Here is a 57671-nt window from a genome sequence, read left to right on the forward strand (position 1 = left end):
CTCGGAGTTGATCTGCGGGCCGGGCCGCACGATGATCCGGAAGCCCTTGTCCTCACACAGCGTGAGGAAGGCATCGATGTCGTTGGACGGGTTGATCTCGCCGAAGTCGAACCGGCCGCGCTCGATCTCGTGGGCCTCCCACGGGATGTAGATCGAGATCATCGTGAAGCCCATGCGCTTGACCGAGTCGAGGATGGGCTCCCACGTCTCGCGGGCCAGACGCCAGTAGTGCACGGCACCGCCGTACAGACTGACCTCCTCGCCATCGAGCGCGAGCGCCGTGTTGCCGATCGTCACGGGGCGGTGGGTGCCGGAGTGGTGTGGCACGACTGCTCCCCTTCCTTTCTGGGTTGGTAGTGCTACTTGTTCCGGGCGAGCGCCACCGCGAGCACGATGATCACGCCCCTGATGACCTGCTGCTGGCTCGAGTCGAGCCCCGCGAGGATCAGTCCGTTGTTGATGAGGCCCATGAGCAGGGCGCCGAAGAGGGTGCCGACCACCGAGCCGCGGCCACCGGCGAGCGCGGTGCCGCCGAGGATCACCGCGGCGATCGCGTTCAGCTCGTCACCGGCGCCCCACTGGAAGCGGCCGGAGTGCAGGCGGCCGGCGTAGAGCATCCCGGCGAGCGACGCCGCCATCGCGGAGAGCATCATCACGCGGAACTTGATCGCCCGAGCGTTGATCCCCGAGTACTCCGCGGCGGTGCGATTGGCGCCGGTCGCCAGGACCTGGCGGCCGAACCGGGCCTTGCGCAGCACCACGGCGCCGATCGCGACCGCGAACGCGCTCCACAGGACCAGGCCCGGTATCGGTCCGATCGACCCGGACCCGAAGATCGTGTTGAACGTGGTGTTCAGGATCGGTTGCGGCGCCGAGTCGGTGACCCACTGGGCCACACCCGCCGCGATGCCGAGCATGGCCAAGGTGACCAGGAACGACGGGATCCGGACGAACGCCACGAGGGAGCCGTTGATCGCGCCCACGAGGGCGCCGACGGCCAGCCCGGCGACCACGCCGGGGACCAACCCGAACGACGCGATGGCCATCGCCGTCGTGATCGACGTGAGGCCCGCGATCGAGCCGACCGAGAGGTCGATCTCGGCGCACCCGATGACGAACGTCATCCCGACCGCCATGATCGTGACGATCGCCGACTGGCGAAGGATGTTCAGCAGATTCGTCGTGCTGAGGAACCCTTGGTCCCCGAGCAGCACCGCGAAGACCAGGAACACCACGACGAAGCCGACATAGATGATGTCCCGGCGCCAGTCGAGCCTGCTCAGCAGTCCGTGCACCGCGCCGTCGCGCGCCGGGGCGACCGCGGTGGGGGCGCCGGCGCTCATGCTGCCAGCCCCTGCACGGCCAGCTCGAGGTCCACCTCGGTCTGGATGCTGTCGGCGTCGATGCTGTCGACGATCCGACCCGCTCGCATGATCAGGAACCGGTCGCACATGGCGATCAGCTCCGGGTACTCCGATGAGATCACGACGATCCCCTTCCCGGTCCGTGCGAGCTCGCGCACGATGCGGACGATCTCTGACTTGGTGCCGACGTCGACGCCGGCCGTGGGCTCGTCCATCACCAGGACCTCGGGGTCGGTCCCCAGCCACTTGGCGATGACGATCTTCTGCTGGTTGCCGCCTGACAGCAGACGTGCCGGTGCGTCAGGTCGGGCGACGGCGATGTGGAAGCGCTCGATCAGCTCGTCGGACACCGACCGGATGCGGTCCGCGACCAACAGGCCCCAGCGGCGCATGCCGGTCAGCACCGGGAGGGTGAGGTTCTCGCGAACGGAGTGGTCCAGGACGAGCCCCTGAAGACGCCGGTCCTCGGGGATCAGGGCGATCCCCGAGGCGATCGCGTCGGCCGGCGAGTCGAGACTCACCGGCGACCCGTGCATCCGCAGCCCCCCGCCGGTGATCCGCGTCACCCCGAAGAGCGCCCGAGCCAGCTCGGTGCGGCCTGCGCCCATCAGCCCGGCGATCCCGACCACCTCTCCGGCCCGGACGTCGAACGTGGCGCCCTCGACCCCCGGCGCGCGCACGTCCTGGACCTCCAGGAGCGGCGGTGCGTCGGCGATCTCCACCCGCGGTCCACGTGCGCCGGCGGCGGCGAGCTCCTTGCCCGCGATCCCGGCGACGATCTCCTGCGGCGTGACCTGGTCGAGCCGCGCGGTGAGCAGGTTGCGTCCGTTACGCAGGATCGTGATGCGGTCGGCGATCCGGTAGACCTCGTCCATCCGGTGCGAGATGTAGATGACCGCGATCCCCTGGGCCTTGAGCCTCGCGATGAGCTCGAACAGGGAGTCGACCTCGTGCTTGGCCAGGGATGCCGTCGGCTCGTCCATGATCAGGACGCGGGCGTCCTGACGCAGCGCCTTGGCGATCTCGGTCAGCTGCCACTGGGCGGTGGAGAGGTCCCCGACCTCCGTCCCCGGGTCGATCGCGACGCCGATGCGGGCCAGGATCTCGGCCGACCGAGCGCGCATCGCCGCGTCGTCGATGAGGCCGGAGCGGGTCGGCTCGTCGTCGAGGAAGATGTTCTGCGCGACCGTCAGGGTCGGGATCAGCGAGAACTCCTGGAACACCATGCCGATCCCGGCGGCCCGCGCCGCCTGGATCGTGGTCGCCGTGACGGGGTCGCCGAACAGCTCCACACGACCCGCGTCGCGCTGGTAGACGCCCTGGAGGATCTTCATCAGGGTCGACTTGCCGGCACCGTTCCCGCCCGCGAGGGCGTGCACCTCCGCGGCCTCGACCTCGAACTCGACGTCGTCGAGCACCGTGACACCGTCGAACGACTTGCGGATCCCGGTCATGCGAACTGCGGCAGGCGCAGGCATGGGGGTACCTCCTCGGGGAGTTGTCGCGGAGTTTCGCGGGCGTCAGACCCGCCGGGTGACGGATCGGCCGGCCTGCCCGACCGGCCGGACGGGCCGGCCGGGCAGGTGCGGTGATCAGTCGACGAAGGAGTCGGTGACCTCGGACGGCGGGTCCGTGTGGTAGACCTGCCGCCACGCGTCCAGGACGTTGTCGTGCGTCACGGGCAGGGCGGACAGAGCGACGTAGGGCGGCGCCGTCTTGCCCAGCAGCGCACCTGCGGCGAGGTTCGCCTCGGTGACACCCTGGTCGAACGGCACCTGGGCGCCGAGCCCCACCACCATGTCCTTGGCCGCGAGCGCGATCGCCACGTTGGTTCCCAGATCCTCGGTCGCGATCTTCAGGTCGCTCCGACCGGCCGACCTGGCCGCGGCCATGACGCCCTCGGCGGGCACGTCCCAGACCGCCCAGATCCCGTCCAGGTCCGGGTACTGCGTCAGCCAGGCGTCCGTGACGGACTGCGCGTCACCGGCGAAGTCCGGACCGGCGATACCGCGCTCGTCCACGATCTCGATGTCGGGGTAGTCGGACTTGATCGTGTCCGTGAAGCCCTGGTAGCGCTGCTGGGTCACGAAGAAGTCGGCCTCGTGGTAGATCACGCCGATCTTGCCGGCACCGCCCAGGGCCTTGGCCATCAGATGAGCCGACACCACACCGTTGCCGTAGTTGTCCGCGGACACCACGGACACGTAGTCGGTGCCGGCCTCGAGCCCGTCCGGCACGTTGTCCATGAACACGAGCTTCACGCCGGCGTCTGCGGCGGCCTGGTACGCGGCAGCCGTCGCGACCGGGTCCGTGGGGATGGACACGATGATGTCCGGCTTCTTGGCCATGACCGTCTCGATGTCGGACACCTGCTGGCCGGGGTCGAAGTCGGCATCGGTCGTGGCGACGATGTCGATGCCGAGCTCGCCGAACCGCTGCGTCAGACCGGCGATCTGCGCGTTCGCCCAGTCGTTGCCTCCGTAGTGCATCACGATCGCGGCCGTCGCGCCCATGTCCTTGACCTGGGCGACCTCGTCGTCGGTCAGGTCGGCGACCGAGGCGGGTTCGGGGTCCTCGCCGTGGGGTCCCTTCGCCAGGACCTGGCCCTCCAGTGCGGCGAGCGCCTCGTCTGCCTTGGTCGAGACCTGCGTGTCCTGGGTCGCCGTCCCGGTGGTGCCCGAGGAGCATGCGGCAAGACCCAGGGCGAGCGCGCCCAAGGGGGCGATCCAACGCAACCTGCGCAACATCATCAATCTCCTTCGATCGGTGTGCGTTCGTGTGCCTCCGTCCGGGCCCACCCGCGGCCGGCCCGGATGTCGTGCGCCGCCCCCGAGGAGCGCCCGACCCGACCGAGTGTGAACGTTCGCCCGGCGATGCGTCAACCCTTAGGGCGAACGTTCGCCTATAACAGTTCGGTCACACCGCACGGACGCGCAGGGCCAGGGGGACCAAGGACCCGCCGGCCCGGTGGGAGTGGCGCGCCCTCTCAGGCCGGGTGCGGAGCAGCCGCGGAGTGGCGGACCACGAGCTCCGGCACGGCCGGCGAGTTGTCCACCTCGCGCCCCTCGATGCGTCCGAGCAGGATCTCCATGCAGCGGGCGCCGACCGTCGCGAAGGACTGCCGGACGGTGGTGAGCGGCGGGTACACCTGAGGGGCGAACTCGTTGTCGTCGAAGCCCACGATCGAGATGTCCGCCGGAACCCGGACACCGGCCTCGTACAGCGCGCGCATGAAGCCGAGCGCCATGAGGTCCGAGGCCACGAAGATCGAGCTCGGCAAGCCCTCGGCCACCATCCGTCGGCCGATGAGGTACGCACTCTCCCCCGACCAGTCGCCGTACCGCACTGCCGGCGCGGCGAGCTGGTGAGCGCGCAGCTCGGCCTGCCAGCCGCGCAGGCGGACCTGGCCGTCCAGCCAGTCCTGGCTACCGGCGAGGTGCGCGACCTCACGGTGCCCGAGCTCGATGAGGTGCCGGGTCGCGAGCCGTGCACCGAGCTCTTGATCCTCGTAGAACACCGTGATGCCGAGCTGACTGGCCTCTCCGGGCGAGAGCATCACGACAGGGAGGGAGGCCGTCACCTCCTGGGCCACGTGCGCGAGGGAGACCCGCGGGGCGATGACGACGATGCCTTCCACGCCGCGCTCGACGAAGTCCTGGAAGGTGCGAGCCACGACGGCCTGCTCCGGGTAGCTCATCGTCGCGACCAGCGCCGTGTAGCCCGCATCCCTGGCCGCGGACTCAACCGCTGCCAGCGTGCTCACGGGACCGAACTTCGGGGAGGCGTCGGCGATCACGCCGATCGAGCGCGTCCTGCTGGTCACCAGGGCGCGTGCGACGTCGTTACGCCGGTATCCCAGCTCCGCGATCACGCCGAGCACCCGATCGCGGGTCGCGACCGAGACTCGGTCGCCCCCGTTGATCACCCGTGACACCGTCTGGTAGGACACCCCCGCGACACGCGCCACGTCCTTGAGAGACGGCCGCCGGGACCCCGAGCTCACGGCAACCCCCTCGTCGAGTCCAGCACTGCCACGTGGCGAGCGTTCACATCGTAGGCCCACACGACCGCGGCCGCGGCACGCCTCTCAGGCCTCGATGAAGGCCCGGATCGCGTCGGCGATGAGCTGCACGGCGATCGCGGCCAGCAGCAGGCCGGAGATGCGGGTCACCAGGGTCGTCCCCGACTCCCGCAGCAGACGTCGGACCCCTCCCGCGAACCGCATCGCCAGCCACAGGCACACGTGGACACCCACGACGCCCAGCGCGATCGCGACCCACTCGCTCGTGTCCTGCGCGCGCTGCGTGAACACCATCGTGGCGACGATCGCACCCGGTCCTGCCAGCAGGGGCGTGCCCAGCGGGACCATCGCGACGTTGACGCTCCCGGCCGCGGGCTTGGGATCCTCGGAGCGGCCGGTCAGGAGCTCCATCGCGACCAGCAGGAGCAGCAGGCCGCCGGACGCCTGCAGCGCGGGCAGCGAGACGTGCATGTAGGAGAGCAGCTGCTGGCCGAAGACCGCGAACGACACCACGACGCCGAACGCCACCATCACGGCCTGACGGGCCGCCGCACGGCGCTGTCTGGCCGTCATGGAGCTGGTGAGGGCGAGGAAGATCGGCACGGTGCCCGGCGGGTCCATGATCACGAAGAGGGTGACGAAGACCTCAGCGACCAGCCGGCCGTCCAGGCTCACCGCACGACCTCGAGTCGGCCGGCCCCCTCGATCAGCTCGAGCGTGACGTCGTCGGTCAGGTGCTCGCCGAGCCGGTTGGGCTTGCCCGCACCGTGGTAGTCGCTCGACCCGGTGACCAGGAGCTCGAACCGTTCCGCGAGCACTCCCAGCCTGCGCTGCTCGGACGACGAGTGGTCCCGGTGGTGGACCTCGACGCCCGCCAGGCCGTGGCCCGCGAGCCCGGCGAGCTCGTCCTCGGTCACCGGACGGGCGCGGCTGACCGCTCCGGGGTGCGCCAGGACGGGCACGCCCCCGGCCTCGAGCACCAGCCCGATCGCATCCACGACCGCGGGTGCGTGGTGCGGCACCCAGTACGGCGAACCGGTGGCGAGGATGTCGGCGAATGCCTCCGTGCGGTCCGCCACCACGCCGAGCGCCACCAGGGCGTCGGCGATGTGCGGGCGTCCGACGGTCGCGTCGTCCGCGGTCTGCTCCTCGACGTCCTCCCAGGTCAGCGGGAAGTCCCGGGAGAGCCGGTCGACCATCTCCCTGGCCCGGTCCTGGCGCGCGGCGCGGACCCGCTCGGCCTCGGCGAGCAGGGCCGGGTGCTCCGGGTCGTGCAGGTAGGACAGCAGGTGGAGGCTGCGCCCGTCGTGCCGGCAGGACAGCTCGACGCCGCGCACGAGCGCGACACCGTGCTCGCGGGCCGCCCCGGCGGCCTCCGCCCAGCCCCGCGTCGTGTCATGGTCGGTCAACGCGACGACGTCCAGCCCCGCCGCCACAGCGGCCGCCACCACCTGTGCCGGGGACTCGGTCCCGTCCGAGGCGTCCGAGTGGGTGTGGAGGTCGATGCGCACAGCCGCCAAGCGTATTCCGACCGCCGCCACCCCGGCGGCACCGCGCCGCACCACCCCGCCCGACTCCCCCGGGCCCTGCCCCCACGACGAGGTTCGGGAAACGCCGGCTCACCCCGCGAGACTCCTTCTCCCGAACCTTCCCGTGGGCGACCGGCCGCCCGGTCGGCGCCCTCGCAGTGGGGTGGGAGCATGGGGCCATGGCCGACACCAACCCCCGCACCGGCGGCACCGACGACCAGCCGGTGGCCGACCGCGTGAACAATCGCTCCCAGCGACCCACGTCCGCGGCGTTCCGCCGGTTCATGACCCAGCAGTGGGGCGGGCAGAGCGCCCCGCTGGAGCGCGACCCCGTGGCCGACCACACCCCGGCGCGACGCGCGCGACTGTCCGAGCAGTTCCCCGGTGAGCGCCTCGTGCTGCCGGCCGGTTCCCTGATGACCCGGTCGAACGACACCGACTACCGGTTCCGCCCGCACAGCGCGTTCGCGCACCTCACCGGGCTGGGGATCGACCGCGAGCCCGACGCCGTCCTGGTGCTGCACCCCCGCGACGACGGGGGCCACGACCCGGTGCTGTACGTGCGGCCGATGGCCGGGCGGGACACCGAGGAGTTCTTCGCCGACTCGCGCTACGGCGAGTTCTGGGTGGGCGCACGCCCGAGCCTGGCGGACCTGGCCGAGCTCACCGGCATCCCCGTGGAGCACCTGGACCGGCTCGCCGACGCGCTGGCCAAGGACGCCGGGGTGGGCGGCGTACGGCTGCGCATCGTGCGGGGTGCGGACGACGCGGTCACCGCCCTGGTGGAAACCGTGCGGGCCGAGGACGAGCGCACCGCGGAGCAGATCGCGGCCGACGACGACGTCCTGACCGAGGCCGTCTCCGAGCTGCGGCTGGTCAAGGACGAGTGGGAGATCGAGCAGCTGCGCGCCGCGGTCGCCGCCACCGTGGCGGGCTTCGAGCGCGTGGTGCGCGAGCTGCCGCGGGCCGTCGCGCACCGGCGCGGGGAACGCGTCATCGAGGCGGTGTTCGACGGGCACGCGCGCGAGGAAGGCAACACGGTCGGGTACGAGACGATCGCCGCGTCGGGTGAGCACGCCACGACGCTGCACTGGATCCGCAACGACGGTGCGGTGCACGCGGGCGACCTGCTGCTGCTGGACGCGGGCGTGGAGGCGGAGAGCCTCTACACGGCGGACGTGACCCGCACCCTGCCCATCGACGGGGAGTTCACGCAGGTGCAGCGCCGGGTCTACCAGGCGGTGCTGGACGCCGCCGACGCGGCGTTCGCCGCCGCCGTGCCGGGCGCGCGGTTGCGCGACGTGCACGCCGCGGCGATGGAGGTCATCGCGCACCGGCTCGAGGAATGGGGCCTGCTGCCCGGCACCGCCGAGGAGGCGCTGGACCCCGAGGGTCAGTACCACCGGCGGTGGATGGTGCACGGAACGAGCCACCACCTGGGTCTGGACGTGCACGACTGCGCGCAGGCCAAGCGCGAGCTGTACCTGGACGGGGTCCTGGAACCTGGGATGGTCTTCACCATCGAGCCGGGCCTGTACTTCAAGGCCGACGACCTGGCCGTCCCGGAGGAGTACCGGGGCATCGGCGTGCGCATCGAGGACGACGTCCTCATCACGCCCGACGGCAACGAGAACCTCTCGGCCGACCTCCCCCGTCGTCCGGACGACGTCGAGGCTTGGATGCGAACCCTGCGGGCCTGACCCCAGCCCGGCTGGCCATCCCACCCCCACGCCCAAGGTCGGTGATCAAGGAATTCGTGCTCGGGGAGCGGGCGCGAGTTCCTTGATCACCCTGGGGGGGACTAGCTCGGGAGGCGGCCGGCGTCCTTGAGGGCTCGGCGCAGGAGCCACTCGATGTGGGCGTTGGTGGAGCGCAGATCCTCCGACGCCCAACGAGCCAGCGCGTCGTGCAGCGCCGGGTCGAGGCGCAGCAGCATCGCCTTGCGCTCGCGCTTCGCCGCCTTCTTCGCACCGCGCTTCTTCGCACCGCGGTTCTTCCCGGCGGGCCCGCTCGAGCCGGACTCGTTCGCTCCGGGAGCCCGCGCGCCGCGCTTCGCATCCGCGCCCGGCTCCGGTCGGTCGGCCGGGGCGGGACGCGCGCGCGCCCGGTCCGACGGGGCACCCGCCCCGCCCGACCGGGCGTCGCTCGTCATCGGGACCTCACTGGTACAGGGTCCCGGTGTTCACCACCGGTGTCGCGCGGGAGTCCCCGCACAGCACCACCAGCAGGTTGGAGACCATCGCGGCCTTGCGCTCCTCGTCCAGCTCGACGACGCCGGCCTCGGCCAGCTCGTCCAGCGCCATCTGCACCATGCCGACCGCGCCCTCGACGATCCTCGACCGGGCCGCGACCACCGCGTTGGCCTGCTGCCGCTGCAGCATCGCCTGGGCGATCTCTGGTGCGTAGGCCAGGTGGCTGATCCGGGTCTCGACGATCTCGACCCCGGCCACGGCAACGCGGGCTGCCACCTCCTCGGCCAGCTCGGCCGAGACCTGGTCGGTCGAGCCGCGCAGCGACTCCTCACCCTCGCCGGCGTCGTAGGGGTAGGTGCCTGCGACGTGCCGGACGGCGGCCTCCGACTGGGTCTCGACGAACTCGTCGTACTCCTCCACGGCGAACGTTGCCTTGGCGGTGTCGGCGACCTGCCAGACGACGATCGCGGCGATCTCGACCGGGTTGCCGGTCGCGTCGTTGACCTTCATGCGGGCGGTCTCGAAGTTGCGCACGCGCACGGACACCGACCGGCGCGTGCTCAGCGGCACGGTCCACACGAGGCCGGTGCGGCGCACGGTGCCGACGTAACGCCCGAAGAACTGCACGACCTTGGTGCGGCCGGGCTGGACAACGGACAGGGACGTCCACTGGACGACCGCCAGCAGGCTCGCCACGATCCCGGCGACCGCCCACAGGTCCGAGCCGGTCGTGTCCGGCGAGCCGGCCAGGGCGAACAGCCAGACGGCCGCACCCGTGAGGACGAGGCCGAGCACCAGCCCGGCGAAGCCCTCGGCCTGCCAGGCGCGCCGCTCGCCGATCTCCACGACGGTTCCGTCCCTGCCCACCGGCCGGGCCGGCTGGGTGTCGCGCTCGACGACGGACATGGGGACTCCTTGGTCTTGGCGGTGCGATACCACCGCGCACCCGGTGTCGCGCGACGATCGCGTCGACAGCAGAGTGATATCACATCGACATCGCGCAGACGACGGACGTCTCGGGAGCAGAGAAGGCCGCGTCCGGGAGCCGGTCACCTCGACCACGATCGGCCGCGAACGCCGCCGGCTACGGCCAGCGATCGAGGAGGCCGATCAACGAGGCCTGGTCAGCGCGCCCCTGACACCCCCGCCCGCGGAAGGCGCCGCCGCGCAGCGCGCCGAAAGCTCCGCACCGACGGCCGTCCCAGCTGGGCACGATTTCCTTGATCACCCGTCCGCGGTGGGCACGAGTTCCTTGATCACCTTTCCCTGGTGAGCATGGATTCCTTGATCACCAAGGAAGGGGGTGGGGGTCAGGAGTGGGGGTTGGCGGGGGGTTGCGTGGGTGGCGTGGGGTGCTCGGCCGGGGGGTGCGGGGGCTGGTGGCTCTGCTGCGGGGGCTGGTAGCCCGGCTGCGAGGGAGATGCGCCGAACGGCTGCGAGGGCCGGCCCACGGTGGGCTGCACCCGGCCAAGGCCCGGGCCACCCTCGGCCGTCAGCAGCCCGCGGGCCCTGTTGGCCTCCTCAGCGGCGCACAGCACCGCGTACGATCCCGCGACGATCTGGCTCGCCGACGTGAAGTCGCGGCGTCCGCCGGAGAACGCGTGCGAGATCACCGAGAACAGGATCCCGAACGCGGCGCCGATCGCCATCGCCGCCGGGATCGGCAGCGCCTGCTGCCCCGAGGACGCAAACAACGACAGCAGCACGCCGACCGCCAGACCGAACCACGCGCCGGACATCAGGCCGGCGAGCGCGACCCGCGCATAGGTGACGCGGCCGGTGATGCGCTCGACCATGCGCAGGTCCGTCCCCACGATCGTCACCAGCTGGACGGGGAACTCCTTGTCCGAGAGGTGGTCGACCGCACGCTGCGCCTCCAGGTAGGTGGAGTACGACGCGATCTGCTCGCCGTGCGGCAAGGTCGGAACGCGCGGGATGCGGCCTGAGCTGAACGCCATGGCCCGATTGTCCCTCAGCAATCTGGACGAAGCCATGGGCTTGGCAGTACCTCCGCTGTGCGCGAACCAGGGAACTGCAGACCGGCGTGGTCGCGCCGTCGAGCGTCCCGACGCACGGAGGGGCACCGGGCCGCCGCGCAGCCCCGCCACTACGCTGGCGCCGTGAGCACCCGGGTCTTCGCAGCGCGGCTGGCCGGGACCGCCGTCTTCGACCCCATCGGCGACCAGGTCGGCCGGGTCCGCGACGTCGTCGTCCTGGTCCGGTCCGGCCGCCTGCCGCGCGCGACCGGGCTGGTGGTCGAGGTGCCGGGGCGCCGCAAGGTGTTCCTGCCGCTGTCCAGGGTGACGAGCATGGACGCCGGCCAGGTGATCTCCACCGGGTTGCTCAACATGCGGCGCTTCGAGCAGCGCCCCACCGAGACGCTCGCGATCGGCGAGCTCCTGGACCGGCACGTCGAGCTGGCCGACGGTTCGGGCGCCGCGATCGTCGTCGACGTCGGGCTCGAGGAGCAGCGCAACCGCGACTGGCTGGTCGCCAAGCTCTTCCTGCGCAGGGTGACGTCCGCGCGGTCCGGGCTGATCCGCCGGCGCGGGGAGACGGTGCTCGTCGACACCCGTGACGTGCGCAGCCTCGCCGGCACCGCATCGGTCCAGGGCGCGGACGAGATGCTCGCCTCCTACGAGGACCTCAAGCCGGCCGACCTCGCCGACGTCCTGCACGACCTGGCCGACACCCGGATGGTCGAGGTCGCCACGGCCCTGGCCAACGAGCGGCTGGCCGACGTCCTGGAGGAGCTCCCCGAGGACGACCAGGTGGCGATCCTCACCGGCCTCGACCTGGACCGAGCTGCGGACGTCCTGGACGTGATGCAACCCGACGACGCGGCCGACCTCCTCGCCGAGATGCCCACCGAGAAGGCCGCGGAGCTCCTGGAGCTGATGGAGCCCGAGGAGGCGCGCGACGTGCGCCGCCTGCTCGCCTACGACGACGAGAGCGCCGGTGGCCTGATGACCACCGAGCCGGTGGTGCTCAGCCCGGAGACGCCCATCGCGCAGGCGCTGGCCCACGTGCGCCGCCAGGACCTCACCCCGGCGCTGGCCTCGATGGTGTTCGTGGTCCGTCCGCCCCTGGAGACGCCGACGGGCCGATTCCTGGGTGTCGTGCACATCCAGCGCCTGCTCCGCGAGGCGCCGCACGACCAGATCGGCGGCTACCTGGACACCGAGATCGAGGTCGTGGCGCCGAGCGCTCCGCTGTCCACGGTGACGCGGCTGCTGGCGACCTACAACCTCCTCGCCCTGCCGGTGGTCGACGACAACCGACGCCTCCTGGGAGCGGTGAGCGTGGACGACGTGCTCGACCACCTCCTGCCCGACGACTGGCGCGAGGCCGAGCCGGAGGAGGCCGACCGCGCCATGGACGAGCAGCGGGAGGCCGGCCGTGCCTGACCGCCTCGACCAGCCCAAGGCGAGCCGTCGCTCATGGCGCCCCCGCCTGGACCCCGACCTCGTCGGTCGTGGCGCGGAGGCCTTCGCCCGCTTCATGGGCACCGGGCGGTTCCTGCTGTACATGACGGCGTTCGTCGTGATCTGGGTCGCGCTCAACGCGCTGGCGCTGTGGGGACTGCGGTGGGATCCCTACCCGTTCATCCTGCTCAACCTGTTCTTCTCCGTGCAGGCCTCCTACGCGGCCCCGCTGATCCTGCTGGCCCAGAACCGCCAGGACGACCGCGACCGCGTCGCGCTCGAGCAGGACCGCCAGCGCGCCGAGCGCTCGCTCGCGGACACCGAGTACCTGGCGCGCGAGATCGCCGCACTGCGGATCGCGGTGTCCGAGGTCGCCACCCGCGACTTCGTCCGCTCCGAGCTCCGCAACCTGCTCGAGGACCTCGAGCGCGAGGACGACGAGGACACCGGCGACGCCTGAGAGCCACGGGCGTCACCTCCGCGCCCCTCCACGCCTTCGCACCCCTCCACGCCTCCGTACCCTCGGGGGTACCGACGACAGGCCCACGGGAGCACCCCGCCGACCGACCTAGGATGGCGAGCATGCCCACCGCCGACGCCGTCCGTACCGCCCTGGCCTCCGTGCTCGACCCGGAGATCCGCCGCCCGATCACCGACCTCGGCATGGTCCGCTCGGTGGACGTGGACGGGGACCGCGTCGAGGTCGGCATCGACCTGACCACGGCGGGCTGCCCGCTGCGTGACACCTTGACGCGGGACATCACGGCCGCGGTCGGCGCACTGGACGGCGTGGCGAGCGTCAACGTGTCGATGGGCGTGATGAGCGCGGAGCAGCGCGAGGAGCTGCGCACCTCCCTGCGCGGCGGCCCCTCCCCCGTCATCCCGTTCGCCCAGCCGAACAACCTCACCAAGGTGTACGCGATCGCCTCGGGCAAGGGCGGCGTGGGCAAGTCCTCGGTGACCTCCAACCTGGCCGCGGCGATGGCCGCGGACGGGCTGCAGGTGGGCGTCGTGGACGCGGACGTGTACGGCTTCTCGGTGCCGCGCATGCTGAGCGTGGACCGGGCGCCCACCAAGGTCGACGACATGATCCTGCCGCCGATCGCGCAGGGCGTGAAGGTCATCTCGATCGGCATGTTCGTCCCGCCGGGCCAGCCGGTGGTGTGGCGCGGGCCGATGCTGCACCGGGCGCTCGAGCAGTTCCTCGCCGACGTGTTCTGGGGCGACCTGGACGTCCTGCTGCTGGACCTGCCGCCCGGGACCGGCGACATCGCGATCTCGGTCGCCCAGCTGCTGCCCAGCAGCGAGCTCCTGGTGGTCACCACCCCGCAGCTCGCCGCCGCGGAGGTGGCCGAGCGGGCCGGCTCGATCGCCACCCAGACCCGCCAGCACGTCGTCGGCGTGGTGGAGAACATGTCCTGGTTCACCGCACCGGACGGCAGCCGGATCGAGGTCTTCGGCTCCGGTGGCGGTGCGGCCGTGGCGGAGAACCTGTCGACGGTCACCGGGACGACCGTCCCCCTGCTGGCCCAGGTGCCGATGCAGACGTCGCTGCGCGAGGCCGGCGACGGCGGCGTGCCCGTGGTGATCTCCGACCCGGACAGCCCCGCGGCGCAGGCGCTGAGAGGGGTCGCCCGCGCCCTGGCCACGCGGTCCCGCGGGCTGGCGGGCAAGTCGCTCGGCGTCACGCCCGTCCAGCGCTGACGCCCCGCGCGCACGGCGTGCCACACGCCGCTGACGCACGCCCCACGATGTTGACTTGTGTTCGGATATGACAGATCATGTTCGAGTGCTCGCGACCCAGCGCCAGGAGCTGATCCTCGGCCGCGTCGCCGGCGCCGGCGCGGTCCGGGTCGCGGACCTCGTCGCGGAGCTGGACGTCTCGGACATGACGATCCGCCGCGACATCGCCGAGCTGGCCCGGCGGGGCCTGGTGCGTCGGGTGCACGGCGGTGCGGTGGACGCCCGCCAGGCGGCGCACGAGCCCGGGTTCCGGGCCAAGCTCTCCCGCTCCGAGGCCGAGAAGACCGCCATCGCCCGCGCCGCGCTCGACCTGATCCACCCCGGCAGCGCGATCGGGCTCTCCGCCGGGACCACGACCCACCTGCTCGCCCAGCTGATCGCGACGAGCACCATCCGCCCGCTGACCGTGGTGACCAACTCGTTGCCCGCGGCCGACACGCTGCACCGGGCCGACGACCCGGCGCTCACCGTCGTACTGACCGGTGGCACCCCCACCCCGTCCGACGCGCTGGTGGGCCCGCTGTCCACCCAGGCGCTGCGCGGGCTGCACCTGGACATGGTGTTCCTGGGCGTGCACGGCATGGACGTCGACGCCGGCCTGACCACACCGAACCTGCTGGAGGCGGAGACCGACCGCGCGATGGTCGCCGCCGGCGACCAGCTGGTGGTGCTCGCCGACCACACGAAGTGGGGCGAGACCGGGCTGTCCCGGATCGCCGAGCTCACCGACGTCACCGTCCTGGTCACCGACGCGGTGCCGGACGGCGTCGACCTGCCCGACCTCGACCTCCTGCTCGCCCCGACCCCCGGAGCCTGACCGATGCCTCCCGTCCGCCCCGCCGCCATCCGTCGCACCGCCACCACACTGGCCGACGGACGCGAGCTGATCTACTTCGACGACTCCGAGCCCTACGTCTCCGGACAGCGCACCCGGCGCCTCGACGACCCGCGACCGTTGCCCGACCGCTTCGCGCCGATCCCCCAGCCCGACGGGTCCCTCGCCCCGGTCACCGGACCGCAGATGCGGCGTGACCCCCTGACCGGCGACTGGATCCCGATGGCCGGCCACCGGATGAACCGCACGTTCATGCCGTCGGCCGACGCGTGCCCGCTGTGCCCGGCCCGCGAGGACGCCGACTACTCCGACGGCGAGATCCCCGCCACCGACTACGACGTCGCCGTCTTCGAGAACCGTTTCCCCGCGCTGCTCGCCGTGCCGGGCGCGCCGCCCGAGCCGTGGGCGGTGGACGGCGAGGAGCTGTGGCAGGCCCGCCCGGCCTCCGGACGCTGCGAGGTGGTGTGCTTCAGCTCCGACCACGACTCCTCGTTCGCCGATCTCACCCCCGGGCGGGTCCGCACGATCGTGGAGGCCTGGGCCGACCGCACCGCCGCGCTGTCCGAGCTGCCCGGCGTGCAGCAGGTGTTCTGCTTCGAGAACCGCGGCCCGGAGATCGGCGTCACGCTCCCACACCCGCACGGCCAGATCTACGCCTTCGGCTACGTCACCCCCCGCACCCGGACGATGCTCGAGCGCGCCGCCGAGCACCGCGCCGCGACCGGCGGCCATCTGCTGCGCGACGTGCTCGAGGCCGAGCTACGCGCCGGCGTGCGCATCGTCGCCGAGTCCGAGCACTGGGTCGGCTACGTCCCGGCCGCGGCCCGCTGGCCCGTCGAGGTGCACCTGGCACCGCGGCGGGACGTGCTCGACCTGCCCGGCCTGACCGACGCCGAACGCGACGACCTGGCCGTGACCTACCTCGAGCTCCTGCGCCGGCTCGACCGGTTCTTCGTCGACGGCGCGGGAGCACCCGTTCCGTTGCCCTACGTCGCGGGCTGGCACCAGGCGGTGCTGGGCGAGGGACGCGAGCTCGGGCGCCTGCACCTCCAGCTGCTCTCGGTGCGCCGCGCCCCGGGCAAGCTCAAGTACCTCGCCGGCGTCGAGTCCGGGATGGCGTCGTGGATCTCCGACACCACCCCGGAGCGCGTCGCCGCCCGACTGCAGGAGCTGGCGTGACGGCCGCGCGGGTCCGGGCCTGGGACCCGGCCGACGGGGCGCGGCGCGCGACCGAGCTGTTCCGGGCGCGGTTCGCCGCCGAGCCGGACGGCGTGTGGTCCGCGCCGGGCCGGGTCAACCTGATCGGCGAGCACACCGACTACAACGGCGGCCTGTGCCTGCCGATCGCGCTGCCGCACCGCACGTACGTCGCCCTGGGCACCGCCGACGACGGTCGGGTGCGCCTGACCTCGGCACAGGAGGACCGCTCGACGTGGGAGATGCCGCTGGCCTCCGTCGTCCCCGGCGCCGTCGACGGTTGGCCCGGGTACGCCGCGGGCGTGGCCTGGTCGCTCACGGTCGAGCAGCCCGACGCGCGGCTGGGCGGGTTCGCCGCCGCGGTGGACTCCTGCGTGCCCTACGGCGCGGGGCTGTCCTCCTCCGCGGCGCTCGAGTGCGCGGTGGCCGTCGCGCTGGACGACGTGTTCGCCGTGGGGCTCGCGGCCACGGACGCCGGGCGTGCGCGGCTGGCGCACGCCTGCATCCGGGCGGAGAACGAGGTGGCCGGCGCCGCCACCGGCGGGATGGACCAGACGGCAGCCCTGCGAGCGTCGGCCGGTCACGCGCTGCTGTACGACACCCGGGACGGCTCCGTGCAGCACCTCCCGTTCGACCTCGCCGCACACGGGCTGGCGCTGCTCGTGGTGGACACCCGCGCGCCGCACCGGCTGGTCGACGGGCAGTACGCCGCCCGGCGGGACACCTGCGCCGCAGCGGCACTGCACCTGGGGGTGGACACGCTGCGTGAGGTGACCGACCTGGACGCCGCGCTGGCCGCGCTCGACACCGAGCTGACCAGCCCCGCAGGAGCCACGGTGGCACCCGAGGTGCTGCGCGCCCGCACGCGGCACGTCGTCACCGAGATCGCCCGGGTGGAGCGGTTCGTCGAGCTGCTCGCGCAGGGTCGCGTGGCCGAGGTCGGCCCGCTGCTCGACGCCTCGCACGCCTCGCTGCGGGACGACTACCAGGTGTCCTGCGCCGAGCTGGACGTGGCGGTCGAGGCGGCCCGGGGCGCCGGCGCGCTGGGGGCGCGGATGACGGGCGGCGGGTTCGGTGGCTCGGCGATCGCGCTGGTGCCGGTCGACGCGGTCGACGCGGTCGCGGCGGCGGTGAGCACGGCCTTCGACGCCGCAGGGTTCACCGCGCCGGCCTTCCTGGTCGCCGACGCGGCCGGACCTGCCGGGCGCACGGCGTAGCCCCTGGGATGCTGGCCCGATGGCACACCTGCGCTGCGACTTCTTCTCCGACACCCTGGCCCTGTCCACCTCCATGACTGTGCTGCTCCCGCAGCCGACCAGCGGGCAGATCGGCATGGCCGGTGCCGCGTCCGAGCAGCCGCCTCCCGTGCTGTACCTGCTGCACGGGCTCTCCGACGACGACACCGTGTGGCTGCGCCGTACCTCGATCGAACGCTACGTCGCCGACCTGGGCCTCGCGGTCGTGATGCCGCAGGTGCATCGGAGCTTCTACGTCGACGGCGCGCACACCGGTGCCTACTGGGCGTTCGTCGCCGAAGAGCTGCCGCACATCGTCCAGCGGTTCTTCCGGGTGTCCGACGCGCGGGAGGACACGTTCGTCGCCGGCCTCTCGATGGGCGGCTACGGGGCCATGCGCCTCGCGCTGCACCGGCCGGAGCGGTTCGCGGCAGCCGCCAGCCTGTCCGGTGCGCTGGACGTCGCCGAGCTCGCCGAGCACGACGACCTCGACGTGTTCCGGCACATCGTGGCGGACACCCCGATCGCCGGGTCCGACGACGACCTGTTCGCGCAGCTCGACCGGGTCGACCCGGCGCGCATCCCGCCCCTGCACGTCACCTGCGGAACGCAGGACGCGCTCCTCGGGCACAGCGAGCGGTTCGTCGCGCGTGCGCAGGAGCGCGGCCTCAGCGTGACGAGCGCGTTCGGCCCCGGCGACCACGAGTGGGCGGTGTGGGACCGGGCCATCCAGGACGTCCTGGACTGGTTGCCGCTGCGCTGACGCGCGTCCCGACCGCGATCGCCGGTCGCGGCACAGATCGGCACCCACAGCACCAGGCCCAGCGGCGCCGATCATGGCGCGGGGCTCAGCCGCCGATCAGCTCCTCGGCCTCGCGCACCACGGCTGCGGCGACGTCGTCGACGATCGCCTCGCAGGCGGTCCACGCGACGTCCTCACCGACGGCGGACCCGGCCGCGTTCGCGTCCAGCCCGTACAGGAACGCCTTCGCGAGCGCGCCCTCGGAGTCCTCGAACATCAACGGGGCGAGCACGGCGAAGCGCTCGGCCCACAGCGGGCCGTATGTGCGCTCGATCCGGGCGTGCGCCTCCGCGTACCCGGGCTCCCTCGTGACGTCCATGCTCCGGTCATCGGCACGGGGGCGCGATACCTGAGCCCCTCCCGCCATCGATTTCTCCGGTGCTGGCCGGTTGGGACCGTCGTGGTCGACGGACGGGTCCGCTCACCCGGCGCGGTCGTAGCTGTCGACGATCGCGACATCGAGCGCGAACTCGACGGGCGCGGCGCCGAACAGCAGCCGCCCCGCCTCCCCCGCGGCCTCCTGCACCGCCTGGGCGACCCGGTCGGCGCCGTCGGCCGGCGTGTGCACCATCACCTCGTCGTGCAGGAAGAACACCAGGTGCGGATGCCCCGGCAGGTCGCGCAGGCGCCGGCGCAGCGCGGCCAGCCAGCACAGCGCCCACTCGGCGGCGGTCCCCTGGACGACGAAGTTGCGCGTGAAGCGGCCCCAGTCGCGGGCGAGCCGTCGCGCCTCGGTGACGTCGCGGGCGTCGGCACCCTCCCCCGCGGCGGCCTCGCGTGCCGCCCACCACGAGGGCCCGGGCCTGGGCGACGAGCGTCCGAGCCACGTGCTGACCACCTCACCGCGCTCACCGGCGCGGGCGGCAGCCTCGACCAACCCGATCGCCCGTGGGTACGTCGCGGTGAGCCGAGGCATCAGGGCGGCGGAGACCCCCGTGGTTGCGCCGTAGATCGCGCCGAGCATGCCGTACTTGGCCTCGGTGCGGCTGGCGACCGCGCCGGCGTCGGCGAGCGCTTGGTAGAGGTCGGCGCCCCGAGCCGCGTCGGCCATCGCACCGTCCGCCGACATCGCCGCGAGCACCCGGGGCTCGAGCTGGGCGGCGTCGGCGACCACCAGGGTCCAGCCCGGGTCGGCCCGCACCGCCGAGCGGAGCTGGGCCGGCAGCTGCAGGGCCCCACCCCCCGAGGTGGCCCAGCGTCCGGTCACCACCCCGCCCACGACGTAGTCGGGGCGGAACCGTCCGGCGTGCACCCAGGTGTCCAGCCACGCCCAGCCGTTCGCGCTGAGCAGCCGGGCCAGCCGCTTGTACTCGAGCAGCGGGGCCACGACGGGGTGGTGCTGGGCGGCGATCTCGTGCTTGCGCGTGCTGGCGACGTCGAGGCCGGCGCGGCGCAGCGCGTGCAGGAGATCCTGCTGGGAGTCCGGGTTGAGGCCCGGGGCGTCCAGGCTCCGGCGGATCCGGGCGGCGAGCTCCTCGAGCCGCGCCGGTCGCGCGCCCGGGGCGGGGCGCGGGCCGAGCAGCTCGCGCAGGACGCGATCGTGCTCGGCGGCGTCCCACGGCATGCCGTCGTGCGCCATCTCCGCGGCGATCAGCGCGCCCGTCGACTCGGCGGCGAGCAGCAGCTGCAGCCGGCCCGGCTGCGGGGCGCCGGCCACGGCGTCGAGCTGCGCCGCGAGTTCAGCCACGGGGTCGAGGGGGTCGCGTTCCGCGCCGCGCGTCGCCCGGCCGCCGACAAGGGCCTGCTGTTCCGGGGCCGGATCGGCGGCGTCGAGCGCGTCGAACAGGGTGGCCTGGACCTCGTCCGCGGCCACCGGCTCCGGCATGTGCCGCGCGTCCCACGGGCCCGCCGGCGCGGTCGCGAGGGCGGACTGCGCGCACGCCGCGGAGGTGCGCACGATCGCGTGGCACAGCCGCAGGTCGTGGCAGCGGTCCAGCCGTACCCCTGCCGCCAGCAGTGGCGGGTAGCGCAGGGCCACGTCGTCGAGCACCCAGCGCGGGCGGTCGACCTCGCGCGCGGCGATCGCGCGCGCCAGCTCGCCCGGACCGACGGGCACGGACGCCGTCGGCCCATGGCTCAGGTCGGGGACCTCGCCGCGGGCCGGGCCGGGAGCCAGCTCGTGCAGGACCGCTCCCCCGTCAGGGCGATGCTCGACCACGATCCAGCGCACGCGCCAGTCTCCCAGCCCGGGCCGACACGACCCGCCGACGGCTACCGGGGGACGCCTCCGCGGTCCCCGCCTGGCTCCGCCCGCTGGCTGTCCTCGTGCACCGCGAGGAAGACGGACCACGGCGTGCCGTCGGGGTCCGGCGGCCGGTCGGCGTACTCCTGGAACACCGCGTGCAGGCGCGTGAGCAGCTCGTCCCGAGCCTGCGGGCTGAGTCGGAGCCCGAGCCGGGTGGTCGAGACCGTCTGCGGGTCGGCCTCCGCGAGCTCGGCGAGGAACGTCTCGACCAGCAGCCGGCTGCCGCCGTCCGGAAGGGGCGTGCGCCACGACTTCTTGGTGGCCAGGTAGGGCACCTCACGCGCGCCGCGCGCACCGGTGCGCTCGGGCTGGGCGGCGAGGAACCCCCGGTCGGCCAGCCGCCGCACGTGGTGGTACACGGTCGCGGGGTCCTTGCCGAGCCGCGCGGCGACCTGCTTGTTGGTCAGCGGCTCGTCCAGGCACAGCCGCAGGATGCGCAGCCGCAGCACGCTGTTGAGCACGCGGCCGTCGGCCTCGGCCTCCGCCTCACGCCGTTCCCGGTCCATGCCGCCATGCTAAGTGATTGACACTTCCCAATCACTCGCCCACACTGACCGGGTGAGCGCAGAGCAGCCCGAGGTCGCAGCACCGGTCCCGCTGCCCGCACCGCCGGGGCGCTCCCTGGTCCACCACGCCGACTTCCGGCGCCTGTGGCTCGGCGACGGGCTCGGCCAGCTCGGCGCCCAGCTCGGGAACCTGGCCATCCCGGTGTTCGCGGTCGCCACGCTGGACGCCACCGCATGGCAGATGGGCGCGTTGACGGCGGCGGAGAGCGCGGCGTTCCTGGCCATCGGCCTGCCGGCCGGCGCGTGGGTGGACCGGATGCGCAAGCGCAGCACGCTGATCTCGGCGGATCTGGTGCGGGCCGCGGTCCTGGCGGTCGTGGTGGTGGTCGCGCTCACCGGGCACGCGTCGATGCCAGTGCTGTACGCCGCCGCGCTCGCGATGAGCGCGGCGACGGTGTTCTTCGACGTGGCCTACCAGAGCTACCTGCCGGGGCTGGTGGGGCCCACGCACCTGGTGCAGGGGAACTCACTGCTGCAGGCCACGCAGTCGGTCGCGCAGATCGCCGGGCCCGCACTCGGCGGGCTGCTGCTGCGCGTGCTGAGCGCGCCGATGCTCCTGGTGGGCACCGTGGTGACGTACCTCTCGTCGGCAGCCTCGGTGTCCCGCATCCGGATGGTCGAGCAGCTCCCGGACCCGAGCTCGCGCCGGCCCCTGCGCCACGAGATCGCCGAGGGACTCACGTTCGTCCTGCGCCACCCGCTGCTGCGCCGTGTGGTGGCGTGCACCGGGATCTCCAACCTGTCCAGCTCCATCGCCGGCGCGCTGCTGGTGCTCTACGTGCTGCGCGAGCTGGGGCTGACCGAGGCTCAGCTGGGCGTGGTGCTCAGCGCCTCGGCGGCCGGCGGCCTGCTGGGGGCGGTGGCGTCGAGCCGACTGGCCCGGTGGTTCGGCGAGGGGCGTGTCATCCCGCTCGCCGCCCTCATGACCCCCGTCGCCTGGGCTCTGGTCCCGCTCGCCGACCCGCTGGCGCGCACCGGCGTGCCGGCTCTCGGGGTCCTCGCGGCGGGCGGTGTGGCCTTCTACGCCTTCGTCGTGGTCTACAACGTCGCGCAGGTGAGCTTCCGGCAGCGCGTCTGCCCGCCGGCGCTGCTGGGCCGGATGAACGCCTCGGTGCGGTTCCTCGTCTGGGGCCCGATGCCGATCGGCGGGCTGCTCGGCGGCGTGCTCGGCGAGCACCTCGGCGTCGTCCCGACGCTGTGGGTCGCGGTGGCCGGCCTGGCACTGGCCGCGGTGCCGGTGGTGGCCTCACCCCTGTGGCGGATGCGCACGCTGCCCGGACCGGGCGAGACGACTCCGGCTCAGACGGTGTAGTCGACCCACGGCGTGTGCCACGGACCGCCGAGCCACGTGGCGGGTCCCCATCGGTGCTGACACGCTCGGCCGATGGGAACCACGGTGCTGGTCGTCCTCGTCGTGTCCGGGGCGCTGCTGCTCGGCGCCGCCTGGGGGCTGTTCTGGCCGCTGCCGCGGGTGGTCGAGGGCCTCCTGGTCGCGATGGCCGGCGGTGCGCTCATCGTCTCGGTCACCGTCGAGCTGGTCGAGCCCGCGCGCCTGCGCTCGGGCCTGCTCGTCGCGGTGGTGGGCGTCCTGGCCGGCGCACTGGCGTTCGTGCTCCTGGACCGCCTCGTCAAGCGACGCTGGGGCACGGACTCCGGCGGTGGTCTCCTGGCCGCCATCACGCTCGACGGCGTGCCCGAGAACCTGGCCCTGGGCGTCGCCCTCATCGCCGCCGGCCCCGCGGAGGTCGCAGCCCTGGCAGGGTCCATCTTCCTGTCCAACCTCCCGGAGGCGGCCGGCGGCGCCCGGGACATGCGGAGCTCGGGGCGGGGCCGGCGCCAGGCGTTCGGGCTGTGGGCAGCCACCGCCGGGCTGCTCTCGGCCGCGGCGTTGGCCGGCAGGATCGGGCTCGAGGACGTCGGGAGCACGCCGCTGAGCGCCATCCGGTGCTTCGCCGCCGGCGCCGTCGTCGCCAGCCTGGCCACCGAGGTGTTCCCCAAGGCCTACCGCGAGGACGCCACCTGGGCGGGAGCCGCCACCGCAGCGGGCCTTGTCCTCGCGGTCGCGCTCAGCGCCATCGGGTGACCCGCGGCGCGCCGGTCACTCGTAGTCCACGACGAGCGGGGCGTGGTCGCTGAACCGCGTGTCGTACGCCGGGGCGCGCTCCACCCTGACGTCCCGGACGGTGGCGGCGACGTCGGCGGTCGCCACCTGGTAGTCGATCCGCCAGCCGGCGTCGTTGTCGAACGCCTTGCCGCGCCAGGACCACCACGTGTAGGGGCCGGAGACGTCCCCCACGTGCCGCCGCGTGACGTCCACCCAGCCCGCGTCGAACCAGCGGGTGAGCCACGCGCGCTCGTCCGGCAGGCAGCCCGCCTTGCCGACGTTGCCCTTCCAGTTCTTCAGGTCCGCGTCGGTGTGGGTGATGTTCAGGTCGCCCCCGACGACAGCCGGGCCGGCCGCCTGCAGCTCGGCCATCCTGCGCGTGGCGTGACCGAGGAACTCGTGCTTGTCGTCCATCGACGGATGACCGACGGTCCCGGAGTGCACATAGACGGACACGACCGTCAGGGGTGCGGCGTCCGACCGCTCGAGGTCCGCCTCGAGCCACCGGCCGGTGTGGGTGGCCCGCTCCACCGCGAGGCCCACGCGGACCGCCGAGATCGGCAGCCGGCTGGCCACCGCGACCCCGGCGCGGCCCTTGGCCGCCGCCTCGGCGTGCACCACGTGCCACCCGGGAAGGTGCTCGGAGACCACCTCGGCCGGGGCGCGGACCTCCTGGAGCAGGAGCACGTCCGGCGCGCAGGACTCCAGCCACTGCGCCATGCCCCGGCGAAAGGCCGCTCGTACCCCGTTGACGTTCACGCTCGCGATCCGCACCCGGACATCCAACCCCACGCGCCCGACAGGTCGCGGGCCCCGTCCCGGAGCACGGACCGACAGAACCCGGGGCCGGTGGGGCCCCGGGTCCGCTCGGGGGCAGGTCAGCCGAGGAGGACGCGCTGGTCCGGCACGGCGTTGAGCAGGCTGCGCACCTCGCGCTCGGAGAAGCGACGGTGGCCGCCCAGCGTCCGCACCGTGGAGATCTTGCCGGCGTTCGCCCAGCGGGTGACCGTCTTCGGGTCCACGCGGAACAGGCTGGCGACCTCGGCGGGGGTCAGGAGGGAGTCGACGCCCATGGTGGCGGCGGTGCGGTGGCTCGCGTTGTGCTGCATGACAGTCCCATCGTCGTTCGGCGGCTGGGCGACCCTGGCGGGCCCCTGGCTTTGCGTCCCCGCTTCACAGCGGGTTTGCCCTTGTCGTGACGAGGAGCTCACCGGGGTGAACCCTCACACCAGACATCGGGACCAAAACGGACATCCTTGAGCCCTCTGTGGTGTGATGCCCGTCACACAAACCGCCCAAACCCGGACATCAGCAGACACCACGCCGGGCCCCGACCCGGACGCCTCCGGACGAAGGTCGCCAACCCGGGCACCGCACCTCAGTCCGGACACCGAGGAGGGCGCCCGTCACGCCTCCCCGCCCGCCGGCCGACCGCGCCCGGACGAGCAGAAGGCCCCCGCCCGTCGATCCGGGGGAGGCCTCTGCCACAGACATCGGCGCGGCGGGCGCCGAACTTGAGGTGAAGAACTGTGCTCTGCGTCACACCTGCGAACGGGCTCGCTCGGCCATGTCGACCACGTTGGCGAGCAGCATGGCCCGCGTCATCGGCCCCACCCCACCGGGGTTGGGCGACAGCCACGAGGCCACCTGCGCGACCCCGGGGGCCACGTCCCCGACCAGCCGCGCCTTGCCCGTGCCCGGGTCCGCCACGCGGGACACGCCGACGTCCAGCACGACCACTCCCGGCTTCAGGTCCTCGGCCCGCACCAGCCCGGGGACCCCCGCCGCCGCGACCACCACGTCGGCGGTGCGCAGGTGGGAGGCCAGGTCACGCGTTCCCGTGTGCGTGAGGGTCACCGTCGCGTTGTGCTCGCGCCGGGTGAGCAGCAGGCCGATCGAACGACCGACCGTGGTGCCCCGGCCCAGGACGACGACGTGCTTACCCGCGACCGACAGGCCGTGCCGGGCGAGCAGCTCGAGGATCCCGCGCGGCGTGCACGGCAGCGGAGACGTCACCGGTTCGCTCACCCGGAGCACGAGGCGGCCCAGGTTGGTCGGGTGCAGCCCGTCGGCGTCCTTGTCCGGGTCCACCCGCTCCAGGATCGCGTTGGTGTCCATCCCGGCCGGCAGCGGCAGCTGGACGATGTAGCCGGTGCACGCCCCGTCCGCGTTCAGCCGGTCCACGGCCGCCTCGACGTCCGCCTGGGACGCCGTGGCCGGCAGGTCCTCGCGGATCGACGCGATACCCACCTCCGCGCAGTCCCGGTGCTTGCCGGCGACGTACGCGTGCGAGCCCGGGTCGTCACCCACCAGGACCGTGCCCAGCCCCGGTACGACGCCGTCGGCCCGCAGCGCTGCGACGCGCTGCGCCAGCTCGGCCTTGATCGCCGCCGCGGTCGCCTTGCCGTCCAGGACCTGCGCGGTCTCGCCGGCCGCCGTCACTGCTGCAGGCCGGGGTAGAGCGGGAAGGCGTCCGCCAGGGCGGCGGTGCGCGCCTGGAGGGCGGACACGTCGGCGTCCGGGCCGGCGATGAGCGCCCGCGCGATCACGTCGGCGACCTCGGCGAACTGCTCGTCCCCGAAGCCCCGGGTGGCCAGCGCCGGAGTCCCGATCCGCAGCCCGGAGGTGACCATGGGCGGTCGCGGGTCATCGGGCACCGCGTTGCGGTTCACGGTGATGCCCGCCTTGTGCAGCAGGTCTTCGGCCTGACGACCGTCGATCGCGGCCTCACGCAGATCGACGAGGACCAGGTGCACGTCGGTACCGCCCGAGCGGACGCCGATGCCTGCGGCCCTGACGTCCTCCGCCAGCAACCGCTCGGCCAGGATCTTCGCCCCGCGCAGCGTGCGCTCCTGGCGGTCCCGGAACTCCTCGCCCATCGCGATCTTGAACGCCACCGCCTTGGCCGCGACGATGTGCATGAGCGGGCCGCCCTGCTGGCCCGGGAAGACCGCGGAGTTGATCTTCTTGGCGAGGTCCGCGTCGTTGGTCAGGATGAAGCCGGACCGCGGGCCGCCGATCGTCTTGTGCACCGTGGAGGACACCACGTGCGCATGCGGCACGGGCGAGGGGTGCACCCCGGCGGCCACCAGGCCGGCGAAGTGCGCCATGTCCACCCACAGGTACGCGCCGACCTCGTCGGCGATCTCCCGGAAGGCAGCGAAGTCCAGCTGGCGCGGGTAGGCGGACCAGCCCGCGATGATCACCTTCGGCCGGTGCTCCACCGCGAGCCGGCGGACCTCGGCCATGTCGACCTGCGAGGTCTGCGGATCCACGCCGTAGGCGACGACGTCGTACAGCCGACCCGAGAAGTTGATCTTCATACCGTGGGTCAGGTGGCCGCCCTGGTCCAGGGCGAGGCCGAGGATCGTGTCGCCGGGCCGGGCCAGCGCGTGCAGCACCGCAGCATTGGCGGTCGCGCCCGAGTGCGGCTGGACGTTCGCGAACTCGGCGCCGAACAGCGCCTTGGCGCGCTCGATCGCGATGTTCTCCGCGACGTCGACGACCTCGCAGCCGCCGTAGTACCGGCGGCCGGGGTAGCCCTCCGCGTACTTGTTCGTCAGGACGGACCCGGCAGCCTGGAGCACGGCGCGCGGGACGAAGTTCTCGCTCGCGATCATCTCCAGGGTCCCGCGCTGGCGCGCGAGCTCGTCGTCCAGGACGGCGGCGATCTCCGGGTCCAGCTGGGCAAGGGACTGGTTCATGACGTCGCTCGTGGCGCTCATGGCGGCTCCTCGGCTCGGCGTGCTGCGCGGAGATCCCGGTCCGGCCCGGGCGCGCACCACCGGTGGCTGACCCAGGGCCCAGGCGTTCGACCCACGATCCTGCTCGGCGCGAGACGCCCCGATGTGCCGCTCCCTGGTGGTTGGCCCACCTACGCCAGTCGCGGCGGGGTCAGCCTAGCAACGGGCGGCCCGGCGGGCACTGCTCAGCCCTCGGGGTCGGCCCCTGCATCCGTCAACGCGGACGGGTCCGCACCCTCCCCCAGGATCTTGCGCAGGTAGGCGTACGTGAGATCCCCGGTGGTCTGGTCGAACTCGTGCTCGAAGCCGTGCTTGCCGTACATCGCGAGGTTCGCCACCGAGTCCTTGCCGGTGAACACCCAGACCTCGCTGATGCCCGGGGGCAGGTACCCGGGCACGGCCAGGAGCATCTGCGTGCCGATCCCCTGCTGCTGGAGGTCGGGAGCCACCGCGAGACGGCCCAAGGTCGCCTTGGAACCCTCGACCGCGACCCGGATCGAACCGACCAGGCGCGGTCCGATCCACGCGCCGACCGTCACCACGGACGGGTCGGCGAGGTCCGCGCGCAGCTCGTCGAGCGTCTGGGTCAACGGGGGGATGTGCGGGTCGTCGTAGAGCTGGGCTTCGCTGACGAACGCGGCGCGGCGCACCGTCAGCAGCTCGCCCGCGGCGTCGTCGCCGACCAGGTCGATGCGGAGCTCGGGGGCTGTCATGCCGCCCATCGTCGCATCCACGCCACCGCCCGGGCGAGCGCCACCCCGCAGGTGGGACGGCCCCACCAGGGACGGCCGGTCCGGGTAGCCTCGGCGGACGTGACCAGCACCGAACCCGGCACGCCGGAGGACCTCACCCACTGGGTGCTCACCCTGTCCTGCCCCGACCGCCCCGGGATCGTGCGCGCCGTCGCCGGCCTGCTCGCCGACCACGGCGGGAACATCACGGAGTCCCAGCAGTTCGGGGACCCGCTGTCCGGGCTGTTCTTCATGCGCGTCCAGGTCGAGGCGCCGGCCCGCCGGGAGGCGCTCGCCGGCGCGCTCGAGCAGCTCGCTGACGAGTTCCACATGACCTGGTCGCTGGACGTCGTCGGGCGACGGATGCGGACCCTCGTGATGGTGTCCACGGCCGCGCACTGCCTGCACGACCTGCTCTTCCGGCGCGAGTCCGAGGGCCTGCCCGTGGACATCGTCGCGGTGGTCTCCAACCACACCGACCTGCGCGGTGTCGCGGAGTTCTACGGCATCCCCTTCCACCATGTCCCCGTCACCCGGGAGTCCAAGCCCGCCGCCGAGGCGCGCCTGCTCGAGCTCGTCGCGGACCTCGACGTGGAGCTCGTGGTGCTCGCGCGGTACATGCAGATCCTGTCCGACGACCTGTGCACCCGGCTGGCCGGGCGGGCGATCAACATCCACCACTCGTTCCTGCCGTCCTTCAAGGGCGCCCGTCCCTACGCCCAGGCGCACGACCGCGGCGTCAAGCTGATCGGTGCGACCGCGCACTACGTGACGGCGGACCTGGACGAGGGGCCGATCATCGAGCAGGACGTCGAGCGCGTCGACCACAGCCGCACCGTGGCCGACCTGGTCGCGCTCGGCCAGGACGTCGAGCGCCGCGCCCTCGCGCGGGCCGTGCGCTGGCACGCCGAGCACCGTGTGCTGCTCGACGGTCACCGCACCATCGTCTTCCGCTGAGACCCGCCGTCGAGCGGCGCACTCCCGGGCGAGCGGCGCACCTGGGGGCGCACCCCTCGCCTGGACGTGCGCCCGTCGAGATCGCGGCGGGTGCGTCAGCGGCCCGTCGCAGGGGCGCGGCGCCGACCCAGTGCGTCGAGGGTGACGGCGAGCGCCAGGACGAGGCCTGTCACGATGTAGCGCGGTGCGCTGTCGAGGTTCAGCAGGGTCAGGCCGGAGGAGATCGTGCCGACCACGAGCATCCCCAGGGGCGCCGACCAGGCCGAGCCGCGGCCCCCGAAAAGGCTCGTCCCGCCGATCACCGCCGCAGCGATCACCGTCAGGTTGGTGTCCGACCCGCCGCTGCCCTGGTTCGCCGCCGCGAGCCGGCCCGCCTGCATGACCCCGCCCAGCGCCGCCAGCGACGAGCACGCCACGAAGGCCGACACGTACACGTGCCGCACCGCGAACCCCGCGCGGTGGGCCGACCCCACGTTGGACCCCACCGCCCGCACCGAACGACCCCATCTGGTCCGGCGCAGCAGCAGGTCCACCACGAGCACCAGGAGGAGGAACAGCGCCACCGACGCACCGATGCCGCGGTTGGTCTGCAGGTACCAGGTGGGCAGCAGCGTCGCGACCGCCAGGAGCGCGGTGCGGACCGCCAGGTCTCGACCCGGCTCGAGCGGGAGCTCCGCGGCCGCCCGGCGGCGGCGCTCGACGAGCCGGATCGCGGGGTAGGTCAGGGTCAGTGCCGCCGCGAGCAGGTACCCCAGCCAGTCCGGCAGGAACGCCTGCTGGGAGAACCTCACCAGCCAGGACTCGAACGGCAGGTTGAGCGACCCGGTGGTGCCGAGCACCCGCATCTGCACCCCCAGCGTGACGAGCAGACCGGCCAGGGTGAGCACGAACGACGGCAGGCCCAGCCGGGTGAACGCCCAGCCGTACACCGCGCCGACCACCGCACCCACGGCGATCGCCACGAGCACCGCGAGCCAGCCAGGCCAGCGCTGCTGGCTGAGTCCCACCGCGACCACGGCGGCGGCCAGGCCGCTCACGGCCCCGGTGGACAGGTCGATCTGCCCTACCAGGAGCACCAGCACCACGCCCAGGGTCAGGACGCCGAGCGGGGCGACCTGCAGCGCGAGGTTCACCAGGTTGTCCGCGGACAGGAAGTTCGGGTTGGCGGCCTGGAACACCAGCCAGAGCATCGCCAACGCCACCAGCACCGGCCACGAGCCCAGGTCGCGACCCGCCCAGCGCACCGTGCCCGCCGGCGTGCGCAGCACGCTCATCTCGCAGCCTCCCCCGGCGGGGCGACCCCGGTGATCGCCGCGACGATCTGCTCGTAGCTGGCGACGTCGGCGTCGAACTCGCCGTTCAGCCGGCCGCGGCGCAGCACCACCACGCGGTCGGCGACCGCCTGCACGTCCGCGAGGTTGTGGCTGACCAGCACCACCCCGAACCCCGAGTCCCGCACGCGCTCGACGAGGGTGAGCACCTCCGCGGTCTGCGTGACGCCGAGCGAGGCCGTCGGCTCGTCGAGCACCAGCACCCGCGGCTCGCCCAGCAGCGCACGCGCGATCGCGACGGCCTGGCGCTGCCCTCCGGACAGCTCCGCGACGGGGGCCCGCAGCGACGGGACCCGCACCGCGAGCTGGGCGAGCAGCCGCTGCGCCTCGCGTTCCATCGCGACCTCGTCGAGCATCGGCCCGCGGCGGATCTCCTGCCCCAGGAACAGGTTCTCCACCACGTCGAGGTCCTCGCACAGCGCGAGGTCCTGGAACACCGTGGCGATGCCCAGACCACGGGCCAGCCCCGGCGAGGTGAGCTGGGTCTCGCGGCCGTCGACCACCACCTCGCCCGCGTCCGGCACGAGGACGCCGGACAGCACCCCGACCAGGGTGGACTTCCCGGCACCGTTGTCCCCGACCACGGCGACGACCTCGTGGCCACGTACGTCGAGGTCAACGTCGACCAGGGCCCGCACCGCACCGTAGGAGTGGCTCACCCCGCGCAGGGAGATCGCGGCGGGCTCGGCCAGGATGGCCTCGTCGCTCATCCGTTGCCTCCCAGCAGCCCCAGGTCCCGGCACGCCGCCCGGTAGGCCGGGGTACAGATCTGCGCGACGGTGTACACCCCTCCGGCGACGATCACCTCCGCGACATCCTTGCGGGTCACCGCCACTGGGGCCAGGAGCACCGCCGGGACCCCGCCGACCCGCACCGCGGCCGCCGGGTGCTCACCGTGGGCGATGCGCACCGCGAGCTCGGCGGCCGTCCGGGCCTGCTGGCTGATCGCCTTGTAGACGGTCATGTACTGGTCCCCGGCGACGATCCGCTGGACCGCGGCGAGCTCTGCGTCCTGGCCGGTGACCGGCGGGACGGGGTCCAGCCCCGCGGCCCGCAGGGCGGAGATGGCGCCGGCCGCGGTGCCGTCGTTGGCGGCGAGCACACCCACCACCCGCCCGGAGTACTCGGTGAGCTGGCCCTGCACCCACTCCTGGGCCTTGTCCGGACTCCAGTCGGGGGTGTCGTAGCTGGCCAGCACGGGCAGGGCGGCGCCGTCCAGCACCTGGGCCACCCCGGTGCGCTGCGCCACCGCGTTCGGGTCGGTCGCGGCGCCGTTGACCTGCAGGATGCCGTCGCCGGGCCGCACCGGCCCCACCGCGTCGAGCATCGCCTGCGCCTGCAGCCGGCCGACCAGCGTCGCGTCGTACGCGACGAGGTAGTCCACGGGGGCGTCGGCGATCGGCCGGTCGTAGGCGATCACCCGCACCCCGCGCGCCTCGGCCTGGTCCACGACGCTGCGTGCCGCGGCGGCGTCCACCGCGTCGAGCACCAGCACGGACGCGCCCTCGGTGAGCGCCGACTCGGCCTGGGCCTGCTGGCGTGCCGCGTCCTGCCCGGCGTTCGCGTAGACCACGCGACAGCTCGGGCACCGCTCGGCCACGACCCGCTCGAACACGGGCCGGTCCACGCTCTCGTAGCGGGACGTCTTGGACTCCGGGAGCAGCAGCGCGATGACCGTCCGGTGCGGGCCGGCAGCCGGGGCACAGCCCGCGAGCACGAGCAGCGCGACGAGGGCCGGCCAGGCCCACCGCCTCACGTCAGGGCACCGATCGGGATCCCTACCTGGTGCTCGTCGAGCGCGACCACCAGCGCCCCGCGCACCCTCGCCTGGCCGGCCAGCGCCGACACCTCGACCGGCACCGGACCGGGGTCGATGGGGACGGTCCTGGCGTTGAGCTCCTCGCGCAGCGGCGTGAGCATCACCTCGCCCGCCCCGGCGAGGTCGCCGTCCACCACCACGACGTCCGGGTCCAGCACCGTGAGCACCGGGGCCAGCGAGCGGCCCAGCCGCCGGCCGGCGTCGCCGACCACCCGGGTGCAGGCCGCGTCCCCGGCCAGCGCGCGCCCCACGATGTCGCGCAGCGCCAGGTGCCCGTGCGTGGGCGCCAGTCGGGCGGCGAGCGCGGCCGAGCCGATCGAGCCCTCGAGGCACCCGTGCAGGCCGCACCGGCACTCCGGACCGTCCTCGACGTCGATCACGTGCCCGATCTCGCCGGCTGCACCGCGGCGCCCGTGCACCACACGACCCTCCACGACGAGGCCCATGCCGACGCCGTGCGCGAGCGTGACCCACGCGACGTTGGTCATCCCCCGCGCGGCCCCGAGCCGGGTCTCGGCGAGCGCACCGAGGTTGGCGCTGTTGTCCACCACGACGGGGACGTGGAGCCGGTCGCCCAGCACGGCCGCCACGTCGGCCCCCGCCCAGCCCGGGAGGATGTGCGGTGCGGTGACCACGCCGGTGCGGGGGTCCACGGGAGCCGGCAGCCCCACCCCCACGGCCAGGACCTCACCGATCGGAGCGCCCACGGACTCCACGAGCTCCTCGACGAGCAGGGCCGCGCGGTCCAGGCCCGAGTCGGCCCGGTGGCCGGGGGGCAGCGGCAGGCGCTGCTCGGCCACCACCTTGAGGGCGACGTCGGCGATCGCGACGCGCATCTCCCGCTCGCCGACGTCGACGCCGACGACGAGCCCGAGGTTGCGGGCCAGGCTGACCTCCTGGGCACGTCGCCCGGACCGCGACGTCGGGGAGGTCTGCAGCACGCCGGCCGCGACGAGCTCCTTGACGATGTTCGACACCGTCGCGGTGGACAGGCCGGTCACCCCGGCCAGCTCGATCTGGGTGATGGAGCCGCGGTGCTGCACCGCGCCGATGATCCGTGCGCGGTTGGCCTCACGCAGGGAGGTCTGCGACCCGCCTGATGCCCGCTCGCCCGCCACGGCACAGAGGATACCGTCGAGCCCGGTGCCGAGCGTGGGATGCTCAGGGTGATGAAGCGGCACAGACGCCAGGACCCGCCCGGCACCCTGCGGTGGCGCGCCAGGATCCGGCGCGCCGGCATGGGGCGCACCGCGTCCGCGCTGCTCGCCGTGGTGGCCACCGCGGCCGCCTGCAGCGCGCCCGCCCCCGCCACGACGACCGGTCGGCAGGTCGAGGTCTTCACCTGGTGGGCCAGCGGGGCGGAGAAGCTCGCGATGGACGTGCTCGTGCAGCGCTTCCGCGCGGAGCACCCGGACGTCGGCTACGTCGACGCGGCCGTGGCGGGGGGCGCCGGGACGGTCGCCAAGGGTGTGCTCGCGGCCCGATTCGCGGACGGCGACCCGCCGGACACCTTCCAGGTGCACGGCGGGGCCGAGCTGACCGCGCAGGTGTCCGCCGGTCACGTGCGCCCGCTCTCCTCGCTGTTCGACCAGGTCGGTCTCGAGGACGTGCTGCCGCCCGTGGTCCTGGACTCGGTGAGCGTGCACGGCGTCCCGTACGCGGTGCCGGTCGACGTGCACCGCACGAACCTGCTGTGGGCGAACACCGACGTCCTCGCGCAGGCGGGCCTCGACCCGACCGCGCGGTACGACTCGCTGGACTCCTGGATGGCGGCGCTCGACCAGGTCCGGGCCGCGGGGCTGACCCCCCTGGCGATCGGGTCGACGTGGACCCAGGTGCACCTGCTGGAGGTCGTGCTGCTGTCGCGCCTGGGGCCCACGACGTACGCCGGGCTGTGGGACGGCACGGCGGACGCCACGTCACCCGAGGTCAAGGCCGCGGTCGAGGACTTCGCCCGCATCATGCAGGACACCAACGCCGACCGGGACTCGCTGGACTGGCAGGACGCGACGGGCCGCGTGAACGAGGGACGCGCCGCCTTCGTCGTCATGGGCGACTGGGCCCAGGAGGTGTTCGACCCTCCGGTGGTGTGGGCACCGTTCCCGGGCACCGCCGACGTGGACGACATCACGGTGGACGCCTTCGCGGCCCCGGTGGGCGCCGTGCACCCCACGGGCGCGGACGCGTGGCTGTCCACCGTGGCCGGCCTGGACACCCAGGTCGCGTTCGCCAACGCGAAGGGGGCGATCCCCGCGCGCAACGACGCGCTGCAGACCTCCCTCGGTGACTACCCGCGCAGCGCGCTGCGCACCTTCCGCACCGCGACCGTGGTGCCCTCCCTGGCGCACGGCATGGCCGCCCCGCCGCAAGCCGTCGACGACATCACCCGGGCCGTGTCCAGCCTCGCGCGCGGCACCGCCTCGACGGCCCAGGTCGTGGCCGCGTTGGCCGGTGCCGCCTGGCGCTGACGCTCACCACACCCGGGGACCGTGCTGGTGCTCCTGCGGGTCGACCAGCACCGCGACGGTCCGCGCGGGGACCGCGGCGGTGCCGGTCGCCGCGTCCCAGGTGGTCTGCCGGACCACGTCGTCGCTGCCGTGCGCCTGCACCCGCGAGAGCTGCCACGAGGTGTGCGCGAGCCCGTCGACCCGCACCTGCACGGCGTCCGGTGAGGCGTTGAACACCGCGAGCACACCGTCCAGCCGCGGGTCCACGTCCGGTCCCACGGAGTCGTCGACCCGCATCACGATCACCCCAGGGATCGCGTCCGGCCCACCGTCCGGGAAGCTCACCTTGGTGTCGATGAGGTCCGCCGAGCCGAGCCGGAACAGGTCCGTGGAGAACCGCAGCCGGAGCAGGTCCTCGGCGGCCGCCGACGCGTCGGCGATGTCCGACGGTGCCGGCTTGAGCGACGCGTCCGCGAGCAGCGGCCGGTCGTAGGGCCAGCGCGCCTGGTTGTCCGCAGCCTGCGGCAGGCCGCGCCCGAAGCCGTTGTCCTGGCCGGTGAAGTCGAGCACGTTGAACCAGTCGCCGGAGTTGTAGGAGTTCTTGTCCAGCGACTTGCTGCGCAGCAGGTCGGCGCCCGCGTGCCAGAAGGACGGGGTCTGGGCCAGCGCCGTGGTGGACAGGGCCAGGGTGTTCATCCGGACCCGGTCCGCCATCGAGGTGTCCGTCGGGAGCTTGTACGTCAGCTCGTCGAAGATCGTCTCGTTGTCGTGCGCGTCGACGTAGGTGATGACCTCGTCCGGCTGGTCGGCGTAGCCCGCCGGCTGGCCGTTGTAGTCGATCTGCTCACCGGTCTTGACGCTGCCGTCGGAGGTCTCGAAGGCGAAGTCGCGCAGGTTGCCGGCCAGGCCGAGCTTGACCAGGTCCTCGTCGTGGGCGAGCGTCGCCGCCTGCTGGGCCTGGTCGCCGTTGACGGCCGCCCCGTTCGGGTCGGTGAAGGCCCCGGTGGCGTAGCCCTGGATCCGCGGGTCCTCGTCGAACGGGCCACCGCCGCGGACGGCGTCACGCAGCCGGTCGGAGAACGTGCCGATCCCCGTGCCGCCGAGCTGGCCCTGCGTGGCCTGGGTGAACAGCGCGTTGTTCGCGACCTCGCCGAAGTTCCAACCCTCGCCGTACAGGTAGACGTTCTTGCCGTTCACGCCGTCCTTGCGCACGGTCAGCGCGTCCAGGGCGCCACGCACGGCCTGCATGGTCGCCACCGAGTGGTGCCCCATGAGGTCGAAACGGAAGCCGTCGACCTTGTACTCCTTGGCCCACAGCACCACCGAGTCGACCATCATCTTCTGCGCCATCAGGTGCTCGGTCGCCACGTTCTGGCAGCACGTCGAGGTCTCGACCTGACCGATCGCGTTGAGCCGGTGGTAGTAGCCCGGCACGACCTTGTCCAGGACGCTCTTGTCGTCCTGCCCGCTGGCGGCGGTGTGGTTGAACACCTGGTCGGCGACCACCTGCAAGCCGATCGCGTGCAGCGAGCCGACCATCTGGCGGTACTCCACGACGCGCGAGGCGCCGTCAGGGTGCACCGCGTACGAGCCCTCCGGGGTCGACCAGTGGAACGGGTCGTAGCCCCAGTTGAACCCGTCGGTGTCGGCGACCTGCGCGATGCAGGCCTGCTGCTCGGGCGAGTCCGGCGGGTACGACGCGAGGTCGCACGGCGGGGTCTGCTGGGCGCTGCGGTCCTCCTCGATCGAGGCGATGTCGAAGGTCGGCAGCAGGTGCACCGTGGTCAGGCGCGCCCTGGCCAGCGAACGCAGGTGCTGCATGCCCGACCCGTTGACCGTGAACGCCCCGTAGGTGCCACGCAGTGCGGCGGGGACCGTCTGGTCGTTGATCGAGAAGTCGCGCACGTGCAGCTCGTAGATGGTCTGGTCCACCGGGGCCACGACGGGCTGACGGGCCGCCTTCCACACCGCCGGCTTCGTCGAGGCGTCGTCGAGGTCCACGAGCACCGAGTGCGTGGAGTTGGTGGTCAGCGCGACCGAGTACGGATCGGTCACGTCGTTGACCTCGACCGCGTCGGTGGTCGGGGCGTACACCGTGACCTCGAAGCGGTACGCGGCGTTCTTCCACGACCGCTCGCCCCGCACGGACCAGGTGCCGTCGTCCGCGCGCTGCATCGCCACGCGCTGCGGGTCGGCGGAGGTGTCGCCGCCCGGCCACAGCAGCAGTGCGACGTCCTGCGCGGTGGGTGCCCAGACCCGCACGGTCGGCACGTGACGGCTCCACGTCGCGCCGAGCGTCGCCTCGTTCGCGGCGCCGGCGTACAGGTCGTCGAGCACGCCAGGGATCTGCACCCCGGTCGCGGCGACCAGTGGTCCGCCGTCCTCGCCGCGGGAGACCAGCACCTTGCCCGTCAGCCACGCCTCGACGTCGGACTGCGGGGTCGCGCTCGGCAGGTGCAGCGCGAGATACCCGCTGAGCTGCGGGAACCGCGCGAGCTGAGCGTCCGTCAGGCCCGCCGGGTCGTAGGTCAGCGGCACGGACTCGCCGCCCACCACCTCGCCGTCGGACACCGACACACCGGCGTCCGGAGCGTGGTGCAGCGCGAAGACCTGCGACGCCGGGTCGCCGCCGCCGAGGTCGGCGGGCAGTGCGACGGTGCTCGCGTCGACCCACTGCGCCGCCCACTGACCCAGTCCGGCCAGCGGTGCGTCCGTGACCTCGATGCTCAGGACGTGCGTGGTGGTGTCGTAGCTGAACGTGATCGGCTTGCCGCCCGGCGAGCTGAACGGGATGTTCGCCCCGCCCGGCACGCCGCCGACGCCGTAGTTCACGTCCCACGACCGGCCGACGGCCACCTTGACCTGCCAGCTGCCGGCCGGGACGTCGCTCGTGAACGTGGCGGTGCCGTCACCGTCGGCGTCCAGCAGGACCGTCCCCAGGCAGGACGGGTCCCAGTCACCGGCACAGCCGACCTCGGACTGGTAGTCCCCGGGCAGCGTGAGCAACGGACCCTGCGCGCTCGAGGTCATCTGGTGGGAGACCTCGTCGTAGACGAACGTCACGTCGGTGGTGCCGGTCAGCGAGAACGCGAGGTTCGGCCCGCCGGCCACCCCGCCCGCGCCGTAGTTCTCGTTCCAGGTTCCACCGATCGCGATCTTGTACTCCCAGTCGCCCGCGGGGACGGTGAAGGTGCCCGCGTACAGGCCGTTGCCCTGGTAGGCCAGCTGGGTCGCGGTGCAGGCCGGGTCCCAGTCCCCCGGGCAGCCCGACTCGGACTGGTAGGAGCCGGGCACGGTCACCTGGAGGTTGCCCAGGTCACCGCCGGATGGCGGGGAGGCGACCGCGCCGTCGACCGCGAAGCCGACCGAGCCGTAGGTCGACGCCGCGGCGTGCTGGCCGGCAGCGTCCGTGGTGACCGCGCGGTACTCGACCAAGGTGCCATCGGCCATGCCGCGCACGTCGGCGACGACACCGGGTGTGGTGTCCTCGGCGGTGCCCAGCGGCGTCCAGGCGCTGTCGCCCACGACGCGGTAGGCGAACGAGGTCTGCTGCCAGGCGTCGGGCACGTCGGCCTGCACGGCCGGCTGACCGGTCAGGGCCGCACCCGGGCTCGGCACCGAGACCGCGACGGTGTCGGTGGCCGGGATGGCCACGGTGGTGTCCGCGCCCAGGACCACGGCGCCGAGCGCAGGCACCGTCAGCGTGACCACGCCGTCGGCATCGGCCGTGACCGACGCGGCGGTCCCGTACTCGCCGGTGAACGTCGCGCCGGGCGTCAGCGTGGTGACGTGCACCGTCGCGTCGGCGACGCCGTTGTTGAGTGCGACCAGGTGCTCGACCTTCTCGGTCGGGTCGACCCGGGAGAACGCGTAGACGCTGTCGGCGTCGTCCGGCCGCTCGATCTGCGCCCCGGTGACCAGCGCGGGCGTCGAGGCCCGCAGCGCCGCGAGCTCTGCGATGTGCGCGTACAGCGGGGCGCTCGTGTCGTAGCGGTCGACCGACCCTGCGGTCTCACCGGTGAGCAGCTGCTGGTTGGCGTACTCGTCGACCTGGGTCGCGAACATGTCCTGCCGGGCGTCCTTGTCGGTGCCGCCGAGGCTGCCGTCGCCCTCGAAGCCCTGCTCGTCGCCGTAGTAGACCACCGGCTGCCCGCGGGACAGGAACATCAGCGAGTGCGCGAGCTCCGAGCGCGCCAGGCCGTCCGGGTCGTCCTTGACCAGGTACCCGAACCGGCCCATGTCGTGGTTGCCGAGGAAGGTCGGCAGCGCCGTCGCGCTCGAGTGCGGCGTGGTGTACCAGTCGTCCGAGGCGAACAGGCTCGACAGCGTGTCCGGGCTGAAGCCGCGCGCGAACGTCGAGGCGGCGGACTGGAACGCGAAGTCGAGCACCGAGCTCATGTCGGTGTCGCGCACGTACGGGGCGGTCTTGGTCGCGTCGGCGTCGTAGACCTCGCCGAACATGAAGAAGTCGTCCTTGCCGATCGCGTGGGCGTGCGCCTGCACGGCCGCGGTGAACTGCGTCCAGAACTCGGTGTTGACGTGCTTGACGGTGTCGATCCGGAAGCCGTCGACGCCCAGGTCCACCCACGCGTCGTAGACGTCGATGAAGCCTTGGACGACGGCCGGGTCCTCGGTCATGAGGTCGTCCAGGCCCGCGAAGTCGCCGTACGTCGAGGACTCGCCGGTGTAGGTCGAGTTCCCGCGGTTGTGGTACTTCGTCACGTCGTTGAGCCAGGCGGGGACCTTGACGTTCGCCTCGGCCGGGTCGACGACGGGCACGTACGGGAACGACGTGGCCGGGTCGAGCGTCGGGAACGTCGAGCCGCCGGCGTAGTCGGCCGGGTCGAACGCGGTGCCGCTGGCGTCGGTGTACGGACGCGTGGCCTTGTCGACGTAGTCGTGCCCGCCGCCCTGGTACGAGATCACGTCGGCGGTGTGGTTGGTGATGATGTCGAAGTAGACCTTGATGCCCCGGGCGTGCGCATCGGCGATGAGGGACTGGAGCTCGGCGTTGGTGCCCAGGTGCGGGTCGATCCGGGTGAAGTCGGTGATCCAGTACCCGTGGTAGCCGGCGGAGGCGTCCGCGCCGGTGCCCTGCACGGGCTTGTTGACGAACGACGGCGTGAGCCAGATCGCCGTCGTACCCAGGCCCTGGATGTAGTCCAGGTGGCTGCGCAGCCCGGCCAGGTCACCGCCGTGGTAGAAGCCCTTGTCGGTCGGGTCGAAGCCGCTGACCAGGCGGTCCGCAGCCAACCCCCCGGTGTCGTTGGAGGTGTCGCCGTTGGCGAACCGGTCCGTCATGACGAAGTAGAACTGCTGGCCGGCGCCGGTCTCGCGCACGGGTGCGGCGACCAGGGCGGCGTCGGCCGCCGTGTACCCGCCGGCGAGGTCCACGGGGGTGACCGCGATGAGGTGGGTCGCCTCGTCGAACGCGAACCGCAGACGGGTGTCGCCGGCGATCGTCAACGGCGCGTTGTCCCCGCCGCCCTCGCGGCCGTAGGACTCGTCCCACGCATCGTTGTAGGCGACCTTGTACTGCCACGTGCCGGCCGGGACGTCGAACTCGGCCGACCAGGTGCCGTCCCCGGCGGCGGTGAGCTCGGTGGCGGCGCAGTCCGGCTGCCAGTCGCCCGGACAGCCGAGCTCGGACTGGAGATCACCCACCAGCGCGATCGTCGTGCCGGCCGCGGCGGCGGGCACGAGCGGCACCACGGCGCCGGCGGCGGCGATCCCGAGCGCGGTGAGCAGGGCGAATGAACGGGCGGCGCGTGTCATGTGGACCCCTTCGTCCGGCGAGGCCCGGGTCCCCACCGGGCTGCTCGCGGCCCGATCCCCCAACCGGGCACCCGCGACCCTAGCCGCCTTCTTGCAGCGACTGCAAGACCTTGCAGCGGATCGTGCGCACCGCCCCTCTCCCCCCACCGAGCGGCGCACCCTCTCCCCCCACCGAGCGGCGCACCTGCAGGTGAGCGGTGTGCCTGGAGGCGCGCCACTCGCCTGCAGGTGCGCCGCTCACGGGTGAGGGTGCGCCGCTCACGGGTGAGGGTGCGCCAGCTGCCGGCCTCGCGGACCAGCGGGCTGGACCGGGGCGAGGGGCGGGGGGCGGGTCAGGTGGTCAGGGCGCGGGTGCGGGCGGCGGCGGTTGCGGGGTCCAGGTCGAGGGCGACGAGCTTGTCGCGGCTGGTCGCGCCGGAGACGAGCCGGACCTGGCGGCGTCGCAGACCGAACGCGTCGGCAACCGCGGCGAGGGCGGCCTCCGTGGCGGCGCCGTCGACGGCGCGCGCCGTCACGGCCACCACGAGGCGGTCACCGTGGGCGCCGCCGACCGTGGTGCGCGAGGCGCCGGGCTTCACGCGGATCGCGACCCGCGCCTCGACAGCCCCATCGCCCTGCGCGCGCCGACGCCCGTGCCCACTCACGGCACCGATCGTGCCCGCCCACCCGCGTCCGCCGCCACCCAGCGGCCCACGGGCACGTCCGTCCGCCGCCACCGGCGCTGTGCGTGGGACGTCGGTCCGTGCCCGCGGCGTGCGGCCAGCAGCACTCGACGGTGAAGCGTTCCCGTCACATGGCGACGGCAACGCTTCACGCCCCGTCCGGCAGGGTCGAGGTCAGACGAGACCGAGCGACTGCACGGCCTCGCGCTCGCTCACGAGCTCGGCGACCGACGCGTCGATCCGGCTGCGGGAGAACTCGCCGATCTCGAGGTCCTGGACGATCTGCCACGAGCCGTTCGCCGACACCACGGGGAACGACGACACCAGGCCCTGCGGCACGCCGTACGACCCGTCGGACACCACGCCCGCCGACGTCCAGCTGCCGCCCGGCGTGCCGTGCACCCAGTCGTGCACGTGGTCGATCGCGGCGTTGGCCGCCGAGGCCGCCGATGACGCGCCGCGGGCGTCGATGATCGCGGCGCCGCGCTTGGCCACGGTCGGGATGAACTCGCCGCCCAGCCACGCCTCGTCGACGACGTCCGTCGCGGCGCGGCCGCCGACCATCGCGTGGAACACGTCCGGGTACTGGGTCGCCGAGTGGTTGCCCCAGATGGTCAGCCGCGAGACCTGCGACACCGGGACGCCCGCCTTGGACGCGAGCTGGGAGACCGCGCGGTTGTGGTCGAGGCGGGTCATCGCGGTGAACCGGTCCGCCGGGACGTCGGGCGCGTGCGACTTCGCGATCAGCGCGTTCGTGTTCGCGGGGTTGCCCACCACGAGCACGCGCACGTCGTCGGCGGCACCGGCGTTGATCGCCTCACCCTGCGGCTTGAAGATCCCGCCGTTCGCCTCGAGCAGGTCGCTGCGCTCCATGCCCGCGCCGCGCGGCCGCGCGCCGACCAGCAGCGCCACGTTCACGCCGTCGAAGGCCGCGGTGGCGTCGTCGTAGATGTTCACGGAGTCCAGCAGCGGGAAGGCGCAGTCGGCGAGCTCCATCGCGGTGCCCTCGGCGGCCTTGACCGCCTGCGGGATCTCCAGCAGGCGCAGGGCGACCGGGGTGTCCGGCCCGAGCATCTGCCCGGAGGCGATGCGGAACAGCAGGGCGTAGCCGATCTGCCCGGCTGCGCCGGTGACGGTGACGGTGACGGGTGCGGGCATGAGGAGCTCCTTCGGTCCGATGTGGGTTGACCGACGCGTCGGGGCGGCCGTGCGCGGACGACCGCCCCGACGCGCGTTCAGTCTGCGAGCGCCGCGGCGAGGTTCGCGTCGAGAGTGGCGAGGAACTCCTCGGTGGTCTGCCACGGCTGGTCCGGGCCGATCAGGAGCGCCAGGTCCTTGGTCATCGCTCCGCCCTCGACGGTGTCGATGACCACCCGCTCGAGGGTCTCGGCGAACTCGGTGACCTCGGGGGTGCCGTCCAGCTTGCCGCGGTGCGCCAGGCCCCGGGTCCACGCGTAGATCGACGCGATCGGGTTGGTCGAGGTGGGCTTGCCGGCCTGGTGCTGGCGGAAGTGCCGCGTCACGGTGCCGTGCGCGGCCTCGGCCTCGACGGTGCGCCCGTCCGGCGTCATGAGCACCGACGTCATCAGGCCGAGCGAGCCGAAGCCCTGCGCGATGGTGTCGGACTGCACGTCGCCGTCGTAGTTCTTGCAGGCCCAGACGTAGCCGCCCTCCCACTTCATCGCCGCGGCGACCATGTCGTCGATGAGGCGGTGCTCGTAGGTGAGCCCGGCGGCCTCGAAGTCGGCCTTGAACTCCCGCTCGAAGACGTCGGCGAAGATGTCCTTGAACGCCCCGTCGTACTGCTTGAGGATCGTGTTCTTGGTGGACAGGTACACCGGGTAGCCGCGCATCAGGCCGTAGGCGAACGACGCCCGCGCGAAGTCCGCGATGGACTTGTTGAAGTTGTACATGCCCATGATCACGCCGCCGTCCTCGGGCATCTGGACGACCTCCATCTCGACCGGCTCGGAGCCGTCGGTGGGGGTCCAGGTCAGCGTGACGGTGCCGGCGCCGGGGACCTTGAAGTCGGTCGCCTTGTACTGGTCGCCGTGCGCGTGACGGCCGATCACGATCGGCTTGGTCCAGCCGGGCACCAGGCGCGGGACGTTCGACATGATGATCGGCTCGCGGAACACCACGCCGCCGAGGATGTTGCGGATCGTCCCGTTGGGAGAGCGCCACATCTGCTTGAGGCCGAACTCGGTGACGCGCGCTTCGTCCGGGGTGATCGTGGCGCACTTGACCCCGACGCCGTGCTCCTTGATCGCGTTGGCGGCGTCGACGGTCACCTGGTCGTCGGTGGCGTCGCGGTTCTCGATGGACAGGTCGTAGTACCGCAGGTCGACGTCGAGGTAGGGGTGGATGAGGCGGTCCTTGATGAACTGCCAGATGATCCGGGTCATCTCGTCGCCGTCGAGCTCGACGACCGGTCCGACGACCTTGATCTTGGCCATGCGGGTCTCCCGTTCCTCGCTGATGGGCGTGGCCGGCCGGCACGGGCCGCCAGGGCGCGGACGCGCCGTGACGAGATTACTCGACGTCGAGATACTTCGCGCCCCGCGAGCGCCCCGGCAGCGCCCCGCGAGCGCCCCGCGAGCGCCCCGGCAGCGCCTCGGACTGGCCCCGCCGGGCCGTGCGCGGTGGCATGATGCCCGCAGCCACGTCCAGGAGAGGACCCCCATGCCCACCGACCCCCCACCGCCGCGCGGGTCCGAGCCCGTGGCGCCGGACTCCCCCAGCCCCGCGCCCCGTTGGACCGCGGAGCCCGCCCCGGCGTGGACGACGCCCGCCGGTGAACCCGCACGCCCGGCGTACGACCCGCTCGCAACGCCCCCGACGGACCAGGGGCCCTACCCGCCGGACGACGACGCCGAGCCCCCCACGGAGTACGGCCTGCTCACCCGGCTGGGCGCGGAGGCGTTCGGGACGTTCGCCCTGGTCCTGGTGGTGGTGGGCACGCTGCTGTACGGCACGACGTTCTTCAACACCCCCAGCGAGCTCGGCGCGCTGGGCACGAGCCTCGCGGCCGGGCTGGCACTGATCGGCCTGTACGGCGCGTTCGTGCACGTCTCCGGCGCGCACCTGAACCCCGCCGTGTCCGTCGCGTCGGCCATCGCAGGCCGCATCACCGCCGTGGACGCGGCGTTCTACGTGGTCGCACAGCTCATCGGCGGGGCACTCGCCGCGACGGTGCTCTACGCCACCATCCCGGTCCAGCTGGCCACGATGGCCGGCGCCGACGGACCCGCGGGGTTCCTCGCCAAGACCGCGAACGGCTGGGGTGAGGCGTCGGCGCTGTCCGTCCTCAGCAGCGGGCAGGTCGAGTTCGGCCTGGTCGCGGCGCTGCTCGTGGAGACGCTGGGCAGCGCGATCCTCGTGGGCGTCGTGCTGGCCGGTCGGCCCTCCGCGCGCTCGGCGACCGCCGTCGGCGCCACCTACGGCGCGCTGATCCTGCTCGCGGCGCCGATCACCGGCGGCGGGTTCAACCCGGCGCGGTCCACCGCGGTCGCCCTGCTGTCCATCGGCTCGGGCGCGCCGGCGATCGGTCAGCTCTGGCTGTTCTGGGTGGCGCCGCTGGTGGGCGGCATGCTCGCCGGCCTGGCGAAGCTCGCGTTCGGGCTGCGCGAGAGGGCCCCGCTCGGGACGGTCCCCGACCTGGACGAGGATGCCGAGGCGCGCGAGGTCTGACCCGCGCTCACAGCGGCAGGCTCGTCGCGAGCACGGCGATCGCCACCGCGAGGACCACGGACACGGCCACGTCCACGGGCCACGAGCGCACGGCCAGCGCCTCAGGTCGTTCGCGGCGCCACACCCAGCGCGCGGCGGCGACCAGGATCAGCAGCCCCGACATCGCGAACGCTGCCGCCTCGGCGCCGGCGACCGCGGCGACCACCCCGACCACGCCCACGGCCGCCGCGACGATCCACACGGCACCGGCCCTCACGCCGCCGCACACTACCGTGGCGGGATGAGCGAGCAGGCAACCGCTGTCCGGTCGGTGGTGGTGGTGGGCGCGGGCCTGGCGGGAGCGCGGACCGTCGCGGCGCTGAGGGGAGGCGGGTTCGAGGGCTCGATCACGCTGCTGGGCGCCGAGGGTGTCGAGCCGTACGACCGCCCCCCACTGTCCAAGGAGCTGCTGTCACGGACCACACCGGCGTGGCTGCGCGACGAGCTCGGGATCGACCTGGACGGCGAGGACGCCCGGCTCGGCGAGCCCGCCACCGGCCTCGAGATCGCGCCGCACGCCGTGGCGGTCCGCACGGACGCCGGGGACCTGTCCGCGGACGCCGTCGTGATCGCCACGGGCGCCGCGCCGGTCCGGCCGGCCGGCTGGGGCACGGCGCTCACCCTGCACACCGCCGCCGATGCCGCGGCACTGCGTGCGCGGCTGGGACCTGGCCGACGCCTGGTCGTCGTGGGGGCCGGCTGGATCGGGGCGGAGGTCGCCGGGGTTGCGGCCGCGGCGGGGACAGAGGTGACCGTCGTGGAGGCCGGCGCGGCACCGCTGGCCACCGCCGTGGGGCCCACGGTCGGGGCGCTGACGGTGCCGTGGTATGCCGCGGCGGGCGTCCGGCTCCTCACGGGGTCCACGGTCCGGGCGGTGACCCCGCAGGGCGCGGTCCTGGCCGACGACGAGGAGCTGCCGGCCGACGCCGTGCTCGCCGCGGTGGGGGTGCGGCCCGCCACCAGCTGGCTGGCGGGCAGCGTGCCGCTGGGGCCGGACGGCTCGGTGGAGGTGGACGCGGCGATGCGGGTTCCTGGCACGGGTGGCCGGGTGCTCGCAGTGGGTGACGTCGCGGCCCGGGTCTCCCCGAGGCATGGGCGGCTGCCCGGCGGGCACTGGGACGGCGCGCTGCGGGAGCCGGACATCGCGGCCGCCACCCTGCTGGGCGCACACGGCACGGACGGGCCCGCCGATCCCGCCCCTTACGTGTGGTCCGACCAGCTCGGGCACGCCATCGCCGCGTACGGCCTGCCGCGGCTCGGCGACGACGAGGTGCTGCGCGGCGACCCGGCGGGCGCGTTCACTGCCGTGTGGTTCGTGCCGGCGACCGACCAGGTCCGTGCCGTCCTGGCCGTGGACCGCCCGCGCGACGTGGCAGCCGCGCGCCGGCTCTTCTCGGGACCACGGCTGCCGCACCTGGACCGGACCGCGGCGGCCGACCCCGACCGGCCGCTCCGCGCGCGCTGACCGGGCCCCCGATCGCCCGCACCGCCCTGGCGCGCCGTGGCACGATCGGGGTGACCGTCCGACCCCGGGAGCCCGACCGTGCCCACCGTCCTGCCGAGCGCCGGCAACGAACCGCTGCGCAACTACCAGCTGCTGACCTCGCTGGTCGTGCCGCGCGCGATTGCCTGGGTGTCGTCCGTCTCGGCCGACGGGGTCGCGAACCTCGCACCGCACTCGTTCTTCACCGTCGCCTCGACGAACCCGCCGGTGATCGCCTTCACGTCGGTCACCGAGAAGGACACCGTGCGCAACGTGTCGGCCACCGGTCGGTTCACGGTGTCGCTGGTCACGGATGCGACGTGGCGCTCCGCCAACGCGACGTCGATCAACCTGCCGCCCGAGCACGACGAGTTCGCCGAGACGGGCACCCCCGTCGAACCGGGTACCACGCACGACGTGCCCCGTCCGGCGAACAGCCCGGCGCACCTGGAGTGCACGCTTCGGGAGATCCACCCCGTCGGCAACTGCTTCATGGTGCTGGGTGACGTGCAGGCGTTCGTCCTGGACGACGCGGTGCTCGACGCGTCCGGCCGGCCCTCGGTGACCGCGCTCGCCCCGGTGGCCAAGCTGGGCGCGGACGAGTGGTCGCACCTCGGCGAGGTGTTCAGCGAACCACGGCCCCGCTACCAGGCCTGAGAGGGCGGTGCCGAGGCCGGACCGGTCACTCGCGCCACTTGATGGAGCAGCCCATGCTCGGCCGGTGCGGCTCGGGCACCGGCTTGCCGGCGACCACGCGGCTCACGGCGTCCTCGAGGAGGTCGCCGGTCACCGGGAGGCCATTGCCCGGGGTGGACGCATCCATCGCGCCCCGGTAGGCGAGCCGACCGTCGGCGTCGTACAGGAAGAAGTCCGGTGTGCAGGCCGCCCCGAACGTCCGGCCGACCTCCTGGGTGGTGTCGATCAGGTACGGGAACTCCCACAGCGCGCGGTCGACCTGCTCGGCAAGGCCGATCGGCCCGTCCTGCGGGTACGCGTCGGCGTCGTTGGTGCAGATCGCCAGGACGGACAGGTCCTGCTCGTGCCGGGTGGCGAGGGCCGCGAACCCGCGCTCCACGTGCCGGACGTACGGGCAGTGGTTGGACACGAACGCGACCAGCAGGGGTTTGCCGAGGTACTGCTCGCTGGAGACCGTGGTCCCCGCGAGATCCGGGAGCGTGAACGACGGCAGCGCACTGCCCAGCGGGACCATGGTGGATTCGACAGCCATCCACCCACGGTAGGCACGGGCGGCCCGGCTCGCCCAGCGGGCACGCGCGCCGCGCCGGCTCGTCCAGCAGGCGGGGCGAGCCGGCGGGTGTCCGCGCGCCAGGATCAGTGCGCGAAGTGCCGGGTGCCCGTCAGGTACATCGTGACCCCGGCGGCCTGCGCGGCCGCGATGGTCTCCTCGTCGCGCACCGAGCCCCCGGGCTGGACGATCGCCCGGACCCCGGCGTCCAGGAGGATCTGCGGACCGTCCGGGAACGGGAAGAAGGCGTCGGAGGCCGCGACCGCACCCCGGGCGCGCTCCTCACCCATCCGGTTGGCGCGCTCGACCGCGAGCCGACACGCGTCCACCCGGTTCACCTGCCCCATCCCGACGCCGACCGACGCGCCGTCGGCGGCTAGCAGGACCGCGTTCGACTTGGTGGCCCGCACCGCGCGCCACGCGAACGTCAGGTCGGCGAGCGTCGCCTCGTCGGCCGGCTCCCCCGCAGCGAGGGTCCAGGCCGAGGGGTCGTCCCCGGGGGCGTCGATGCGGTCGGCCTGCTGGATGAGCAGGCCGCCGCTGATCGGCCGCAGCTCGACCGGGGCGCTGTTCGCCGGGCCGGGCACGCGCAGCACCCGGATGTTCTTCTTGCGGGTCAGGATCTCCAGCGCCTCGGGCTCGAAGTCGGGCGCGAGCACCACCTCGGTGAACACGGGCGCGAGCTGCTCGGCCATGGCCGCCGTGACGGGGCGGTTCGCAGCCACCACGCTGCCGTACGCGGACACCGGATCGCACGCGTGCGCCTTGGCGTGCGCCTGCGCCACGTCGTCACCCACGGCGATGCCGCACGGGTTGGCGTGCTTGATCACGGCGACGGCCGGACCGGCGAAGTCGTGCGCGGCACGCCAGGCCGCGTCGGAGTCGACGTAGTTGTTGTAGCTCATCTCCTTGCCGTGCAGCTGCGTCGCCTGCGCGAGCCCGGGCAGCGCACCGGGCACGTCGGGCGCGGCGTACAGCGCGGCAGCCTGGTGCGGGTTCTCGCCGTAGCGGAGCACGGCCGCCCGGTCCCAGGTCGCCGCGACGACGGCGGGGAAGCCCGACTGCGCGGCTGTCTCGTCCGGCGCGTAGGCGGAGGCGAACCAGGAGGCGACTGCGGCGTCGTAGGCGGCGGTGTGCGCGAACGCGTCGGCCGCCAGGGCCCGACGCTCGGCGAGCGTGAAGCCGCCGCGCAGCACAGCCGCGGCGACGTCCTCGTAGCGTGCGGGGTCGACGACCACCGCGACGCTCGGGTGGTTCTTCGCGGCGGCGCGCACCATGGACGGGCCACCGATGTCGATCTGCTCGACCACCTCGTCGGGCGCCGCGCAGGACGCGACCGTGGCCGCGAACGGGTAGAGGTTGACCACGACGAGCTCGAACGGCTCGATGCCGAGCTCGGCGAGCTGGTCGACGTGATCGGGCTTGCGCAGGTCGGCGAGGATCCCCGCGTGCACCCGCGGGTGCAGGGTCTTGACGCGGCCCTCGAGGCACTCGGGGAAGCCGGTGAGCTCCTCGACCGGGGTGACGGGGACGCCCGCGTCGGCGACCACCCGGGCGGTCGACCCGGTCGAGACGATCTGGACGCCCGCGTCGTGCAGCGCGGTGGCGAGCTCGGGGAGGCCGGTCTTGTCGTACACGGACAGCAGGGCGCGGCGGATGGGGCGCACGGCGTCGGGGGTGGCGGTCATCGGTGCTCCGGGTCGGGTCGCTGGACGGGGACCCGGTGCACCCAGGCGGTCGGTGCGCCGTGATGATCGCTCGGCCGTTCCCTGGTGGTCGGTTCCACCCTCGCCAGTCGCGGCCGGAACCGAGTCTAGCGGCCTGCCGGGAGAGCCGGGCCGCGGCAGCCCACGCGGCGTGCGAGCGGCCACGCGCGCAGCGCCGCACGGGCGTCCAGGATCCGGACGCGGGCCGACTGCCTCGGCCCGCGTCGCCGCGTGGGCCGCCGGCCGGGCTCAGCCGCCGAAGCGTCGCTGCAGGTCGGCGTACCCGATCGCGCCGTCGAGGAATCCGAGCGTGCCGGTGTCGAGCAGCTCCCGCCCCGCACGCTCGAGCAGGCCGAGCGCGGCGCGGGCCAGGCTGCCGCCCAGGCTGACCCGGCGCGCCCCCAGCGACATCAGCGTGGTCGCGTCGACGGTGCTCGCGAGCCCGGCCACCACGTTGAGCGGGGCGGGGATCGCCGCGACCAGCCGTCGGATGGTGTCCTCCTCGACCACACCGGGCACGAAGACGCAGTCCGCGCCGGCCTCGACGTAGCGGGTGGCCCGCTCGACCGTCGCGTCGAACGGGTCGCCCGACACGCCGCCGAAGTACGTGTCGGTCCGTGCGTTGAGCACGAAGGCACCGGCGGGCGCGGCCGCGCGCGCGGCCGCAACCCGGTCGACCGCCTCGCCGATGCCGTACAGGCCGCCCGCGCGGGCGTCCTCGAGGTTGCCGCCCACCGCGCCCAGCTCGACCGCGAGCGCCACGGTGCGGGCGACCTCCTCCGGGGTGTCGCCGTACCCGGCCTCGAGGTCCGCCGTCACGGGCACGTCCACCGCCCGGACGATGCGACCGATGTGCTCGAGCATCGTGTCCCGGTCGACGCGTCCGCCGTCCGGGACGCCGAGGGACCACGCGATACCAGCACTGGTCGTCGCGATGGCCGGGAAGCCGACCTGCTCGAGGATCCGCGCGGAACCGGCGTCCCACGCGTTGGGCAGCACGAAGCCGCGACCGGTGTGCAGGGCCCGGAAGGCCTCGGCCTTGCTGACCTGGTGCGCCGGCAGGCCGCTGTCCCGCTCAAGAGTGTCCACAGCGCCATGGTCGGCGTTCAGGGGCCCGCGCGACAGTCCCAGGTGGGGGTCACGCTCGCGGGACGGGAGCTGGGCACGAGACCCCAGTGGGCCGGTGGCTCCGTGGACGATGGGCCGGTGGCTCAGCGGCCGATCCGGGCGCGCCGCCCGTCCACCGCCACCCCACGGCGCACGACCTGCGCGACGGTCTCGACGAGCATCGCCCGCTCGGCGACCTTGATGCGTTCGTGCAGGCTCGACTCGTCGTCGTCGGGAAGCACGTCCACGGCACGCTGCGCGAGGATCGGCCCCGTGTCGACGCCCTCGTCGATCAGGTGCAGGGTGCACCCGGTCACGGCCACCCCGTGCTCGAGTGCGTCCCGCACCGCGTGAGCACCGGGGAACGACGGCAGCAGCGCGGGGTGGGTGTTCAGCACGCGGCCGCCGTGCTGGGCCAGGAACGGCGCACCGAGAATCCGCATGAACCCCGCGGACACCACCCATGCCGGGTCCAGGGCACCGACGGCCCGGGCGAGCGCGGCGTCCCAGGCGGCGCGGTCGGCGAAGTCGGCCGGCCGGACCACGACGGTCGCCACCCCCGCCGCCCGCGCGACGTCGAGGCCCCCGGCGTCCGGCCGGTCGCTGACGACAGCGACGACGCGCGCCGGGTAGGCCGGGTCCTGCTGGGCGGCCAGCAACGCGGCGAGGTTCGAGCCCGCGCCGGAGACGAGCACGACGAGCCGGGCGTCGTGCGGCACGGTGCTGGCCGGAGGGGTCGCCGGCTGGGGCGCGTCCTGGGAGGGCACGGGCCGAGGCTAGCGGGTGGAAGACTGTGCCCGGCAGGGCGACGCCGGCACCGACCAGGAGGAGGGGCGTGAGCAACCCCTACGCACCACCCCCGCGCGGTGGCAGGCCGGCGCGCGACGGCGGGCCGGGCAACGGCGGCCCCGAGAACGGCGGTCCGGGTAGCGGCGGGACGGGCAGCGGCGGAGCCAGCAGCGGGCGGTCCGGCAGGCCGCAGGGCCCACCACCGCAGGGCCCACCACCGCAGGGCCCACCACCGCAAGGCCCACCACCGCAGGGCCCACCACCGCAGGGCCCCCGCCCGCAGGGGGCGCAGCACCCACGCCGGCCGCCGACGGACGAGGAGATCGCCGCGGCGTCCTTCCGGACCCGGCTGCTGCTCGCGCTCGCCGCCGCGACCCTGGTCACCGGCCTGCTCCCGCTGCCGTGGGGGCTCGCGGGCGGCGCGTTCGCGATCGCCGCCGTGGTGGCCGGTGTCCGCGCGATGGTTGCGGCGGCCCGCGCCCGACGACCGACCGTGGGGGTGCTGGCCGGGACCACGGTGATCGCGGGCCTGGTCAGCCTCTACTTCGGATCGATCGCGCTGCTGTGGCCTCTGCCGCTGGAGCTTCAGCGGTGTCAGCAGGATGCCCTGACCATCTCCGCCCAGCACGCCTGCGAGACGCAGTACCAGCAGGCCGTGCTCGACCGGGTCGGCCGCGGCCTGCCGAGCCCCACCAGCACGCCGGCGCCCTGACCCCCCGCCAACCCCGCGCCACGGCGCCGCACCCCGCGGCATCGCGCAGAGATTGCGGCGTTCCGGGCGCCGCACTCCGCACCGGGCGCCGCACTCCGCACCGGGCGCCGCGATGGGGGGCACACCTAGTCGCCGTGGCGGGCGCGGCGCACCGCGCCCCGCACCGCCTCGCGCACGAGCGCCGACCCCGGCACCACGAGCACGAGAGCCGGCAGCACCAGCGCCACGGTGTCCAGGACGACCAGTCCGGGCGCCGGTCCGACCACGGCCAGCCGCCCGGGCCCCACCGGGCCACCCGAGGCCGCTGCGAGGGCCCCCGTCGTGACGGCGGCGAGCGACGCGGCGAGTGCGGCGGCCGCCAGCGGCTGCCACGCCGCCTCCTCGTGCATGCGGCGGCGCAACCACCACGCGACCGGCAGCGTCACCACCACGACCGCGGCCGGCGCCCAGGAGAGCAGCCCCCCGGCCTGGGTGGGCAGGGCCCCGAGGAGCGGGATCGCCGGCATCGGGCCGCCCAGGACCTGGTCCGGCGCGAACCGCGTCCCCGCGCCCACGGCGAAGCCGGTGCCCGTCAGCCAGGACACCGCCCAGAGCACCAGGTTCGGGGCGAGCCCGAGCTGCGCCACCGCGAGCGTCACCCCGCCGAAGCTGTCGGCGCCCAGCGCCTCGATGACGTCGCCCGTCGCGGCGCGCCCGGCGACCGCCCACGTCGCCGTCACCGCGCTCGCGAGGAGGACCAGCAGCGCGGGGACCATCAGGCCTGCGCGCGTCGCAGCCCGCAGCCACGTCGGCACGCCGGCGACCCTGGGGGCGAGCCACGCCCCGAGCGCGCCACGCCGGGTCGCACCCAGCCCGAGACCCAGGGCGCCGCACGCGGCCGCCCCGGCGAGGGTCCTGGCCGCGGCACCACCACCGGCGCCCGCCGGGCCGGTCCCACCGGCCCCGAGCACCACCAGCACGGTCAGGGCCAGGTGCCCGGCCACGGCAGCGAGCCAGGCACCCGGAGTCGGCGGCGAGGACCGCCGCGCGGAGGCGTACCCGGCGAACACCACGAGCGCGGTCAGCCCGAGCGGCACCAGGGTCACGCTCGCGCCCCCTGCCTCCAGCGCACCGCCCTGGGCCAGCAGCCACAGCGCCGAACCCACCGCGACGGCGTTCGACCAGCCGATCCGGTCGTTCGCGGGGTCGGCTGACGTGGCCACGTACGCGGCGATGGCGGGCACCACCACGACGAGCAGCGACAGCAGCGCTCCCTGGACGCCCGCGAAGAGCCCCGCCGCGAGGCCGGACGGTCCGATGCGCGCCGCGGGGCGCCGCAGCCGGACCTGCCCGACGCGCTGCCGTAGCGCGTCGACGGCCTCGGGCCACCGTCGCCGTCCCCTCGGCGCGGCCGGTTCCTCGGCCACCGGACGGGTGGCCGGGAAGGACGGCGGCAGGGCGGGACGGCTCACCCGGCCATCGTCGCCGCTGGTGCCCCGGGTTCCCGGTTGGTGACGGGGTGTGTCGGGCTCCGCGGGCTCAGCGGGTCAGGATCGCCCGCATCAGCTCGGCGGTCTCGCTGGGCGTTCGGCCGACCGTCACCCCGGCGGCCTCGAGGGCTTCCTTCTTGGCCTGGGCCGTGCCGGACGACCCTGACACGATCGCCCCGGCGTGGCCCATGGTCTTGCCCTCGGGCGCCGTGAAGCCGGCCACATAGCCCACCACGGGCTTGGTGACGTGCTCCCGGATGTACGCCGCGGCCCGCTCCTCGGCGTCACCGCCGATCTCGCCGATCATCACGATCGCGTCGGTCTCGGGGTCCGCCTCGAACGCCTCGAGCGCGTCGATGTGCGTGGTCCCGATGATCGGGTCGCCACCGATGCCGATGCAGGTGGAGAACCCGAAGTCCCGCAGCTCGTACATCATCTGGTACGTCAGCGTGCCGGACTTGGACACGAGTCCGATCCGCCCCGGGCCGGTGATGTCCGCAGGGGTGATGCCGACGTTGGACTTCCCGGGGCTGATGACGCCCGGGCAGTTCGGGCCGACCAGCCGCACCCCCTTGGCCTGCGCCGCGGTGAAGAACTCCGCGGTGTCCGCCACCGCGATGCCCTCGGTGATGATGACGGTCAGCGGCATGCCCGCGTCGATGGACTCCAGGACAGCGGCCTTGGCATGGGCGGGCGGCACGAACACCACGGACACGTCGGCCCCGGTCGCGGCCATCGCCTCGGCCACCGTGCCGAACACCGGGACGTCCACCGTCCCGTCGCCCAGCGGGAACGTCTGGCTCGTGCCCGCCTTGCGCGGGTTCACGCCGCCGACGATCTGTGTGCCGGCGGCGAGCATCCGGGTCGTGTGCTTGGTGCCCTCCGACCCGGTCATGCCCTGGACGATGACCTTGGAGGCCTCGGTGAGGAAGATCGCCATGTTCTGTCTCGGTCCCGTCTGTCTCGTGGCTCAGGCGCTGGCGTGGGCGAGCTCGGCGGCGCGGTCGGCCCCGCCGTCCATCGTCTCGGCAAGGGTGACCAGCGGGTGGTTGGCGGCTCGCAGGATGGCCCGTCCCTCGGCGACGTTGTTGCCGTCCAGGCGAACCACGAGCGGCTTGGTCGCGGCGTCACCCAGCATCTCCAGGGCGGACACGATGCCGGTGGCCACGGCGTCGCACGCCGTGATGCCCCCGAACACGTTGACGAACACGGCCTTGACCTGCGGGTCGCCGAGGATCACGTCGAGGCCCGCGGCCATCACCTCTGCCGAGGCACCACCGCCGATGTCGAGGAAGTTGGCCGGCTTGACGCCGCCGTGCGCCTCGCCAGCGAGGGCGACGACGTCCAGGGTGCTCATCACGAGGCCGGCCCCGTTGCCGATGATGCCCACCGAGCCGTCCAGCTTGACGTAGTTGAGGTCGTGCTCCTTGGCCTTCGCCTCGAGCGGGTCGGTCGCCGCGGTGTCGGCGAGCCCGGCGTGGTCCGGGTGCCGGAAGCCGGCGTTGTCGTCCAGGGTGACCTTGCCGTCCAGCGCGATCACACGTCCGTCGGCGGTGCTGACCAGCGGGTTGACCTCGACGAGGGTGGCGTCCTCCTCGCGGTACACGGTCCACAGCCGCTGGAGGACGTCGGCGACCTGCGGCGCCACGTCCGTCCCGAAGCCGGCCGCGGCCACGATCTCATCCGCCTTGGCGGCGTCGATGCCGACGGTCGGGTCCACCGCGACGCGGGCGAGGGCTTCCGGCCGCTCGACGGCGAGCTTCTCGATCTCCACGCCGCCCTCCACGCTCGCCATCGCCAGGTAGCGGCGCTCGGCACGGTCCAGCAGGAGCGAGACGTAGTACTCGGCGGCGATCGAGGCCCCGGCCGCGACCATGACGCGGTGCACGGTGTGGCCCTTGATGGCCATGCCGAGGATCTCGCTCGCGCGCTCCGCAGCCTCCTGAGGCGAGTGGGCGAGCTTCACGCCGCCGGCCTTGCCACGGCCGCCGGTCTTGACCTGCGCCTTGACGACGACCGTGCCGCCGCCGAGCCGCTCAGCCGCGGCCCGCGCCTCCTCTGGCGTCGTGGCGACGACCCCGTCCAGCACCGGTACCCCGTGCTTGTCGAAGAGATCCCGTGCCTGGTACTCGAACAGGTCCACCCTGACGCCCTTCGTTCGCCGTGCCGCGGAAACGCCGCGCTCTGCCGCCGCAGCGATGGTAGCCGCCCCGACGGAAGATTTCTCGACGTCGAGATACCTGGGTCGACGTCGCGACCGTCACGACGCGCCGAGGGCGTCGGCCACCAGGTCGGCGTACACCTCGATCCCCGCCATGGTGGGGTGGGTGTCGTCCGCGTGCAGGAGGCCCGGGCGGGAGCGCGATGCCGTGTACCAGTCCACGACGCTCGTACCGGGGCGTTCGGCGCCGATCTCGGCCAGTCGCGCGTTGGCGTCCGGCAGCCAGTAGGAGATCCCCGAGGAGTTGACCAGGACCACGCGCCGGTCAGGACCGATGATGTCGAGCACCTCCCGCAGGGCCTCCTCGGACCCCTCCAGCTGGAAGCCGGCATTGGTGCCGAACGCCAGCACCACGACGGGGCGCAGCTCCGAGCGGGCCGCCGCAGCCGCGACGATGTCCGGCGCGTCGAGCCACTTGCGGATCGGCTTCGCGTCCAGCGCTATCCCAGGGAAGCGCCGCAGCAACGCGGGTGCGGCGGCGGACATCACCGAGTCGCCGAAACCGATCATGTCCGTCCCCGTCACGGGCTGCGGCGACGTCTCGTCGGCCGACGGCGTGGCGGGCGTGGCGGAGGGCTCGGCCGTGGGCGACACCTCGGGCGTGGGCGATGTGGCCGCCGGGGCCGTGGCGGCGTCGGGCGGCGGCTCGGCTGGAGGCTGCCCCGCCCGGGAGTCCTCGATCGCCTGCTGGCCCTGCTCCACCGCGAGCTCGGCGCCGCTGACCCGGGGAGCGGTCGCGACCACGGCGACCGTGACCGCGAGCGTGGCCGCGACACCGCCCAGGGCCCACCGGGGCCCGGCAGCGGCGCGGACCCGCTCCAGCACGGCCCGTCCCGTCGCCCGGAAGCCGTGCCGGCGCACCGGCGTCTCCACCCAGCGGTAGGACGCCGCCGCGAGCGCGAACGTGACGGCGACGCCGAGCGCCGTACCCCACCACCACCGCCCGGTGCCCGGCGCGCCCGCGACCAGGCGCGTCATCACGAGCCCGACGGGCCAGTGCCACAGGTAGAGGCCGTAGGAGCGTTCACCCACCCAGGACAGCGGTCGCAGCTCGAGCGCCCGCACGTACGCCGTGCTGGCCCCCGTGCAGCCCGCCACTGCCACGACGGCCAGGAGGGAGGCGAGCAGCAGGCCACCGCGATACGTGACCGACGCGTCGTCGCGCAGCACGAGGGCGAGAAGCACCAACCCGGCCAGGGCCCCAGGGGCCGCCCATCGCGCGCCGCCCAGCAACGGCCGCCCCCGCCACGCGAAGGCCGCGGCCACTCCCAGGAGCAGTCCGAAGGCGTGGGTGTCGGTGCCGTAGTACACCCGGGTGGGATCGTCCGAGAGCAGCAGCGCCATCGCGACGGCGGAGAGCGCGGCAGCGGCGAGCGCCGCTCGCGCCAGCGCGGCACGGGAGCGCACGACCACGAGGCCGGCCACCAGCAGCACCGGCCAGAGCACGTAGAACTGCTCCTCGATCGCGAGGGACCAGAGCGGACGCAGCAGCTCAGGCTGCCGTTCGTCGAAGTAGCTGCTGCCCGCCGCGACCTCGAGCCAGTTCGTGGTGAAGGTGGCCGCGCCCAGGACCTGTCGCCGGATGCCCACGAGCAGGTCCGGCTCGACCACCCGCGCGGCGAGTGTGGAGGCGACCACGACGGCGGCCAGCGCGGGAAGCAACCGGCGTGCGCGGCGGGTCCAGAAGGCCGCGAGGCGGATGCTTCCCCGCTCCCGCATCTCGCGCAGCAGGAGCGTGGTGATGAGGAAGCCTGACACCACGAAGAACACGTCGACGCCCAGGAAGCCGCCCGGGATCGCCCGAGGCAGCGTGTGGTAGCCGATCACCGCCAGCACGGCGAAGGCGCGCAGGCCGTCGAGCCCCGGGATGCGCCCACCGGCGCCGTAGCGACGGCGGACGTGCCGCGCCACGGGGCGGGGCCGACTCCCGGCCACCCGCGCCACGCCCACGCTCATCAGCACCCTCGCTCCATCGGGACGCCTTGCACCCACGGTACCCGCGCCCGACGACGACACGGGGCACCGCGCCGCGCCCCCACCTCTCGAGCCCACGACGACCCACCCGCCCGGGATCGCACCCGTCTCGCTCTCGCCCCGGGCGCGATCATGCAGGTTGTGTCCGGAGATGGGCAGAACTTGCACGCTCGCGCCCACGGCCGTCGAGGGGAGGGTCGCTCGGGAGCGCGGGGCTCGGGCTAGAGCTTGGTGACCGGCGAGTAGCGCAGGAGCAGGCGTTTGGTGCCGTGGGTGCCGAACTCCACCTTCGCCACCGCGTTCGGACCCGAGCCCTCGAGGGCCACCACGCGACCCATGCCGTACGAGTCGTGCGTGACCCGGTCGCCGACCGCGAGGGTCGGGATGGGTGCCGACGCCTTCGGGCTCGAGGATCCGCGCGCGGTCCGCGGCGGCGTGCCGCCCGACCGGTCGGCGTCCGCACGCCTCGGCGGTCGACCACTGCCGATCACGGAACCACCGTCGTCGTCCCG

52 protein-coding genes and 3 riboswitches (1 of these 55 running past the window's edge) are annotated in these 57671 nt (G+C 73.6%); of the genes, 16 read left to right on the top strand and 36 right to left on the bottom strand.

What is annotated here, in order from left to right; genetic code table 11:
- The 7 genes from Q6348_RS00005 to Q6348_RS00035 all read right to left on the bottom strand — a co-directional run.
- Positions 1-327, bottom strand: a 327-nt coding sequence (locus Q6348_RS00005) for a beta-galactosidase (protein ID WP_304599290.1), incomplete at its 3' end; no start/stop codon positions are given.
- 32 nt (positions 328-359) lie between these two features.
- Positions 360-1343, bottom strand: coding sequence for an ABC transporter permease (locus Q6348_RS00010; RefSeq protein WP_304599291.1), 984 nt, complete (start codon positions 1341-1343; stop codon positions 360-362).
- Positions 1340-2842 (bottom strand): sugar ABC transporter ATP-binding protein, encoded by a 1503-nt coding sequence (locus Q6348_RS00015; protein WP_304599292.1) that lies wholly within the window; start codon positions 2840-2842, stop codon positions 1340-1342. The genes Q6348_RS00010 and Q6348_RS00015 overlap by 4 nt, the downstream gene beginning before the upstream one ends.
- A gap of 114 nt (positions 2843-2956) precedes the next feature.
- On the bottom strand, positions 2957-4114 hold the full coding sequence (locus tag Q6348_RS00020) for a substrate-binding domain-containing protein (RefSeq protein WP_304599293.1): 1158 nt from the start codon (positions 4112-4114) through the stop codon (positions 2957-2959).
- A 236-nt stretch (positions 4115-4350) separates the two neighbouring features.
- The gene (locus tag Q6348_RS00025) at positions 4351-5367 is read right to left on the bottom strand and encodes a LacI family DNA-binding transcriptional regulator (protein ID WP_304599294.1); all 1017 of its coding nucleotides are present in this window, start codon (positions 5365-5367) and stop codon (positions 4351-4353) included.
- A gap of 84 nt (positions 5368-5451) precedes the next feature.
- Positions 5452-6054 (bottom strand): MarC family protein, encoded by a 603-nt coding sequence (locus tag Q6348_RS00030; RefSeq protein ID WP_304601871.1) that lies wholly within the window; start codon positions 6052-6054, stop codon positions 5452-5454.
- A 2-nt stretch (positions 6055-6056) separates the two neighbouring features.
- Positions 6057-6896: a PHP domain-containing protein gene (locus tag Q6348_RS00035; protein WP_304599295.1), complete on the bottom strand. Its 840-nt coding sequence runs from the start codon at positions 6894-6896 to the stop codon at positions 6057-6059.
- A gap of 197 nt (positions 6897-7093) precedes the next feature.
- Here Q6348_RS00035 and Q6348_RS00040 point away from each other — a divergent pair, with 197 nt between their 5' ends.
- Positions 7094-8614: an aminopeptidase P family protein gene (locus Q6348_RS00040; protein WP_304599296.1), complete on the top strand. Its 1521-nt coding sequence runs from the start codon at positions 7094-7096 to the stop codon at positions 8612-8614.
- A gap of 101 nt (positions 8615-8715) precedes the next feature.
- Here the strand turns inward: Q6348_RS00040 and Q6348_RS00045 are convergent, their stop codons facing one another.
- The 3 genes from Q6348_RS00045 to Q6348_RS00055 all read right to left on the bottom strand — a co-directional run bounded on the left by Q6348_RS00045 (position 8716) and on the right by Q6348_RS00055 (position 11064).
- The gene (locus Q6348_RS00045) at positions 8716-9066 is read right to left on the bottom strand and encodes a type II toxin-antitoxin system antitoxin (RefSeq protein ID WP_304599297.1); all 351 of its coding nucleotides are present in this window, start codon (positions 9064-9066) and stop codon (positions 8716-8718) included.
- Positions 9067-9073: 7 nt separating this feature from the next.
- Complete coding sequence (locus tag Q6348_RS00050) at positions 9074-10012, bottom strand: SPFH domain-containing protein (protein WP_304599298.1); 939 nt, start codon at positions 10010-10012, stop codon at positions 9074-9076.
- 404 nt (positions 10013-10416) lie between these two features.
- Positions 10417-11064: a YflT domain-containing protein gene (locus Q6348_RS00055; RefSeq protein WP_304599299.1), complete on the bottom strand. Its 648-nt coding sequence runs from the start codon at positions 11062-11064 to the stop codon at positions 10417-10419.
- Between the two features lie 162 nt (positions 11065-11226).
- On the opposite strand from Q6348_RS00055, the gene Q6348_RS00060 reads away from it, so the two are divergent.
- From Q6348_RS00060 to Q6348_RS00090, 7 genes are all read left to right on the top strand, one after another.
- Positions 11227-12513, top strand: coding sequence for a magnesium transporter MgtE N-terminal domain-containing protein (locus tag Q6348_RS00060; RefSeq protein ID WP_304599300.1), 1287 nt, complete (start codon positions 11227-11229; stop codon positions 12511-12513).
- Positions 12506-12991, top strand: coding sequence for a DUF1003 domain-containing protein (locus tag Q6348_RS00065; RefSeq protein ID WP_304599301.1), 486 nt, complete (start codon positions 12506-12508; stop codon positions 12989-12991). The genes Q6348_RS00060 and Q6348_RS00065 overlap by 8 nt, the downstream gene beginning before the upstream one ends.
- Positions 12992-13113: 122 nt before the next feature.
- Complete coding sequence (locus Q6348_RS00070; protein ID WP_304599302.1) at positions 13114-14235, top strand: Mrp/NBP35 family ATP-binding protein; 1122 nt, start codon at positions 13114-13116, stop codon at positions 14233-14235.
- Positions 14236-14320: 85 nt separating this feature from the next.
- Positions 14321-15091, top strand: a complete 771-nt coding sequence (locus Q6348_RS00075) for a DeoR/GlpR family DNA-binding transcription regulator (protein WP_304599303.1) — start codon at positions 14321-14323, stop codon at positions 15089-15091.
- Positions 15092-15094: 3 nt separating this feature from the next.
- On the top strand, positions 15095-16288 hold the full coding sequence (gene galT, locus Q6348_RS00080) for a galactose-1-phosphate uridylyltransferase (RefSeq protein ID WP_304599304.1): 1194 nt from the start codon (positions 15095-15097) through the stop codon (positions 16286-16288).
- Positions 16285-17523, top strand: a complete 1239-nt coding sequence (galK, locus tag Q6348_RS00085; RefSeq protein ID WP_304599305.1) for a galactokinase — start codon at positions 16285-16287, stop codon at positions 17521-17523. The genes galT and galK overlap by 4 nt, the downstream gene beginning before the upstream one ends.
- Before the next feature lie 19 nt (positions 17524-17542).
- Entirely contained in the window at positions 17543-18304 is a 762-nt protein-coding gene (locus Q6348_RS00090) for an alpha/beta hydrolase (protein ID WP_304599306.1), read from the top strand.
- A gap of 85 nt (positions 18305-18389) precedes the next feature.
- Here Q6348_RS00090 and Q6348_RS00095 read toward each other — a convergent pair whose 3' ends face one another.
- From Q6348_RS00095 to Q6348_RS00105, 3 genes are all read right to left on the bottom strand, one after another.
- Positions 18390-18662, bottom strand: coding sequence for a hypothetical protein (locus tag Q6348_RS00095; protein WP_304599307.1), 273 nt, complete (start codon positions 18660-18662; stop codon positions 18390-18392).
- A gap of 102 nt (positions 18663-18764) precedes the next feature.
- Positions 18765-20513: a bifunctional 3'-5' exonuclease/DNA polymerase gene (locus Q6348_RS00100; RefSeq protein ID WP_304599308.1), complete on the bottom strand. Its 1749-nt coding sequence runs from the start codon at positions 20511-20513 to the stop codon at positions 18765-18767.
- Positions 20514-20554: 41 nt separating this feature from the next.
- Positions 20555-21094 carry a helix-turn-helix domain-containing protein gene (locus Q6348_RS00105; RefSeq protein WP_304599309.1) on the bottom strand — a complete coding sequence of 180 codons (540 nt, stop codon included), beginning with the start codon at positions 21092-21094 and terminating at the stop codon, positions 20555-20557.
- Between the two features lie 52 nt (positions 21095-21146).
- Between Q6348_RS00105 and Q6348_RS00110 the strand changes: the two genes are divergently transcribed.
- Both Q6348_RS00110 and Q6348_RS00115 read left to right on the top strand, forming a co-directional pair.
- Complete coding sequence (locus tag Q6348_RS00110; protein ID WP_304599310.1) at positions 21147-22466, top strand: MFS transporter; 1320 nt, start codon at positions 21147-21149, stop codon at positions 22464-22466.
- 72 nt (positions 22467-22538) lie between these two features.
- Positions 22539-23237, top strand: a complete 699-nt coding sequence (locus Q6348_RS00115; protein WP_304599311.1) for a ZIP family metal transporter — start codon at positions 22539-22541, stop codon at positions 23235-23237.
- A 15-nt stretch (positions 23238-23252) separates the two neighbouring features.
- Here Q6348_RS00115 and Q6348_RS00120 read toward each other — a convergent pair whose 3' ends face one another.
- From Q6348_RS00120 to Q6348_RS00140, 5 genes are all read right to left on the bottom strand, one after another.
- Positions 23253-24032 (bottom strand): exodeoxyribonuclease III, encoded by a 780-nt coding sequence (locus tag Q6348_RS00120; RefSeq protein WP_304599312.1) that lies wholly within the window; start codon positions 24030-24032, stop codon positions 23253-23255.
- Positions 24033-24136: 104 nt separating this feature from the next.
- Positions 24137-24367: a BldC family transcriptional regulator gene (locus tag Q6348_RS00125; RefSeq protein WP_434062037.1), complete on the bottom strand. Its 231-nt coding sequence runs from the start codon at positions 24365-24367 to the stop codon at positions 24137-24139.
- A gap of 16 nt (positions 24368-24383) precedes the next feature.
- Positions 24384-24457: riboswitch (cyclic di-GMP riboswitch) on the bottom strand.
- A gap of 340 nt (positions 24458-24797) precedes the next feature.
- Positions 24798-25700, bottom strand: coding sequence for a bifunctional methylenetetrahydrofolate dehydrogenase/methenyltetrahydrofolate cyclohydrolase (locus Q6348_RS00130; RefSeq protein WP_304599313.1), 903 nt, complete (start codon positions 25698-25700; stop codon positions 24798-24800).
- A complete protein-coding gene (gene glyA, locus Q6348_RS00135; RefSeq protein ID WP_304599314.1) occupies positions 25697-26983 on the bottom strand; it encodes a serine hydroxymethyltransferase in 1287 nt (428 codons plus the stop codon). Before glyA ends, Q6348_RS00130 begins: the two co-directional genes overlap by 4 nt.
- A 69-nt stretch (positions 26984-27052) precedes the next feature.
- Positions 27053-27155: riboswitch (ZMP/ZTP riboswitch) on the bottom strand.
- A 31-nt stretch (positions 27156-27186) separates the two neighbouring features.
- Positions 27187-27714 carry a GNAT family N-acetyltransferase gene (locus tag Q6348_RS00140; RefSeq protein WP_304599315.1) on the bottom strand — a complete coding sequence of 176 codons (528 nt, stop codon included), beginning with the start codon at positions 27712-27714 and terminating at the stop codon, positions 27187-27189.
- Between the two features lie 99 nt (positions 27715-27813).
- Between Q6348_RS00140 and purU the strand changes: the two genes are divergently transcribed.
- Positions 27814-28689, top strand: a complete 876-nt coding sequence (purU, locus tag Q6348_RS00145; protein ID WP_304599316.1) for a formyltetrahydrofolate deformylase — start codon at positions 27814-27816, stop codon at positions 28687-28689.
- A gap of 95 nt (positions 28690-28784) precedes the next feature.
- Here the strand turns inward: purU and Q6348_RS00150 are convergent, their stop codons facing one another.
- From Q6348_RS00150 to Q6348_RS00165, 4 genes are read right to left on the bottom strand one after another with little or no spacing between them, the layout of a single operon-like run.
- Positions 28785-29963, bottom strand: coding sequence for a sugar ABC transporter permease (locus Q6348_RS00150; RefSeq protein WP_304599317.1), 1179 nt, complete (start codon positions 29961-29963; stop codon positions 28785-28787).
- A complete protein-coding gene (locus Q6348_RS00155; RefSeq protein ID WP_304599318.1) occupies positions 29960-30730 on the bottom strand; it encodes an ATP-binding cassette domain-containing protein in 771 nt (256 codons plus the stop codon). The genes Q6348_RS00150 and Q6348_RS00155 overlap by 4 nt, the downstream gene beginning before the upstream one ends.
- On the bottom strand, positions 30727-31776 hold the full coding sequence (locus tag Q6348_RS00160; RefSeq protein ID WP_304599319.1) for a substrate-binding domain-containing protein: 1050 nt from the start codon (positions 31774-31776) through the stop codon (positions 30727-30729). The genes Q6348_RS00155 and Q6348_RS00160 overlap by 4 nt, the downstream gene beginning before the upstream one ends.
- On the bottom strand, positions 31773-32957 hold the full coding sequence (locus Q6348_RS00165) for an ROK family transcriptional regulator (protein WP_304599320.1): 1185 nt from the start codon (positions 32955-32957) through the stop codon (positions 31773-31775). Before Q6348_RS00165 ends, Q6348_RS00160 begins: the two co-directional genes overlap by 4 nt.
- 51 nt (positions 32958-33008) lie before the next feature.
- Between Q6348_RS00165 and Q6348_RS00170 the strand changes: the two genes are divergently transcribed.
- Positions 33009-34307: an ABC transporter substrate-binding protein gene (locus Q6348_RS00170; RefSeq protein ID WP_304599321.1), complete on the top strand. Its 1299-nt coding sequence runs from the start codon at positions 33009-33011 to the stop codon at positions 34305-34307.
- Between the two features lie 3 nt (positions 34308-34310).
- On the opposite strand, the gene pulA is transcribed toward Q6348_RS00170, so the two are convergent.
- From pulA to Q6348_RS00190, 4 genes are all read right to left on the bottom strand, one after another.
- Positions 34311-40061, bottom strand: a complete 5751-nt coding sequence (pulA, locus tag Q6348_RS00175; protein WP_304599322.1) for a pullulanase-type alpha-1,6-glucosidase — start codon at positions 40059-40061, stop codon at positions 34311-34313.
- Positions 40062-40393: 332 nt separating this feature from the next.
- Positions 40394-40705, bottom strand: a complete 312-nt coding sequence (locus tag Q6348_RS00180) for a DUF167 domain-containing protein (RefSeq protein WP_304599323.1) — start codon at positions 40703-40705, stop codon at positions 40394-40396.
- A 192-nt stretch (positions 40706-40897) separates the two neighbouring features.
- Positions 40898-41881 (bottom strand): malate dehydrogenase, encoded by a 984-nt coding sequence (locus Q6348_RS00185; protein WP_304599324.1) that lies wholly within the window; start codon positions 41879-41881, stop codon positions 40898-40900.
- A gap of 77 nt (positions 41882-41958) precedes the next feature.
- Entirely contained in the window at positions 41959-43179 is a 1221-nt protein-coding gene (locus tag Q6348_RS00190) for an NADP-dependent isocitrate dehydrogenase (protein ID WP_304599325.1), read from the bottom strand.
- Between the two features lie 226 nt (positions 43180-43405).
- Between Q6348_RS00190 and Q6348_RS00195 the strand changes: the two genes are divergently transcribed.
- Positions 43406-44413: an MIP/aquaporin family protein gene (locus tag Q6348_RS00195; RefSeq protein ID WP_304599326.1), complete on the top strand. Its 1008-nt coding sequence runs from the start codon at positions 43406-43408 to the stop codon at positions 44411-44413.
- A gap of 7 nt (positions 44414-44420) precedes the next feature.
- Here Q6348_RS00195 and Q6348_RS00200 read toward each other — a convergent pair whose 3' ends face one another.
- Positions 44421-44669 (bottom strand): DUF3017 domain-containing protein, encoded by a 249-nt coding sequence (locus tag Q6348_RS00200; protein WP_304599327.1) that lies wholly within the window; start codon positions 44667-44669, stop codon positions 44421-44423.
- A 24-nt stretch (positions 44670-44693) separates the two neighbouring features.
- On the opposite strand from Q6348_RS00200, the gene Q6348_RS00205 reads away from it, so the two are divergent.
- On the top strand, positions 44694-45917 hold the full coding sequence (locus Q6348_RS00205; RefSeq protein ID WP_304599328.1) for an NAD(P)/FAD-dependent oxidoreductase: 1224 nt from the start codon (positions 44694-44696) through the stop codon (positions 45915-45917).
- Positions 45918-45995: 78 nt separating this feature from the next.
- The gene (locus Q6348_RS00210) at positions 45996-46592 is read left to right on the top strand and encodes a flavin reductase family protein (protein ID WP_304599329.1); all 597 of its coding nucleotides are present in this window, start codon (positions 45996-45998) and stop codon (positions 46590-46592) included.
- Between the two features lie 25 nt (positions 46593-46617).
- Here Q6348_RS00210 and Q6348_RS00215 read toward each other — a convergent pair whose 3' ends face one another.
- The 4 genes from Q6348_RS00215 to purN all read right to left on the bottom strand — a co-directional run bounded on the left by Q6348_RS00215 (position 46618) and on the right by purN (position 50761).
- On the bottom strand, positions 46618-47163 hold the full coding sequence (locus Q6348_RS00215; protein ID WP_304599330.1) for a thioredoxin family protein: 546 nt from the start codon (positions 47161-47163) through the stop codon (positions 46618-46620).
- Positions 47164-47267: 104 nt separating this feature from the next.
- Positions 47268-48869: a bifunctional phosphoribosylaminoimidazolecarboxamide formyltransferase/IMP cyclohydrolase gene (purH, locus tag Q6348_RS00220; RefSeq protein ID WP_304599331.1), complete on the bottom strand. Its 1602-nt coding sequence runs from the start codon at positions 48867-48869 to the stop codon at positions 47268-47270.
- A gap of 32 nt (positions 48870-48901) precedes the next feature.
- A riboswitch (ZMP/ZTP riboswitch) is annotated at positions 48902-48990 on the bottom strand.
- A gap of 146 nt (positions 48991-49136) precedes the next feature.
- Positions 49137-49976, bottom strand: coding sequence for an isocitrate lyase/PEP mutase family protein (locus tag Q6348_RS00225; RefSeq protein ID WP_304599332.1), 840 nt, complete (start codon positions 49974-49976; stop codon positions 49137-49139).
- Positions 49977-50098: 122 nt separating this feature from the next.
- On the bottom strand, positions 50099-50761 hold the full coding sequence (purN, locus tag Q6348_RS00230) for a phosphoribosylglycinamide formyltransferase (protein WP_434062038.1): 663 nt from the start codon (positions 50759-50761) through the stop codon (positions 50099-50101).
- A 68-nt stretch (positions 50762-50829) separates the two neighbouring features.
- Between purN and Q6348_RS00235 the strand changes: the two genes are divergently transcribed.
- Positions 50830-51495, top strand: a complete 666-nt coding sequence (locus tag Q6348_RS00235; RefSeq protein ID WP_304599333.1) for a hypothetical protein — start codon at positions 50830-50832, stop codon at positions 51493-51495.
- A gap of 125 nt (positions 51496-51620) precedes the next feature.
- Here Q6348_RS00235 and Q6348_RS00240 read toward each other — a convergent pair whose 3' ends face one another.
- From Q6348_RS00240 to Q6348_RS00260, 5 genes are all read right to left on the bottom strand, one after another.
- Positions 51621-52946 (bottom strand): cell division protein PerM, encoded by a 1326-nt coding sequence (locus Q6348_RS00240; protein WP_304599334.1) that lies wholly within the window; start codon positions 52944-52946, stop codon positions 51621-51623.
- Between the two features lie 67 nt (positions 52947-53013).
- The gene (sucD, locus tag Q6348_RS00245; RefSeq protein WP_304599335.1) at positions 53014-53904 is read right to left on the bottom strand and encodes a succinate--CoA ligase subunit alpha; all 891 of its coding nucleotides are present in this window, start codon (positions 53902-53904) and stop codon (positions 53014-53016) included.
- A 30-nt stretch (positions 53905-53934) separates the two neighbouring features.
- On the bottom strand, positions 53935-55107 hold the full coding sequence (gene sucC, locus Q6348_RS00250; protein ID WP_304599336.1) for an ADP-forming succinate--CoA ligase subunit beta: 1173 nt from the start codon (positions 55105-55107) through the stop codon (positions 53935-53937).
- A gap of 117 nt (positions 55108-55224) precedes the next feature.
- Positions 55225-57141, bottom strand: coding sequence for an acyltransferase family protein (locus Q6348_RS00255; protein WP_304599337.1), 1917 nt, complete (start codon positions 57139-57141; stop codon positions 55225-55227).
- Positions 57142-57380: 239 nt separating this feature from the next.
- Positions 57381-57671, bottom strand: the end of a protein-coding gene (locus tag Q6348_RS00260; protein ID WP_304599338.1) for a UvrD-helicase domain-containing protein. The gene runs 2199 nt beyond the window's last position; 291 of the gene's 2490 nt are visible here — the last part of the coding sequence; its start codon lies beyond the right edge, outside the window; the stop codon is at positions 57381-57383.

The organism is Actinotalea lenta (assembly GCF_030586465.1).
In the GTDB taxonomy this organism is placed as follows: domain Bacteria; phylum Actinomycetota; class Actinomycetes; order Actinomycetales; family Cellulomonadaceae; genus Actinotalea; species Actinotalea lenta.

Excerpts from the sequence above, each read along its gene's own strand:
- Q6348_RS00010 (WP_304599291.1), bottom strand. The coding sequence starts at position 1,343 with ATGAGCGCCGGCGCCCCCACCGCGGTCGCCCCGGCGCGCGACGGCGCG.
- Q6348_RS00015 (WP_304599292.1), bottom strand. The coding sequence starts at position 2,842 with ATGCCTGCGCCTGCCGCAGTTCGCATGACCGGGATCCGCAAGTCGTTC.
- Q6348_RS00020 (WP_304599293.1), bottom strand. The coding sequence starts at position 4,114 with ATGATGTTGCGCAGGTTGCGTTGGATCGCCCCCTTGGGCGCGCTCGCC.
- Q6348_RS00040 (WP_304599296.1), top strand. The coding sequence starts at position 7,094 with ATGGCCGACACCAACCCCCGCACCGGCGGCACCGACGACCAGCCGGTG.
- Q6348_RS00045 (WP_304599297.1), bottom strand. The coding sequence starts at position 9,066 with ATGACGAGCGACGCCCGGTCGGGCGGGGCGGGTGCCCCGTCGGACCGG.
- Q6348_RS00050 (WP_304599298.1), bottom strand. The coding sequence starts at position 10,012 with ATGTCCGTCGTCGAGCGCGACACCCAGCCGGCCCGGCCGGTGGGCAGG.
- Q6348_RS00055 (WP_304599299.1), bottom strand. The coding sequence starts at position 11,064 with ATGGCGTTCAGCTCAGGCCGCATCCCGCGCGTTCCGACCTTGCCGCAC.
- Q6348_RS00070 (WP_304599302.1), top strand. The coding sequence starts at position 13,114 with ATGCCCACCGCCGACGCCGTCCGTACCGCCCTGGCCTCCGTGCTCGAC.
- galT (WP_304599304.1), top strand. The coding sequence starts at position 15,095 with ATGCCTCCCGTCCGCCCCGCCGCCATCCGTCGCACCGCCACCACACTG.
- Q6348_RS00090 (WP_304599306.1), top strand. The coding sequence starts at position 17,543 with ATGGCACACCTGCGCTGCGACTTCTTCTCCGACACCCTGGCCCTGTCC.
- Q6348_RS00095 (WP_304599307.1), bottom strand. The coding sequence starts at position 18,662 with ATGGACGTCACGAGGGAGCCCGGGTACGCGGAGGCGCACGCCCGGATC.
- Q6348_RS00105 (WP_304599309.1), bottom strand. The coding sequence starts at position 21,094 with ATGGACCGGGAACGGCGTGAGGCGGAGGCCGAGGCCGACGGCCGCGTG.
- Q6348_RS00115 (WP_304599311.1), top strand. The coding sequence starts at position 22,539 with ATGGGAACCACGGTGCTGGTCGTCCTCGTCGTGTCCGGGGCGCTGCTG.
- Q6348_RS00125 (WP_434062037.1), bottom strand. The coding sequence starts at position 24,367 with ATGCAGCACAACGCGAGCCACCGCACCGCCGCCACCATGGGCGTCGAC.
- glyA (WP_304599314.1), bottom strand. The coding sequence starts at position 26,983 with ATGAGCGCCACGAGCGACGTCATGAACCAGTCCCTTGCCCAGCTGGAC.
- Q6348_RS00140 (WP_304599315.1), bottom strand. The coding sequence starts at position 27,714 with ATGACAGCCCCCGAGCTCCGCATCGACCTGGTCGGCGACGACGCCGCG.
- Q6348_RS00150 (WP_304599317.1), bottom strand. The coding sequence starts at position 29,963 with ATGAGCGTGCTGCGCACGCCGGCGGGCACGGTGCGCTGGGCGGGTCGC.
- Q6348_RS00155 (WP_304599318.1), bottom strand. The coding sequence starts at position 30,730 with ATGAGCGACGAGGCCATCCTGGCCGAGCCCGCCGCGATCTCCCTGCGC.
- Q6348_RS00170 (WP_304599321.1), top strand. The coding sequence starts at position 33,009 with ATGAAGCGGCACAGACGCCAGGACCCGCCCGGCACCCTGCGGTGGCGC.
- pulA (WP_304599322.1), bottom strand. The coding sequence starts at position 40,061 with ATGACACGCGCCGCCCGTTCATTCGCCCTGCTCACCGCGCTCGGGATC.
- Q6348_RS00185 (WP_304599324.1), bottom strand. The coding sequence starts at position 41,881 with ATGCCCGCACCCGTCACCGTCACCGTCACCGGCGCAGCCGGGCAGATC.
- Q6348_RS00190 (WP_304599325.1), bottom strand. The coding sequence starts at position 43,179 with ATGGCCAAGATCAAGGTCGTCGGACCGGTCGTCGAGCTCGACGGCGAC.
- Q6348_RS00195 (WP_304599326.1), top strand. The coding sequence starts at position 43,406 with ATGCCCACCGACCCCCCACCGCCGCGCGGGTCCGAGCCCGTGGCGCCG.
- Q6348_RS00205 (WP_304599328.1), top strand. The coding sequence starts at position 44,694 with ATGAGCGAGCAGGCAACCGCTGTCCGGTCGGTGGTGGTGGTGGGCGCG.
- Q6348_RS00215 (WP_304599330.1), bottom strand. The coding sequence starts at position 47,163 with ATGGCTGTCGAATCCACCATGGTCCCGCTGGGCAGTGCGCTGCCGTCG.
- purH (WP_304599331.1), bottom strand. The coding sequence starts at position 48,869 with ATGACCGCCACCCCCGACGCCGTGCGCCCCATCCGCCGCGCCCTGCTG.
- sucD (WP_304599335.1), bottom strand. The coding sequence starts at position 53,904 with ATGGCGATCTTCCTCACCGAGGCCTCCAAGGTCATCGTCCAGGGCATG.
- Q6348_RS00255 (WP_304599337.1), bottom strand. The coding sequence starts at position 57,141 with ATGAGCGTGGGCGTGGCGCGGGTGGCCGGGAGTCGGCCCCGCCCCGTG.